Origin of the sequence: Prevotella intermedia ATCC 25611 = DSM 20706, from assembly GCF_001953955.1 — a bacterium.
Lineage (GTDB): Bacteria > Bacteroidota > Bacteroidia > Bacteroidales > Bacteroidaceae > Prevotella > Prevotella intermedia.
This window is the reverse complement of sequence record NZ_CP019301.1, coordinates 202,501-260,171: the sequence shown is the minus strand read 5'-3', so window position 1 is coordinate 260,171 and position 57,671 is coordinate 202,501. Positions and strand designations below refer to the sequence as shown.

Annotated in this window: 39 protein-coding genes, 6 tRNA genes and 4 pseudogenes (2 of these 49 only partly in view); 34 read left to right on the top strand and 15 right to left on the bottom strand. The window is 44.2% G+C overall.

The genetic code is table 11. The features are described 5' to 3' along the window. From BWX39_RS09690 to BWX39_RS09655, 9 genes are all read left to right on the top strand, one after another. Positions 1-55 carry the final stretch of a DUF4295 domain-containing protein gene (locus BWX39_RS09690; RefSeq protein WP_014708478.1) on the top strand. The gene continues 104 nt to the left of window position 1, outside the view, so the window shows 55 of its 159 coding nt (coding positions 105-159); the start codon falls outside the window, past its left edge; its stop codon occupies positions 53-55. A gap of 819 nt (positions 56-874) precedes the next feature. Further along, complete coding sequence (locus BWX39_RS09685) at positions 875-1,810, top strand: DNA adenine methylase (RefSeq protein WP_051129492.1); 936 nt, start codon at positions 875-877, stop codon at positions 1,808-1,810. Continuing rightward, complete coding sequence (locus tag BWX39_RS12730) at positions 1,807-2,127, top strand: DNA adenine methylase (RefSeq protein ID WP_262503292.1); 321 nt, start codon at positions 1,807-1,809, stop codon at positions 2,125-2,127. Before BWX39_RS09685 ends, BWX39_RS12730 begins: the two co-directional genes overlap by 4 nt. 59 nt (positions 2,128-2,186) lie before the next feature. Further along, positions 2,187-2,873 (top strand): DNA adenine methylase, encoded by a 687-nt coding sequence (locus BWX39_RS09680; RefSeq protein ID WP_394333104.1) that lies wholly within the window; start codon positions 2,187-2,189, stop codon positions 2,871-2,873. Continuing rightward, the gene (locus tag BWX39_RS09675) at positions 2,866-4,293 is read left to right on the top strand and encodes a hypothetical protein (protein WP_028905306.1); all 1,428 of its coding nucleotides are present in this window, start codon (positions 2,866-2,868) and stop codon (positions 4,291-4,293) included. Before BWX39_RS09680 ends, BWX39_RS09675 begins: the two co-directional genes overlap by 8 nt. Positions 4,294-4,340: 47 nt before the next feature. Next, positions 4,341-9,452, top strand: a complete 5,112-nt coding sequence (locus BWX39_RS09670) for a translocation/assembly module TamB domain-containing protein (RefSeq protein ID WP_028905307.1) — start codon at positions 4,341-4,343, stop codon at positions 9,450-9,452. Then, positions 9,436-11,871 (top strand): translocation and assembly module lipoprotein TamL, encoded by a 2,436-nt coding sequence (gene tamL, locus BWX39_RS09665; RefSeq protein ID WP_028905308.1) that lies wholly within the window; start codon positions 9,436-9,438, stop codon positions 11,869-11,871. The genes BWX39_RS09670 and tamL overlap by 17 nt, the downstream gene beginning before the upstream one ends. A 562-nt stretch (positions 11,872-12,433) precedes the next feature. After that, positions 12,434-12,520, top strand: a tRNA-Ser gene (locus BWX39_RS09660). A 31-nt stretch (positions 12,521-12,551) separates the two neighbouring features. Beyond that, positions 12,552-12,623: transfer RNA gene (locus BWX39_RS09655), tRNA-Glu, on the top strand. A 125-nt stretch (positions 12,624-12,748) separates the two neighbouring features. On the opposite strand, the gene BWX39_RS09650 is transcribed toward BWX39_RS09655, so the two are convergent. The 6 genes from BWX39_RS09650 to BWX39_RS09625 all read right to left on the bottom strand — a co-directional run bounded on the left by BWX39_RS09650 (position 12,749) and on the right by BWX39_RS09625 (position 19,173). Continuing rightward, positions 12,749-12,821, bottom strand: a tRNA-Lys gene (locus tag BWX39_RS09650). A gap of 27 nt (positions 12,822-12,848) precedes the next feature. After that, positions 12,849-12,921, bottom strand: a tRNA-Lys gene (locus tag BWX39_RS09645). A 228-nt stretch (positions 12,922-13,149) separates the two neighbouring features. Then, entirely contained in the window at positions 13,150-13,560 is a 411-nt protein-coding gene (locus BWX39_RS09640; protein ID WP_051129488.1) for a PH domain-containing protein, read from the bottom strand. Positions 13,561-14,135: 575 nt separating this feature from the next. Beyond that, positions 14,136-17,492: a preprotein translocase subunit SecA gene (secA, locus tag BWX39_RS09635; RefSeq protein WP_028905309.1), complete on the bottom strand. Its 3,357-nt coding sequence runs from the start codon at positions 17,490-17,492 to the stop codon at positions 14,136-14,138. A gap of 119 nt (positions 17,493-17,611) precedes the next feature. Next, entirely contained in the window at positions 17,612-17,974 is a 363-nt protein-coding gene (locus BWX39_RS09630; protein WP_036860427.1) for a hypothetical protein, read from the bottom strand. Then, positions 17,971-19,173 (bottom strand): Lnb N-terminal periplasmic domain-containing protein, encoded by a 1,203-nt coding sequence (locus tag BWX39_RS09625; RefSeq protein WP_028905311.1) that lies wholly within the window; start codon positions 19,171-19,173, stop codon positions 17,971-17,973. Before BWX39_RS09625 ends, BWX39_RS09630 begins: the two co-directional genes overlap by 4 nt. Positions 19,174-19,310: 137 nt before the next feature. Between BWX39_RS09625 and BWX39_RS09620 the strand changes: the two genes are divergently transcribed. From BWX39_RS09620 to BWX39_RS09590, 7 genes are all read left to right on the top strand, one after another. After that, positions 19,311-20,618, top strand: a complete 1,308-nt coding sequence (locus BWX39_RS09620) for a hypothetical protein (protein ID WP_028905312.1) — start codon at positions 19,311-19,313, stop codon at positions 20,616-20,618. Positions 20,619-20,637: 19 nt separating this feature from the next. Beyond that, positions 20,638-21,297, top strand: coding sequence for an LPS export ABC transporter periplasmic protein LptC (lptC, locus tag BWX39_RS09615; protein ID WP_028905313.1), 660 nt, complete (start codon positions 20,638-20,640; stop codon positions 21,295-21,297). Between the two features lie 9 nt (positions 21,298-21,306). Then, the gene (locus BWX39_RS09610; protein ID WP_028905314.1) at positions 21,307-22,566 is read left to right on the top strand and encodes a hemolysin family protein; all 1,260 of its coding nucleotides are present in this window, start codon (positions 21,307-21,309) and stop codon (positions 22,564-22,566) included. Between the two features lie 108 nt (positions 22,567-22,674). Next, entirely contained in the window at positions 22,675-24,822 is a 2,148-nt protein-coding gene (locus BWX39_RS09605; RefSeq protein WP_028905315.1) for a peptidylprolyl isomerase, read from the top strand. Between the two features lie 456 nt (positions 24,823-25,278). Next, a tRNA-Thr gene (locus BWX39_RS09600) sits at positions 25,279-25,351 on the top strand. A gap of 65 nt (positions 25,352-25,416) precedes the next feature. Then, a tRNA-Gly gene (locus BWX39_RS09595) sits at positions 25,417-25,487 on the top strand. 159 nt (positions 25,488-25,646) lie between these two features. Next, the gene (locus tag BWX39_RS09590; protein WP_028905316.1) at positions 25,647-26,330 is read left to right on the top strand and encodes a hypothetical protein; all 684 of its coding nucleotides are present in this window, start codon (positions 25,647-25,649) and stop codon (positions 26,328-26,330) included. Positions 26,331-26,816: 486 nt separating this feature from the next. On the opposite strand, the gene cmk is transcribed toward BWX39_RS09590, so the two are convergent. Further along, a complete protein-coding gene (gene cmk / locus BWX39_RS09585; RefSeq protein WP_028905317.1) occupies positions 26,817-27,509 on the bottom strand; it encodes a (d)CMP kinase in 693 nt (230 codons plus the stop codon). A gap of 37 nt (positions 27,510-27,546) precedes the next feature. Further along, positions 27,547-28,491: a type IX secretion system protein PorQ gene (porQ, locus tag BWX39_RS09580; RefSeq protein ID WP_028905318.1), complete on the bottom strand. Its 945-nt coding sequence runs from the start codon at positions 28,489-28,491 to the stop codon at positions 27,547-27,549. Positions 28,492-28,642: 151 nt separating this feature from the next. Here porQ and BWX39_RS09575 point away from each other — a divergent pair, with 151 nt between their 5' ends. The 9 genes from BWX39_RS09575 (at position 28,643) to buk (ending at position 39,807) form a co-directional block, all read left to right on the top strand. Continuing rightward, on the top strand, positions 28,643-29,437 hold the full coding sequence (locus BWX39_RS09575) for an energy transducer TonB (protein WP_028905319.1): 795 nt from the start codon (positions 28,643-28,645) through the stop codon (positions 29,435-29,437). A 64-nt stretch (positions 29,438-29,501) separates the two neighbouring features. Continuing rightward, positions 29,502-30,476 carry a polyprenyl synthetase family protein gene (locus BWX39_RS09570; RefSeq protein WP_028905320.1) on the top strand — a complete coding sequence of 325 codons (975 nt, stop codon included), beginning with the start codon at positions 29,502-29,504 and terminating at the stop codon, positions 30,474-30,476. Positions 30,477-30,521: 45 nt separating this feature from the next. Next, positions 30,522-31,217: a hypothetical protein gene (locus BWX39_RS09565; RefSeq protein WP_028905321.1), complete on the top strand. Its 696-nt coding sequence runs from the start codon at positions 30,522-30,524 to the stop codon at positions 31,215-31,217. 69 nt (positions 31,218-31,286) lie between these two features. Next, a complete protein-coding gene (locus BWX39_RS09560; protein WP_028905322.1) occupies positions 31,287-32,060 on the top strand; it encodes a TatD family hydrolase in 774 nt (257 codons plus the stop codon). Between the two features lie 36 nt (positions 32,061-32,096). After that, positions 32,097-33,359: an acyloxyacyl hydrolase gene (locus tag BWX39_RS09555; RefSeq protein WP_028905323.1), complete on the top strand. Its 1,263-nt coding sequence runs from the start codon at positions 32,097-32,099 to the stop codon at positions 33,357-33,359. Between the two features lie 586 nt (positions 33,360-33,945). Further along, positions 33,946-36,414: a phenylalanine--tRNA ligase subunit beta gene (gene pheT, locus BWX39_RS09545; protein WP_028905324.1), complete on the top strand. Its 2,469-nt coding sequence runs from the start codon at positions 33,946-33,948 to the stop codon at positions 36,412-36,414. Between the two features lie 12 nt (positions 36,415-36,426). Continuing rightward, the gene (locus tag BWX39_RS09540) at positions 36,427-37,155 is read left to right on the top strand and encodes a YebC/PmpR family DNA-binding transcriptional regulator (RefSeq protein ID WP_014708454.1); all 729 of its coding nucleotides are present in this window, start codon (positions 36,427-36,429) and stop codon (positions 37,153-37,155) included. 666 nt (positions 37,156-37,821) lie between these two features. Further along, positions 37,822-38,736: a phosphate acyltransferase gene (locus BWX39_RS09530; RefSeq protein WP_028905325.1), complete on the top strand. Its 915-nt coding sequence runs from the start codon at positions 37,822-37,824 to the stop codon at positions 38,734-38,736. Between the two features lie 6 nt (positions 38,737-38,742). Next, a complete protein-coding gene (buk, locus tag BWX39_RS09525; RefSeq protein WP_028905326.1) occupies positions 38,743-39,807 on the top strand; it encodes a butyrate kinase in 1,065 nt (354 codons plus the stop codon). A gap of 394 nt (positions 39,808-40,201) precedes the next feature. On the opposite strand, the gene BWX39_RS09515 is transcribed toward buk, so the two are convergent. Then, positions 40,202-41,494 carry a M64 family metallopeptidase gene (locus BWX39_RS09515; protein ID WP_028905327.1) on the bottom strand — a complete coding sequence of 431 codons (1,293 nt, stop codon included), beginning with the start codon at positions 41,492-41,494 and terminating at the stop codon, positions 40,202-40,204. A 134-nt stretch (positions 41,495-41,628) separates the two neighbouring features. Between BWX39_RS09515 and BWX39_RS09510 the strand changes: the two genes are divergently transcribed. From BWX39_RS09510 to rpmA, 5 genes are all read left to right on the top strand, one after another. Further along, on the top strand, positions 41,629-42,612 hold the full coding sequence (locus BWX39_RS09510; protein ID WP_028905328.1) for a Gfo/Idh/MocA family protein: 984 nt from the start codon (positions 41,629-41,631) through the stop codon (positions 42,610-42,612). A 4-nt stretch (positions 42,613-42,616) separates the two neighbouring features. Further along, entirely contained in the window at positions 42,617-43,807 is a 1,191-nt protein-coding gene (locus BWX39_RS09505) for a DUF4421 domain-containing protein (protein WP_028905329.1), read from the top strand. Further along, the gene (locus tag BWX39_RS09500) at positions 43,804-44,751 is read left to right on the top strand and encodes an N-acetylmuramoyl-L-alanine amidase-like domain-containing protein (RefSeq protein WP_028905330.1); all 948 of its coding nucleotides are present in this window, start codon (positions 43,804-43,806) and stop codon (positions 44,749-44,751) included. Before BWX39_RS09505 ends, BWX39_RS09500 begins: the two co-directional genes overlap by 4 nt. Positions 44,752-44,903: 152 nt before the next feature. Continuing rightward, positions 44,904-45,221 carry a 50S ribosomal protein L21 gene (gene rplU / locus BWX39_RS09495; protein ID WP_014708379.1) on the top strand — a complete coding sequence of 106 codons (318 nt, stop codon included), beginning with the start codon at positions 44,904-44,906 and terminating at the stop codon, positions 45,219-45,221. 17 nt (positions 45,222-45,238) lie between these two features. Further along, on the top strand, positions 45,239-45,529 hold the full coding sequence (gene rpmA / locus BWX39_RS09490; RefSeq protein WP_014708378.1) for a 50S ribosomal protein L27: 291 nt from the start codon (positions 45,239-45,241) through the stop codon (positions 45,527-45,529). 502 nt (positions 45,530-46,031) lie between these two features. Here the strand turns inward: rpmA and BWX39_RS09480 are convergent. The 3 genes and pseudogenes from BWX39_RS09480 to BWX39_RS09465 form a co-directional block, all read right to left on the bottom strand. Beyond that, a complete protein-coding gene (locus tag BWX39_RS09480) occupies positions 46,032-47,357 on the bottom strand; it encodes an McrC family protein (protein ID WP_028905331.1) in 1,326 nt (441 codons plus the stop codon). Continuing rightward, a complete protein-coding gene (locus tag BWX39_RS12630; protein WP_051129489.1) occupies positions 47,347-49,749 on the bottom strand; it encodes an AAA family ATPase in 2,403 nt (800 codons plus the stop codon). Before BWX39_RS12630 ends, BWX39_RS09480 begins: the two co-directional genes overlap by 11 nt. A 524-nt stretch (positions 49,750-50,273) precedes the next feature. Continuing rightward, a pseudogene (locus BWX39_RS09465) lies at positions 50,274-50,957 on the bottom strand (ISL3 family transposase); the annotation flags it as partial. A 96-nt stretch (positions 50,958-51,053) separates the two neighbouring features. On the opposite strand from BWX39_RS09465, the pseudogene BWX39_RS09460 reads away from it, so the two are divergent. Then, positions 51,054-51,634 (top strand): annotated as a pseudogene (locus BWX39_RS09460) (transposase); the annotation flags it as partial. On the opposite strand, the pseudogene mobC reads toward BWX39_RS09460, so the two are convergent. From mobC to BWX39_RS09445, 3 genes and pseudogenes are all read right to left on the bottom strand, one after another. After that, a pseudogene (gene mobC / locus BWX39_RS09455) lies at positions 51,579-53,476 on the bottom strand (conjugal transfer protein MobC). The pseudogenes BWX39_RS09460 and mobC overlap by 56 nt on opposite strands. A gap of 369 nt (positions 53,477-53,845) precedes the next feature. Further along, on the bottom strand, positions 53,846-55,114 hold the full coding sequence (mobB, locus tag BWX39_RS09450; RefSeq protein ID WP_028905955.1) for a conjugal transfer protein MobB: 1,269 nt from the start codon (positions 55,112-55,114) through the stop codon (positions 53,846-53,848). A 6-nt stretch (positions 55,115-55,120) separates the two neighbouring features. Continuing rightward, positions 55,121-55,500: pseudogene (locus BWX39_RS09445) on the bottom strand (plasmid mobilization protein). A 608-nt stretch (positions 55,501-56,108) separates the two neighbouring features. Between BWX39_RS09445 and BWX39_RS09440 the strand changes: the two are divergent. From BWX39_RS09440 to BWX39_RS09430, 3 genes are all read left to right on the top strand, one after another. Further along, a complete protein-coding gene (locus BWX39_RS09440) occupies positions 56,109-56,843 on the top strand; it encodes a P-loop NTPase family protein (protein ID WP_394333103.1) in 735 nt (244 codons plus the stop codon). Beyond that, a complete protein-coding gene (locus BWX39_RS09435) occupies positions 56,840-57,370 on the top strand; it encodes a DUF3408 domain-containing protein (protein ID WP_028905953.1) in 531 nt (176 codons plus the stop codon). The genes BWX39_RS09440 and BWX39_RS09435 overlap by 4 nt, the downstream gene beginning before the upstream one ends. Positions 57,371-57,546: 176 nt before the next feature. Then, a protein-coding gene (locus BWX39_RS09430; RefSeq protein WP_244271532.1) for a hypothetical protein crosses the window boundary here: on the top strand, positions 57,547-57,671 show its start. The gene runs 412 nt beyond the window's last position; the window shows 125 of its 537 coding nt (coding positions 1-125); its start codon is at positions 57,547-57,549; its stop codon lies beyond the right edge, outside the window.

Below are 57,671 nucleotides of genomic sequence, written 5' to 3'. Positions count from 1 at the left end.
CTTCGACGAAAAAATGGTTCCTAACGAAGCCGTTAAAGACTTCTTCAAGAACTAAATACTCATATTTTTAAGGTATAAAGGGGAATGCAAAGTACTTGCATTCCCCTTTTCTTTATCCTCTAACCTCGCTTTTTCAAAGCTCAGCATACTCTTGTTGGTCGGTCATCGTATACCCCCTACCCTGCAATCGAACAAAAAACGCACTTGAAAGCACCGCAAAAAATCATTACAAATTACAACTTTCGCACACCGCACGTAACACGCTGATAACCAATAACTACGCTTTGGCGTTCCAAAACCTATTGTTTCGCATTCCAAAAGCGTAGGTTTTGCACGGTAAAAGCGGCTGTTTTGCATCGCAAAACCTACGCTTTTGGAAAGCCAAAGAAAAACACCCGATTTTATGTAAAGATATTTCAGTAACTATTATGTGTAATTGGTAGGCAGGAAATCAGCTAATTTACTAACAAGATTACATCTATTTGCTACATTTTTATGTACGAACTTTCGCACATAATCAACACTTTTATGAACGAACTTTAGACTTTTTGAGAAAACGAATATACTAACAACCTCCACTTTATTTTTTTTGAGCGAGAGTGCTTCAGCAACTGTATATTTTTAACTGACGGCTACATTATTTGCATTTTTTACAAAGTAAACACAACCCTACACCCAACTTTTTACCACAAACTGTTGTATTACCACCCTTTTTTTAGTATATTTGCATATTAATAATGTATTCTCCCAATCGTTGGAAGAAACCTATGCACATGCAGGAAACTATGAAATGGCTGATAGCCTTTGTGTTCCAATCTACAAAGAAATATGATTTAGAGAGGTGAAACATACCGAAAGAACAGTAAATCCCCTAATGCTTCTGTTTGAAGAAGATACTGACGAGCGTATCGGACTTCAACAAATAGTAAGCAGACACAAATATATTGGTTCGCCTCTGAATTATATTGGAGGTAAAGGGAAACTGTTGCCGCAAATTTTACCTTTATTTCCAAAGCACATTTCTACCTTTGTAGACTTGTTTTGCGGTGGTTGCAACGTTGGAATAAATGCGGAAGCAGAGCGTGTTATCTTCAACGACAACCTGACATTTCTTATAGATTTATACAAGCAATTTCAATGTATGTCGACCGAAGAAGTACTTTCGCACATAACAAACCGAATTAAACAATTTGAACTTTCGCAAACAAATTCCGACGGATACTTGCATTTGCGAGAGAAATATAATATAGAACGCCAAGCGTTAGATTTGTTTGTACTGATTGCTTTCTCTTTTAATCATCAGATACGGTTTAACAATAGCCACGAATTTAATACTCCCTTCGGACGAGAAAGAAGTTGTTTTAACGAGCATATGAATAAGAAACTCATTGGGTTTCTTTATGCAGTGCATAGTAAAAATGTAGCATTCAGCTGTTTAGACTTCAAACAGTTCCACTTCGAAATGCTAAATACAAACGACTTTGTGTATGCTGACCCTCCTTATCTTATTACAACAGGAACCTATAACGACGGCAAACGTGGCTTTACGGGTTGGAACGAGAAAGAAGAGAAGGCATTGTTGGACATCTTAGAACAGCTGAACAACCGGCACATAAGGTTTGCTTTGTCGAATGTAACAGAGCATAAAGGAAGAGAAAACAAAATTTTGAAGGCGTGGATAGCCGAACACGGATTTGTCGTAAATAGACTTCAGAAGAGTTATAATAACTCTAATTATCATACAAACAACTGCGACAAGGGCGAGACGGTGGAGGTTCTTGTTACAAATTATAGTCCTGAAAAGCGATGAGATATATTGGAAACAAAGAGAATATCTTAGATAAAATATATCAAATACTAAAAGATAATGGGATCGAGGGCAAACGTTTCTTCGACTTCTTTTCGGGTACAACCAATGTTGCACGCTTCTTTAAGCGTAAAGGATATACGGTTTTTAGCTGCGATATGCTCTATTTATCGTACTGTCTGCAGAAGGCATACATCGAAAATAATCAAGCACCACAGTTTAAAAGTCTTTTAACAACTCTTCCAGAAGCCAATATGCTGCCACTCTTTCCCTTGCCATTAGAGAGGGTTCTGGATTATTTAGACACCATTCCCCCATAGAGGGATTCATCTATAAGAATTATACACCTGAAGGAACACTGCTTCTTGAACGTCCAAGAATGTATTTCAGTTCTGAAAACGGAAAGAAAATAGATGCAATACGCCTGCAAATAGAGGCATGGAAACAGGAAAACTTAATTACAGAAAGCGAGTATTATATTTTATTATCGTGCTTGTTAGAAACCGTTTCTTTCTACGCTAATGTGTCAGGCGTTTATGCAGCCTTCCAGAAAAGGTGGGATCCACGTGCAGTGAAACCGCTTATGTTGCGTGCAATAGAGACTATCGATAATGGAAAACAGAACTTTGTCTACAATAAAGATAGCTTAAAACTTGTAGAGTATGTAGATGTTGATATTCTATACTTAGACCCTCCCTATAACGAACGTCAGTATTTGCCTAACTATCACTTGCTTGAAACAATAGCGAAGTACGATTATCCTGTTATTAAAGGTATAACAGGTATGCGTGAATATAAAGACCAGAAGTCGTCGTTCTGCAACAAGACAACAGCCTTAAAAGATTTAGACAAGATTGCTTCCAATGCAAACTACAAGTATTTGGTGCTTAGTTACAATTCTGAAGGCATAATGCCACAGGAAGAGATTATTGCTATACTTTCGAAATACGGCAGAGTTACATTAGAAAGCTTTGAGAATTTGCGTTTTAAGAGTAATAATAAAGGACTCTCAAAAACCAAAAAACATATATTTGAACAACTATATATTCTAAAGAAAAATGAGTAATAAAAAGAAAAACTTGTGGATTTTAACCGAGGAGCGCCCTAAAAAAGCAGTTCTGCAAATGATTTTTGAGTACTTTGCAAAGGATCAACGATGTGGCTTTTTCGGAGATACGCTCCGTATAATACCTATTCTTAACGAGAATAAATACTTTGATTTTACTTATGAAGTAATAGGATTTACCTGTGCAAAAGTCCAACATGTTTACATAAAAACCGTATCGGGGTATTCAAGTTTCGTAGATTTTTTAATCTATTATCAAGATAATATACCAAACGCCGCAGATGTTCCACTTTACGCTATCGAAGAAACAAAGACAGATGATAGCGAAAGTCGAAACACTGGAGTGTATCAACGCTGTTCCAAGTTTGTTTTTATCAACAACTATTATCCCCAGACTAAAAAGATAATGCTCTATGCTTTACAAATAAAACAAAAGGTAAAGCCAACCAAGACCTACATCTTCGGCACTCGCTTATTGATGACATTGGGAGTAGAAATATTAGGAAAAACATTAGATGCAGATATTTTTAAGCCTTTCACCTCTATTGATGAAATTATTACTTTCAAAGCAAGCATACGTAAAGCACCCAAAGGGAATGTACCTATTCTATTGTATAAGTCAGATGATAAAATACAAATTTCAGGACGATTATTTAAAAGTGGTAGCCTATCCTATGACCCCAACATTGGTGCTTTAAGTCTTATTGCAGCTGTCCTACGCAAATTAAAGTGGGACAAACGTATAGAAATAACGCAGCATGGTCTACAACAGAAGCATATTAGCGCAAAAAATAAATTCGTCTTTATAGCTAATATGTTAGGAATAGACCTTGAAGGACTGGATGTTCTTAAAGCAGAGATTCCTCAAGACTACTGGCGATATGATATGGAAGGCGAAAAGTTAGGAACTATTTTCATACATATTGTAGTTGAAAACTTCACAGAAAGCTATTCCATATTTGAGAACCATGCGGGTTGCGAGAGAGGTTATTTCCAGAAACCGCAAGGAAAATGTATCCCTTTAGCGAAATTTGCAAATAGGAAAGCCTACAAAGCTGGGGATAAAAGCCAAATTGTTTCTATTCCCGATTTAGTTCTTTTAGATATTGAAAATAAGGAAGTTATAACAATAGAAGGAAAGAAATACGAAAATAAAGAGCAGGGAATAGCAGAGCTAAATAATTATGATTCGCTTGATAAACTATACTTAAAGAAATATTATCCAAATCACAAGATTGTGAGAACTGTTGTTCTATACGGTAGTACAAATACTCAGATACTTGAAAAGGAAGTTGGGTTCTTGCTAAATGAGGTTGGACAAATGGTATTAGGTTCAAAAGCACCTTCCCTTTTCGATAAAGCTATAAATGATTTATTAGATTTTGGCAGTAAAAAACTAAAGTCCATAAGTTTTTTTTAGTACATTTGCATTTTAAAATGTATTGTCCCACTCGTTGGGAATAGTCTATGCGCATACGGAAATCTATGAAATGGCTGATAGCTATTGTGTTAGCACCCATTTCGTTATTTATACTTTTATTGGTTCTTCTTTATCTTCCCCCTGTTCAGAAGTGGGTTGTAAAGAAGGCTATGAACTATGCTTCCGAACAAACAGGGACGGAAATCAACATCGACCACGTTTCGCTCAGCTTCCCAATCGACCTTAAACTCGAAGGGTTCACGATGTTGCGACCTAACGACAGCATTCCGCAAAGGCGCGATACGGTAGCCGATGTGAGGGAGCTAATAGTAGATGTGCAACTGCTGCCCTTGCTTAAAAACAAGGTGGAAATAGACCAGCTTACTTTTAAAGGGCTGAAAGCCAATACGATGAACTATATTGGCGACTTGCAGATACGGGGCAATTTGGAACGATTGCACGTTGTGTCGCACGGCATTGACCTTAAAAACTCAACGGCATTGCTCAATCAAGCCGACATTCAAGGGGGATTTCTCGACATCGCTCTCAGCGACACAATGCCGAAAGACACATCGAAAGAGAAAACCATTTGGAAGATTAATATCGACAAGCTGAACCTTTATCGCACGGCTTTCCACCTGCGTATGCCTGGCGACACGATGGTGGTGGGTGCCAATTTCGCAAAAGCCACAGTCGGCGGAACGGCTATCGACTTATATAATAATGTGTATCGGGTGCGCCAAATAAATTGGCAGGGAGGCTCACTCGCCTACGATAAGACGTATGAACCGAAGGCAAGGCACGGTTTCGATGCTGCACACATCGCACTCAACAAGCTCAATTTTGGCATTGATTCGCTTTCGTATAGCGACAAGGGGACTTCGGCAAACATTCGGGCAGCCAATTTTGTGGAGCGTAGCGGACTGACTGTGCGTGATGTGCGCACTCGCTTCAAGCTCGATAGTATGCGTCTGTATCTACAACCGCTCTACTTGCGTATGCCAGAGAGCGAAATCCACAGCGACATTGTAATGGATTTGAATGCCTTTGCCGACGAGAAGCCTGGCAAAATAGCCGTTACAGTAAAGGGATTCGTGCGAAAAGACGACCTGCAACCGTTCCTTGCATCGGTGCCTGCAAAGACATTGCGCGCCATTCCTGCGAAACGGATTAACATAGGCGGCACACTGCAAGGCAATATGAGGGCTTTGACAATGAGAAAGTTGTACATTGAAATGCCACAGCACTTCCGTGTGAATGCCAACGGCAGGGTTGCCAACTTGCAAAGTACGAAGAACCTGCGGGCAAACCTCTCCATCAACGGTAATCTGCACGACATACGCTTCGTAAAACAGCTGTTGCCAAAGAGCGCAACCCGCACTATTGACATTCCTAAGGGTATCGGCTTCAATGCCAAGGTAAAAGCGAGGGGAACACAATACGATGCCGATATGTTCCTATACGAAGGAGGGGGCAACGTGGCAGTAAAGGGTAGCTACAACACAAGCAGCGAAACCTACAACGTTACTGCAAGAGCTACCAACCTGCAGTTGCAGCACTTTATGCCGAAAAGTGGTCTGCACCCCTTCACAGGTATCATTTCGGCTTATGGAAAGGGCACGGACATACTCAATCCGAAGTCGTCGTTGCGTCTGAAAGCGAACATCAGGCAATTCCGTTTCGGCACTTACGTACTCGATGGAATCGGTGGCGACATTACTATGGCAGGTGGAACAACCACCGCACACATTGTTAGCACGAACCGTATGCTTGGCGGCGACTTCACCTATCGGGGCAAACTGACCGACAAATTGGTGGACGGGCACTTGCGTGGGTGGTTGCGCCGTGTGGATTTGCGACAGCTTGGTGCTATGAAAGAGCCTTATGTGGTGTCTGTATGGGCTGATATAGACGTGCGTTCGAATATGAAGAACAACCACTACGTGAGCGGACCATTGCGCCAACTCATACTGACGAGCGAAGGACGACACGGCACACAACGTCTTGCAGCAGGCGACTTGGACATTACGGCAAGCGTTAGCGGAGCAAAAACAGACGCCCACTTAAAGGGAAACCTTGCCTATGCCAACCTGAAAGGCTTGGGCTTGATGGACAAACACTATATCGTGGGTACGCAAGCCAACATTGCTTTCCGTTCCGAACGAGCCAACCACTACACCTTAGAAGGTTATCTCGGCAACTTGAAACTGAACGAACAGCGTGGGGAGAAAGACATTTCGCTCTTCGATGGTGACTTGAACATTCACGCAAATATGGCAGGCAAACGACTGAACGGCAGTGCCAACGGACTCATACGCCATACCGACATCTATCAACTGGGCTTAGTGGACAAGCCTTTCGCATCGAATTTTGCATTAAATATGGAGTTCGACACCGATATGGCAGACCAATTGAAGGTTCGAGGTATGCTCGGCAACTTGCAAGTGCAGACTGCTGACGAACGATTTACGCCTGGCGACGTAACCATCGACGTGCTTAGCCGTACCGACACCACCCACGCCGTGATAGAAGGGGGCGACTTTGTGCTGAGCACAGATTGGCGTGGAAGCTACAAAAACGTGCTGAAAGCAGGACAAAACATTGCTACCAATCTGAACAAACAGATTGAAAACAAGCACATTGACCAAATGGCAATACAAGCATTGCTGCCTGTTGGGCGACTGAAACTCGTAAGCGGAGAGGGCAATCTCTTCAGTAAGCTGCTGGCACAACAGGGCTACGTCTTCAAAACAGCCGAAATCGACCTCACGTCATCGCCTGCAAAGGGACTCAACGGCAATATCTTTGTTGATTCGCTTGCCTACAACGACCTGCGTGTCGATACGCTCATAATAGACTTAAACACCAACCAAACAGGGTTGAACTACTCCTTACAGATTCTAAACAAGGCGGACAACAACTATCCTTACAAGGGTCTTGTGTACGGTTCGCTCTTTGAACGAGGTATGGACGCATCGCTCGCCGTTACCGATATGAACGACAAGACAGCCCTTGCACTATCGGCACAGGCAGAAATGAAAGGACAAGGCATCAATCTTTCGTTGACTTCGGCAAAGGTAATCCTCGGTTATAAGAACTTCAACGTAAACAAAGACAACTATCTATACATAGGGCGCAACCGCCGACTATCGGCAGAAATGCAGCTGCTTGCTGACGACGGAGCAGGTCTGCACCTATACACCGAAGACTCCGACTCTACGGCATTGCAGAACTTTACCGTATCGGTGAACAAGTTCGAGCTTAGCCAGCTGATGAAAGTTCTGCCGTTTGCACCGAATCTGTCGGGCGAATTGAACGGCGACTACCACGTTGTGCAGACTGCAACCGACCTTACCATATCGAGCGATATGGGCATCAAGAATATGGTGTACGAGCTGAACAGCATGGGCAACGTGGGCGCAGAATTCGTCTATATACCAAAGGGCAACGGCACACATTATATAGATGCCATACTGTCGAAAGACGAAATGGAAATCGGAAAGCTGTCGGGAACGTATGACAGCAGGGGCAAAGGCAGTCTTGATGCAGAGTTTACGATGGATAAGTTCCCGCTGAATTACATCAACGGATTCGTTCCCGACCGCATCATAGGCTTGCGAGGAACGGGCGAAGGTACGCTTACCATGCAGGGACCGCTCAACAAACTCAATGTAAATGGCGAGGTTTATCTCGATTCATCGTACGTTTTCAGCGAACCATACGGCATTGAAATGCGCTTTGCCAACGACCCTGTGCTGATTAAGGACAGCAGGGTGGAATTTGAAAACTTCGAGGTTTTCGCCAACAACAATGCACCGCTGAACATCATGGGCTACTTGGATTTCTCCGATTTCGACCGTATGTCCACCGATTTACGTATGCGAGCACGCAACTTCCAGATTATCAGTGCAAAGGAAAATCTACGCTCCGAAGTGTACGGAAAGGCGTTTGTAGACTTCGACGGAAGTATGAAGGGACTCCTTTCGTCGCTCCGCTTAGAAGGAAAGATGGACGTATTGGGCAGCACAGACCTAACTTACGTGATGCGCGATGCACAGCTTGCCACCGACAACGAGTTGGAGAACCTCGTTACATTCACCAATCTAAACGACTCTACCGTAGATGTGGTGAAACGTCCAGACATTCAAGGCTTCAGCATGAAGCTTGGTATAGGCATCGACGACCAAGCCCACATTGTATGCGCACTGAACCCTGAGCGGTCGAACTATATAGACCTTATCGGTGGAGGTTCGCTCACAATGCAGTACGACCCTACGAATGGCACACGCTTAAGAGGACGTTATACGATGAACAGCGGACAGATGAAGTACTCGCTGCCTATCATTCCGCTCCGCACTTTCCAAATACACGAGGGCAGCTACATTATGTTTACAGGCAATCCTGCCGAGCCTATACTGAGCATTACAGCCACCGAACGAGTGCGCACCAATGTGTCTGACGGCTCGGGAAATGGCAGACTGGTAGATTTCGATGCTGGTGTGCGCCTGACAAAGAAGTTCCCGAACCCTGGCATAGAGTTCATTATACAAGCACCAGAAGACCAAGAAATGCAGGGCAAGCTGAACACCAAGGGTGTGGGAGAACGCTCGAAACTCGCCGTTACCATGCTTGCTTCAGGTATGTACCTCGACGGTAGCAACAGCGCAACGGCGAATACAGCCATGAACGGTGCCCTGATGGGCTTCTTGCAGAACCAAGTGAACGCCATTACAGGTCGTGCCTTGAACTCTATGGGCGTAAACATTACAGCCAATATGGAGAGCACTGCCGATGCTTCGGGCAGTCTGCACACCGACTATACCTTCAAGTTCTCGAAGCGATTGTGGGACAACCGCCTCCGCATTATTATGGGTGGCCGTGTATCAACAGGCTCTCAGATGTCCGAACAGAACGGTGCGTTCTTCGATAACTTCTCGTTGGAATACCGCTTGAACCAAAAAGAAACGCAGTATCTTAAGCTTTACTACGAGCGAGAGGCTTACGACTGGCTCGAAGGCAATCAAGGCGAGTTCGGTGCAGGTTTCATGTGGCGACGCAAGCTGCAACATTTCAAAGACATCTTCCGCTTCAAAAGCAACAAGGAACAGCCACAAGAACGCGACAGCTTAATAAAATTTGCAAATGAAAAGAAACAATAGACATATCTTCCACAGCAGTTTTGCAAAGTATGGCAACCTATTTTGCGCTGCGTTCGCCTTGCTACTGATGCTCACGGCGTTGGCAGCGTGCAGCACAACCAGTGCCTTGCCCGATGGTGAACAGCTCTACACAGGCATGAAGTCTACGGAATACACCAACTACAAGCAAAATGCGCACTTCAATGCTGTACGCGAAGAACTCGACGTCGTGCTTGCCACGAAGCCAAATGGCTCGCTTTTCGGCAGTCCGTCGCTTAAATCGCCATTCCCTGTGGGCTTGTGGTTATGGAATGCCCTCTCGCCCGACACCACCAAGTTCGGCAAGTGGATAACAAAAACCTTTGGTTCGCGCCCCATTACCCTCTCTACCGTGTCGCCCGACCTGCACGCTGCGGTGGGCGAAAACCTGTTGGACAAGCGCGGATACTTCAATGGAAAAATCACACACCAGCTTGTACCACAGCCGAATAAGAAGAAAATAAAACTGAAGTACACCGTGAATATGGGGCATTTGTGGACGATTGACAGTCTGCAATACGTGAACTTCCCACCCGCAGCCGACAGTTTGATAATGGCTGCCCGCTCCAATGCCGTCATCAAGAGTGGCGCACCCTTCGACGTAGCCACACTTGAGCAGGAACGCCAACGCATTACGAACCTCTTTCGCAACAACGGCTACTATTTTTACAAGAACAACTATGCCAGCTATCTCGCTGATACGACCTCTGTTCGTGGCAAGGTGGTAACACGCCTGCAGCTTGCCGATTCCGTCAGCGAGGCGGATTTGCGCAGATGGCGCATCGGCGACATCACCGTAAACCTTCAGAAAACTTTCCTCGAAGAACTGCACAACCAGCGTCAAAAGCAAGACTTTACGGTCAATTTCAACAGAAGTCGCTCGCCATTACGTTCACGCGTAATAGCCAATAACTTGCAGTTCCGCCGTGGCGACCTCTACCAACAGAACAAGCACACCGAGACAATGGAACGCTTCAACGCTACTGGACTGTTCTCATCGTCGAGCATTTCGTTCAAGCCACACGATGAAACAGACACCTGCAGCACCCTCGACGTTACGCTCGACTTCCTTTTCGACCGCCCCTACGACTTCTATGTGGAAGCCTACGGACGAGGCAAGACCTCGGGAAAATACGGTCCCGAAGTTGTCGTCGGTTTCACAAAGCGCAACGCTTTCCGTGGTTCCGAGGTGCTGAACCTGCGTGCGCACGGTGCTTACGAATGGGCAACGAAACGCAGCGACGACGCCACCTCAAAAGGAAGCATAAACGACTACCAGTACGGAGCAGAGGCAAGCCTGCAATTCCCACGCTTCCTCAATCCGTTTAAAACACCACAACGCATTCTCCGCGAACGGTTGCGACGACGCGAAGCAGCTGCTTTAGCGGCTGGAAAACCCTTGACGCTGAAGCCACATAAGACCTATTTCGAATCGCCAACGACAACTTTGAGCGCATCGGTGAACATTATCAAACGTGCACAATACTTCAAACGCCACGTGGTAGCAGGCGAACTCACTTACAGCTGGTCGCCAAACGAGAGCAATTCCTTCATTTTCAAGCCCCTGTCGCTCACCTACGAGTATATGCACAGTGTTACAAACCGTTTCAAGGAACTCATCGACAGCGTGCCATATCTCGAAGTTTCGATGGCAGACCAGTTCATTCCGAAGTCGGTATTTCAGTACACGTACCAAAGTCCAAAGGGTTACGCCAACCCCATACGCTGGTGGTCTACCGTCAGCGAAGCCTCCAACCTACTCGCTTTGGGCTATATGGTAGGCGGAGAGAAGTGGAGCAAGCAGGGCAAAACAATGTTCAAGAACCCATTTGCACAGTTCGTGAAACTCGAAACCAACTTCACCAAACTCTGGGCACTGTCTTCCAAGTCGTCCATAGCGGCTCACGTAAATGCAGGCGTAATATGGGCGTATGGCAACAGTAGCATTGCGCCCTACTCTGAACAGTTCTTTGTGGGCGGTGCGAACAGCATCAGAGCTTTCAACGTGCGGGAAATAGGTCCTGGAACCTATCGTTCGGCAATGCGAACACGCTCGTATGTAGAGCAAACAGGCGAAGTAAAGTTCCAGGCAAACTTAGAATACCGCCCCCATCTCGTAGGAAACCTCTACGGTGCCCTCTTCCTCGATGCTGGCAACGTGTGGACATTGAACAACGACGACAGCCGACCGGGCTCGCAATTCAAGCTTGGCAACTTCTTCAAAGAGTTGGCTTTCGGCACTGGTCTTGGCATACGCTACGACATTGGTTTCTTTATGCTCCGCTTAGATTGGGGCGTAGGTCTGCACGTACCTTACGAAACAGGGCGCAACAGACTCTACAACATTCGCCATTTCCGCGATGCACAAGCCCTGCACCTCGGCATCGGACTGCCCTTCTAAACTACAAAACGAACATTGGAGTGCAATCCATTACGTGCTTAACACCCACCATAACAAGTCGGTAGGTATAGTAAGAAGTCTTTATACCGACTCGCCCACAAGCACAACTTCGTACTTGCTGCACCCCTTTTCGATGCCCTGACGTTTACGAAATATATTTACAGAAAATCGAGTGTTTTACTTTGGTTTTTCAAAAGCGGCTCTTTTGCGATGCAAAAGAGCCGCTTTTATCGTGTAAAACCTACGCTTTTGGAACGCAAAACAATAGGTTTTGGAACGCCAAAGCGTAGTTGTTGATTATCAGACAGTTATACAAGGTTCGCCAAATCCGTATTTTGTCGTATTTTTTCACAAGACTTTGGAGAGCGTTTATTTGCTGTCAGCAAGCTGAAAAATCAACCCCTACCCTCTTCTTCCACAACCTTACTTATATGGAAGGAAAACACCTACAAGGAAGTTTTTGAGAAAAAAGCCACCAAAAAATTTGTAAGAATAGAAAATATATAGTACCTTTGCACAGCATTTGAAAAATGCTTGGCAACTCGGTTACCGAGCCCTGACTGGAAGGATGGGTGAGTGGCTGAAACCACCAGTTTGCTAAACTGACGTGCGGGTTACCGTACCGGGGGTTCGAATCCCCCTCCTTCCGCAACCCTTCGGGGGCAAAGAAACGATAACTGGGTCGGTTCATCTAACGGTTAGGATACAAGATTCTCAATCTTGGCATACGAGTTCGATTCTCGTACCGACTACACAAAAGTCCGTAAGCACACGCTTACGGACTTTTTTTATTTATTCTACCCTCCCCCTCTTACAGAAAATAGGAAATAAAAAAAGCCTCAAAGCTGAACTTTGAGGCTTTTATCAATGGGTTTTGTACACCCTTAGGGACTCGAACCCTAGACCCACTGATTAAGAGTCAGTTGCTCTACCAACTGAGCTAAGGGTGCATTAAAACGAAATTTGCACTGAAAGTGTACACCCTTAGGGACTCGAACCCTAGACCCACTGATTAAGAGTCAGTTGCTCTACCAACTGAGCTAAGGGTGCATTTTTCGTTTTTGCGAGTGCAAAGGTAGCAATTTTCCGTTAACCAACCAAACAAAATTATCTTTTTTTTGGAATAAATTTATTTACTCCGCCCTATCTTTGCCCATGGTTATTTTTTTCTAAAATCAAAGATAACCAAAAGGACCGATACTTCGTGAGAAGTGTTGACCCTAATTTTAGACGTTCCTAAAAAGTTTTACCAGACAGCAATACTTTTTTTATATATCTTCAATTGATTTTTATATGAACCTTTGAGTTGATTGATAAAATATGATTTACAAAATCCTTTTTTTTCTTAGGTGAAATAATGACACAACCATGCTTATACGTTAACTTTAATCGATCAATTGAAGCTGCAGGTGACGAATCTAAAGTGTGTGTAGATTCTATTAACAAAATATCAAAAATATCAATTACCTGTGTTGAAAAGAAAGGACAATGAATAGATAAGACTTTTCCATTAATTGTATATTTAATTCCTAATGGATACAAGGTTAACGCTGCGAGGATAACAAATAGAAAAATAGTAACAATCCAATTAAAATCAATTAAAAGAATAGGTACTGCAGATAATATTATACTTATATATATAAACAGATATAACCACAAGTCAACTTTTGAATTATATTTTTTTTCCATCTTATCCTATTCTAAAGTATATGACTTATTTGAAAATTCTGGAAGTTTGCTAAGATTAAGGTTTACGAACTTCTCCAAATCTTCTAAATTTGTTCTTTTTGCAAACTTAGCACATTTCAAATACATATCCAAACATTTTCGCAATTTCTTTTTAAGAAATTCATCGTAGAGTCAACCAGCAAGTGCAAAATTATTATATTTTTGCACTTGCTGGTTGACTCTACGATGCCATACATTGCGAGATATTATAAACAAAGATATTTGATTGTAGGAAACAACACCACTCAGCAAGCAGAACGAATGCAAGACACAGGCAACGGAAAGCAAAAACAGAGATTAAGGTTTGCCTAACAATGCCACACTTTCTGTGTAAAGCTGGCTGTATGCGCAGTACAACATAGCTACACTCAAGGTATAAAGACTCTGCAGCGATGTTGCTGCTTATTTTGTACAACCACCGCAACGACTTTTCGCCGATAGAATATCGTTTCCCTCTGTTGTTGCTCTTCAATAAAAAAGGAGCGAAACCCGATAAAAGGTTTCGCTCCTGTACTTGTTTTATGATGTTTTACGGCTTATCTTAAATTGCGTCCGTGGCAATTCTTGAACTTCTTTCCGCTACCGCAAGGGCACGGGTCGTTTGGACGTGGCATTTTTTCAGCCATATAAGGAGTGCGATGTTGCTGCTGTGCTGTCTCGCGCGTATCTTGGTGAGCAGCAGCTTGCTGATTTTGGTCAATCAAATCGTCCTTCTTCTCGTCGTAACGCTGTGAATGTTGCTCTGGAGCAGCTTCTTGAATTTCTTCTGCAGGCTGCATATCAGGAATTTGTCCACGCATCAGAACGCTTGCTGTGCGGTTGTTCATATCGTTAATCATATTGTCCCAAAGCTTCACACTCTCAAGTTTGAAAATGAGCAATGGGTCTTTCTGCTCGTATGAAGCATTCTGCACAGAGTGTCGCAATTCGTCGAGCTGGCGCAGGTTCTCCTTCCAGTCGTCGTCGATGAGGTGCAGGAGAATGACTTTCTCGAACTGTCTAACTACCGATTTAGCCTCAGAGTCGTAGGCTTCCTTCAAGTTGCAAGGTATATTGTAGACACGCTTGCCATCGGTAATTGGCACCATAATACGCTCGTACATAGCACCTTGGTTCTCGTAAACCTGCTTAATGATAGGCCAAGCCACGGTTTGAATGCGTTCCGTCTTGCGTTCAAAGTTCTCAATGGTAACTTGGAAAGCACGTTCTTCCAATTCTTCCCTGCCTGTATTCTCAAATTCGGCTTCGGTGAATGGGCATTCCATCGCCAGCACTTTGAGGAACTCTTCCTTGCAACCTTCGTAGTCGTTGTTCTCTATGATGTTTACACAGCGGTCCCAGATGATATTTGAAATATCCATACCGATGCGTTCGCCCATCAATGCATGGCGACGCTTCTCGTAAATTACGGTACGCTGCTTGTTCATAACGTCGTCGTACTCCAACAAACGCTTACGAATACCGAAGTTGTTCTCCTCCACCTTCTTCTGCGCACGCTCAATACTGTTTGAAATCATTGAACTTTCGATGCGCTCGCCTTCCTCGAAACCGAGTCTGTCCATAACCTTTGCGATACGTTCGGAACCGAAAAGACGCATCAGCTTGTCTTCCAACGAAACGTAGAACACAGATGAACCAGGGTCGCCCTGACGTCCTGCACGACCACGCAACTGGCGGTCTACACGGCGGCTTTCGTGGCGTTCGGTACCGATAATTGCCAAACCACCAGCATCTTTCACTTCCTGCGAGAGCTTAATGTCGGTACCACGACCCGCCATATTGGTAGCAATGGTAACGGCACCGAGTCCGTTGGTAGAGCGTCCTGCTTCGGCAACAATCTGTGCTTCCTTCAGGTGCTGCTTGGCATTCAACACTTGGTGTGGTATCTTGCGCATACTGAGCATCTTGCTGAGCAACTCACTGATTTCCACAGAGGTTGTACCCACCAGGCAAGGGCGTCCGCTGTTGCGCATTTCTTCTATTTCGTCGATTACGGCAGCATACTTTTCGCGAGCCGTTTTGTAGACACGGTCTTCCATATCCTTACGTTGGATAGGACGGTTGGTAGGAATTTCTACAACATCGAGCTTGTAGATGTCCCAGAATTCGCCTGCTTCGGTAGAGGCTGTACCCGTCATACCCGCCAATTTATGGTACATACGGAAGTAGTTCTGCAAGGTAATGGTAGCGAAAGTCTGTGTGGCAGCTTCCACCTTTACGTGTTCCTTGGCTTCCACAGCTTGATGGAGTCCATCGCTCCAGCGGCGGCCTTCCATAATACGACCAGTCTGTTCGTCTACGATTTTCACCTCGCCATCGAGAACAACGTATTCATCGTCCTTATTGAACATGGTATAAGCCTTGAGCAACTGCTGCAACGTGTGGACACGTTCGCTCTGAACACCGTAGTTGCTCATCATATCGTCTTTCTTGTCGATGTAGGTTTGCTCGTCTATTACCTTGTCTTCCTTCTCTTTTTCGAGTTGCGAAAGCTCTGTTGTAATATCAGGAAGCACAAACAACTTATCGTCGTTTACCTCTTTAGCCAACCACGTTGCACCCTTGTCGGTAAGGTCGCAAGAGTTCATTTTCTCTTCGGTAACGAAGTAAAGCGGCTCTACCGCCTTTGGCATTTCACGGTTGTTGTTTGCCATATAGAACTCTTCAGTCTTCAGCATACCCGACTTAATGCCTTCTTCTGAAAGGAACTTGATGAGTGCCTTGTTCTTTGGCAGTGCCTTGTGTGAGCGATAAAGTGCCAAGAAACCTTCTTCGAGCATTGCCTGACGTTCTTTTTCGTCCTTGCAATCGGCTGCACTCGAAATCTTTGTGCGTGCTTCTGCAAGCAATTCGGTAGCTTGCTTGCGCTGAACTTCAAAGAGTTTCTGAACCAATGGCTGATATTCCTCAAACATCTGGTCGTCGCCTTTTGGTACAGGACCACTAATAATAAGAGGTGTACGGGCATCGTCTACCAACACAGAGTCTACCTCATCGACAATGGCATAGTTGTGCTTGCGCTGCACGAGGTCGGCAGGCGATACTGCCATGTTGTCGCGTAGGTAGTCGAAACCGAACTCGTTGTTTGTACCGAAAGTAATGTCGGCTTGGTAAGCGCGGCGACGTTCTGGCGAGTTAGGTTGATGTTTGTCAATACAATCGACCGACAAACCGTTGAATTCGTACAATGGCCCCATCCATTCAGAGTCACGTTTGGCAAGGTAATCGTTCACCGTTACCACGTGAACACCATTTCCTGTCAAAGCGTTGAGGAAGACAGGCAAGGTAGCCACGAGGGTTTTACCTTCACCCGTTGCCATTTCGGCAATCTTACCTTGGTGGAGTACCGTACCGCCGAAAAGCTGAACGTCGTAGTGAACCATTTCCCACTTGAGGTCGTTGCCGCCTGCTGTCCAGTGGTTGTGGTAGATAGCCTTGTCGCCGTCGATGGTTATGAAGTCTTTTCGTGGGTCGGCTGCAAGCTCACGGTCGAAGTCGTTTGCCGTAACGATGGTTTCTTCGTTCTCTGTAAAGCGGCGAGCCGTATCTTTTACGATAGAGAAAGCAATAGGCATAACTTCGTCCAATGCCTTCTCATAGTTGTCCAGTGCCTCTTTTTCGAGTTTGTCTATCTTGTTGAAAATATCCTCGCGCTCGTCGATTGGTGTATCTTCGATGCTCTCACGGAGTTTTGCTATTTCCTCGCGTTGCTGCTTGCCAGCGTCTTGAACATATTGTTGTATTTCCTTTGTTTTAGCACGCAAGTCGTCGTTGCTAAGTTCCTTGATAGCTGGGTAGGCAGCTTTGATTTTATCAACATACGGTTGAATGAGTTTCATATCGCGTGTTGATTTGTCTCCAAAGAGAGACTTCATTAATTTTGTGAAGTTCATTTTAATGTCTGTATTTCAGCGGACGTGTTTGTTTGTCGTTCATTTAATCTGTTAGAAGTCCACTGTGTGAATATTGTTTTATTTTCTCGCTGTAATTAGTTACGCTTATTGAAGCGTGTCTATGAGATAAAACGACTCGGCGCACGTATTAATATTGCAGAATTGACCGAGGGATTCGGCAAATAGTTTGATATTGTTTTTCTAAGATTTTCTAATTGTCGTACGCTGTGTACAGCCTTGTGTCTGTCGGAGGGAGCAAGGCGTGTGGTTGCAGGTTTGTTTTCTTCTTCCTTTGAAATATTCTTGTAGGCTTCGATAACCGACAATATGTCAGTTTCAACACCTTTTATATTAAGATGATTGCAAAACTCTTCTAAAGTAGCATTGCCCATTGCCGCCTTTAGCGCAGACTGGTATGTCTGTGCTTCTACGCCTGTTGTTGCTAATACTACGAGCAGTGCGGTAATGTATTTATTCATCATTTTGCCTTGTTTTCTATCGCTACCGTATAGACATTCTTAATCAACCATTGATGGAAGACACAATTAAATAGCAAGAATAGTGCCACAATTAATATTGGAACAGGAATCTTTTGGAAAAAGCTACCGATAAATCCAATTATGATTGACACTTCCCAAGCCGTCCACCACCAATGTTTCTGCTTGCGTCTGATGCTCTTGACAACCGAAGGAATGAGGAACAGAGCCAACGGATTGAACAAGAATATTATCATATTGAGGCTTACAGAAGGGTGGCAAGAGAATATCATAACAAACAGGAGAAGCCCTATAATGCCCGAAACAGCCATCAGCAGAATGTCCCAACCCCATAAAGCTATTTTCTTTTTATACTCTATGAGCAATACGGAAATAGCAAGAACGGCAAACAGAATTGCAACTTGAAAGGGCGAAATGAAGATGCTTGCCTCTTCTGAAGACTTGCTGGGCTGTAAGAGAACCGATGTTTGCTTTACCAAAGGCTGTCCGTTGTGTATTGCACATTCGATGTATTTGCGTAGGTTATCGGGCAGAAACAGTTTCTGTTCTTCTGTTTTAACAGGCAAATCGGCAGTTACACCTAATAATATATCCTCACCGAACTGTGTCCAAGCGTCGTTTTTGTTCCATTCGTGTATCATTTCACGAAACGAAGGCAAGGGTTTTGTATTGTCAGAAGTATATTTAGTATTGCCATTTAAATAGTCGAGCAGCATGTGTTGTGCCCTTGTGGTGCAATTATCGTAAAAGAAATTGTATCTATACACAACATTCTCGGGAAGCAAGTTCTTCTTTAAGGCAAGGTAAATTTTATATTTTTCGTCCTTGGTGAGGTTCAATACCTGTTCAATAATGCCTCTACCCTCGTATGAATATATGAAAAGCATCTCTTCGGTTGTAGACATGCCAATGCGATAATCGGTCATTCCCAATACGAAACGAGGAATAAAATAAGGTTGTTCAAATGAAAATACACCATAATTGGCAACAAGGTCGTTGCCGTTTGCAATATCGTTGTAGCGAATGGCTGTGTGTCCGTATTGCGCCCACACCTCGTTGCCAGGCGTACAAGTCAAGAGAGAGATTTCAACAGAGTCCGAATAGGTCAATGAATCTGCTTTTGCAGCCAGTGGCAAAACTGATAGCAAAATGCAGACAACTATATATCGAACGAGCTTTTTCATTTGTTTGGCAAAGGTAATGAAAAACTGTGATACCGCAAAGAAACCTTATTAAAAATCAAAATAGTATATAGAATTTCTATGTTATCATTTTTTTTTAATAACTTTGCACTGTTTATATTTTTTGAAATTACAAATAGATGAAGAAAATACTCACAGCAGCACTCTGCGTAGCCTTATCAATTACGGCAATGGCACAGAGCGGCACTAATTCTCCATACAGTCAATTTGGATTAGGAACATTGTCTCCGCAGTCTTCAAGCTTCAACCGTAGTATGAACGGATTGGCATACGGTTTCCACGAACACAACCAGATAAACTTCCAAAATCCTGCTTCATACTCTGCTTTAGATTCACTTTCGTTTATATTCGACGCAGGTGTGAGTTTGCAAATGACCAACTTTGATGAGAATGGGCATAAGAAAAACGCCAACAATGGTAACATAGAGTATATCAACGCAGCCTTTCGGGCTTTCAAGCACGTAGGTGTAAGCTTCGGTTTGATGCCTTATACAAATGTAGGATACAGCTATACAAGCCGTAGTAATGTAAACCCAAAGCCCAATCCATCGTTGCCAGAGCCAACATATTCTAATACTTTTAACGGAACAGGTGGTATAAGACAGGCTTACTTCGGTCTTGGCTGGGAGCCCTTTAAAGGACTTGCCATCGGTGCGAACATTGCTTACCTTTGGGGAAACTTGGAGCGTACCGTCGTGAACAGTTACAGCGACTCGTATATAAACACGCTCTCGAAAACCTATACATACGAAGTAAAGAGTTATAAAGCTGATTTTGGCTTGCAATATACGCAGAAACTGTCTAAAAAGAATGCCATTACTTTAGGCTTGACCTATTCTTTAGGACATAAGCTAAACTCTGATGCAGTGTGCAACATTATATCCAAGAACTCGCAGACAGCTGTGAACGATACAACAAGCTATGCAATAAAAGACGCTTTAAGTCTGCCTCACGTTTTCGGTGTAGGCTTGATGTGGAACCACAACAACCAACTGAAGTTGGGTGTAGACTACCAATTGCAGAAATGGGCAGATATTAAAATGCCACAGTTCAACGTTGTCAATGACAAAGCAAGCTACACGCTTGTGAGCGGACAACTTAAAGATATGCAGAAGCTGACATTGGGTGGAGAATACTGCAAAGGCGAACGCTACCGCAATTTCTTCAGCCAATTGCACTACCGTGCAGGTGTAAGCTATTCTACACCTTATATAATGATAAACAAACAAGACGGGCCAAAGGAAATATCTGCAAGCCTTGGATTGGGCATTCCTATCGTAAACAACTATAACCACAGGAGTTTGCTCAACGTCGGAGTAGAATGGGTGAACAGAAGTGCCACAGGTTTGATAAAAGAAAATATGTTCCGCATCAATGTAGGTCTTACTTTCAACGAACGTTGGTTCGCTAAGTTCAAGGTACGCTAAAACCTGTTATACTTGCATTATGAAACAAAGCAAACTTTTCATCTCTTGTATGATAATTGCTTTATGTGTCATACCCTTTTTGGCTTCGTGCAGCGAAAAACGTGGAAATACAGCCCCTGCCATACACGAGCACGATTCTGTTCCTATCATGACAACATACGGTGTCAATACGTTGATTTCCGATTCAGGAGTCATCAAGTACCGTATCATTGCCGAAGAATGGGAGGTAAACGAGGTAAAGAACCCTTCACGATGGACTTTCAATAAGGGTTTGTTGCTCACACAGTTCGACTTAAAGAAGCGCATCGTAGGGTTTATGCAATGCGACACGGCCATCTATTACGACAAGGAACGCCGTTGGGAACTTCACGGACACGTACAGATTGTAACTGCAAACAACGTGGAATTTTATAGCAGCGAACTATTCTGGGACGAACGGAACCACGAAATATGGTCGCACAAATATTCTCGTATAAAGACTCCCGACAAGGCCTTGGAGGGAAACTGGTTCAAGAGCGACGAGCAAATGACGGTCTATGAAATACGACAAACGAAAGGTTGGGGTATTTTCAATGAGCGTGAATTTGTGCCAAATAGCGACAGAGCAATGTCGATGCCGTCTGCCCCGATAGACACAATGGCTCACAAGAACTTACAAGGAGTAGTATTAAATCGATAAGGAGAAACGTTGGATATTAGTTTAATAATAGGAATTTTAGTGTCTTTGACATTGTCTGCATTCTTTTCAGGAATGGAGATAGCTTTCGTTTCGAGCAACAGAATGCTTGCAGAAATGGACAAAGAGAAGAATGGCTTTGCACAAAGATGCCTGCAAATATTTTATCGCAACCCCAATGGCTTTGTTTCAACAATGCTCGTAGGCAACAATATCGTGTTGGTTTTGTACGGAATATTGTTTGCCGACATCTTCAACGCCACACTCTTCCTGTCCTTTTCGCCCGTCACGCAGGTTGCCTTAAACACCATTCTTTCAACCATTATCGTTGTATTTACTGGCGAATTCATTCCGAAAGTATTGTTTAAAAGCAGCCCCAACGCACTGCTGTCGTTCTTTGCCCCACTCGCTTACCTTTTCTTCATCGTATTGTGGCCTATCAGTCGTTTCTCTACCTTCATATCGCGCATAATGCTAAGAACCATAGGCGTGAAGGTTGATGAAGTGAAAAACGACGGCACTTTCACCAAAGTAGACTTAGATTACCTGCTCCAAAGTTCCATCGAAAACGCAAAAGACGATGGAAAACTGGAAGAGGAAGTAAAGATATTCCAGAACGCATTAGAGTTTACCGACACGAAAGTAAAGGACTGTATGGTGCCTCGCACAGAGATAAAAGCCGTTGATATAACCTGTCCTGTTGCCGAATTGCAGCAGAAATTCATTGAAAGCGGAAACTCCAAGATAGTTGTCTACAAGGACGACATCGACCATATAGAAGGTTATATCCACTCTTCGGAGATGTTCAAGAACCCACAAGTGTGGCACGACCATATCCGAAAAATGCCTTTCGTGCCCGAAACAATGACTGCCCAAAAGCTGATGCATATGTTCCTGCAGCAGAAGAAGAGCCTTGGCGTGGTTGTAGACGAGTTCGGCGGAACCAGCGGAATTGTTTCGTTGGAGGATATTGTAGAGGAAATCTTTGGCGACATTGAAGACGAACACGACAATGCAAAGTACATAGCAAAGAAGATTGCAGACAACGAATACATTCTCTCTGCTCGTTTAGAGATAGAAAAGGTGAACGATATGTTCGATTTGGATTTGCCGAAAAGCGATGACTATATGACCATAAGCGGCTTTATACTCCACGAATACCAGAGCTTCCCGAAATTAAACGAATTAGTTAAAATAGGGAAATATGAGTTTAAAATAATCAAGAATACAATGACGAAAATAGAACTTGTGAAGCTAAAAGTTAGCGTTTAGCGCATTTTCTTCGGTAATTATTACTTTAATTATCTTTTTATTTGTATTTTTGTACGCAATTTTTGCACTGATAAAGAAATAAATCAAAAAAAATAAATAAAATAAAAAATGGCAGCATTAGGAAAAATCAGACGCAGAGGCATCACGCTGATTGTTATAATCGGCTTGGGTCTTTTTGCATTTATTGCTGAAGAGGCTTTCCGTTCTTGTAACGGTATCAAAGGCGAAGCACGACAACAAGTGGGCGAAGTCTTAGGAGAGAAAATCAACGTGCAAGACTATCAGAAGCTCGTTGACGAGTATCAGGACGCTATCAAGTTCACAATGCAACGCGACAACTTGTCAGAGAGTGAACTCAATCAGGTGAAAGACCAAGTTTGGCAGCAGATGGTAACGAACCACGTACTCGAAGCTGACGCAAAGAAAGTTGGCTTGACTGTTACCGAACAAGAGTTGCAGAACGTTCTCAACGAAGGTACAGACCCAATGTTATCGCAAACTCCTTTCATCAACCAGCAGACAGGACGTTTCGATGTAAACGCATTGAAGCAGTTTATCGACGCTTACAACAAGGCAAAAACTGCAAATCCACAGCAGGCAGAACAGATGAAGACAGCCTACAACTATTGGATGTTTGTAGAAAAGAACCTCCGTTCACAGCTCTTGGGTCAGAAATTCCAGGCACTTTATGCAAGCTGCGTTCTCTCTAACAAGGCTGAAGCTAAACTTGCCTTCAACGACGAGAACGAAGAAGCACAGGTGCAGTTGGCTTCAATGGCATACACTTCTGTGAAAGATGCTGACGTGAAATACACTGACGAAGACTTGAAGGCTAAGTACGAAGAACTGAAGCCAATGTTCCGTCAGACCATCGAGACCCGCGACGTGAAGTATGTAGACTTCCAGATTTTGCCAAGCCAGGCAGACCGCAACGCTATTGTAAAGGAAATGAACGCTTACCAACAGCAGTTGGCAACAGCAGCCGACCCAGCACTCGTTATCAGCAAGAGCGGCAGCCAGATTCCTTACATCGGCTTGCCAGTAAGCAGCAGTGCTTATCAGGCATATTCTGACATTGCAGGAAAGATTGACTCTTTGAGCGTTGGAACAACAAACGTTACAGAGAACAAGGAAGACAACACATTGAATATTATCCGTGTTCTAAGCAAAGAACAGTTGCCAGACTCTGTTCAGTTCCGCCAAATCCAAGTTGCTGCAGCAACAAAGGAACAAGCTGTTGCAAAGGCCGACTCTATCCAAAAGGCGTTGGCAGGTGGCGCAGACTTTGAAGCCATTGCCAAGCGTTACGGCCAGACAGGCGAAAAGGTATGGTTCACAGGTCAGCAATACGAACACGCTACAACAATGAACCAAGACAACCGTCAGTACATCACAGCCATTATGAATGGCGAAGTAAACGGTGTCCAGAACTTGGCACTTAGTCAAGGCAACGTAATTCTTCAGGTACTCGACAAGAAGGCTATGAAGACAAAGACCAATGCTGCGATTATCAAGAAGACCATCGACTTCTCTAAGGAAACCCGCAGTGCAGCTTTCAACAAGTTCTCTGAATATGTTGCCAAAGGCACAACACTTGCTGAATTGGAAAAGAACGCAGCAAAATATGGCTACAAGGTACAGGAAAACAAGAACATAACTACTGCCGAGCACTACCTCGCAGGCATTCACGCTACCCGCGATGCCTTGAAGTGGGTGTTCGAAGCTAAGGAAGGCGACGTTTCTCCACTTTACGAGTGTGGCGACAACGACCACTTTATGGTTGTGGCATTGACAAAGATTCACCCACAAGGCTATCGTTCATGGGACGATGCTGAAGTAAAGGAAATCTTGAAGCGCGAAGTTATCAAAGACAAGAAGGCAGAACAGTTCATCTCTAAGCTCAACGGTCTGAACAGCATCGCTGCAGCACAAGCCAAGGGTGCCAAGGTTAGCGAAGTAAACCAAATCACTTTCGCTGCCCCAGCCTTTGTTCAAGCTACTGGTGCTACCGAGCCAGCACTCTCTGGTGCAGTGGCAGCAACAGCCGCAGGCAAGTTCTCTAAGAAGCCAGTTAAGGGCAATGCAGGTGTATATGTATTCCAAGTAGTGAAGAAGGCAATGCGCCCAGGCGTTAAATACGACGAAGCTAAGCAGATGCAAATGTGTATGCAGCAGAATATGCAGGCTGCAAGCACCTTCATGCAAGACTTGGTGTTGAACGCAAAGGTAGTAGACAATCGCTACTTGTTCTTCTAAGAACATAAACTAACACATTATATATAAGGTGGATTTGCTTGTCAAGTCCACCTTGTTTTATTTCCATACCTCGCAACTGCCTACAAGTAGCTTTCCTTTTTCATGCTCCAAACAGATACTTGAAATCGCCCTCGTTTTGTAAAGAAAATTCCCTTGAAAAACAGCAATTTCGTTTTGACGTTGCGAAAGCGGCTCTTTTGCACGCCAAAACAGCCGCTTTTACCTTGCAAAACCTACGCTTTTGGAATGCAAAACAATAGGTTTTGTAACATACTGATAACAAGTTAGTTAAACAATAGACACGCTTGCGAAAATGTTTTACACGTTTTCACCCTCTTTCCCCTACTTTCATAATGTTCTGTGCCATATTTTTAGTTTTAGCAGACAGCAACCATAAAATATCAGCAATAAATTTGGGATATTCCATTTTTTGTATGTATCTTTGCATTCGCTTTTGCCGATATGGCTCAGTTGGTAGAGCAACGCATTCGTAATGCGTAGGTCCCCGGTTCGAGTCCGGGTATCGGCTCTTCGTCGAAGAAGGGTTTCTACAAAAGCAAAAACACAGACTTCAATACAAATCAAAATCTACAAGCGGAATTAGCACATCGGTAGTGCACGGGCTTCCCAAGCCTGGGAGGCGGGTTCGACTCCCGTATTCCGCTCTTCCTCCCACCTTTTCATTCGCTTGCTGTAAACATATCTGTAAATGAGAACTAGGCTTTATCATCAGAAACACGCTCAAACTTTTTTCCTTTCCTTATACTTTTGTTCTGAAACTTTTTTACCTTTGTATTTGAAAAATAACAATTAAAAATTAAATTATGAATAGTAACGACCAAAAAATCTTAGATGAAATTGAACGAGCTGCTAAAAAGTTTAGCAATTATTTAGTGAATCATCTAAACCGCACTGACCTAAATGGCCATGACAATATAAAAAAATACCAAAAAGTTATTTGTGCCGAATTAAACAAAACAGTACCCGATTACTTATGGTACAGTGAATATAAAGCTATTCCATTGACACAAGATAGAATTGACATCTATGGAAAACCTAAAAGAAACAAAAATAAGCAGGTAGTTATAGAGATTGACGCCAGTCGTAAAGATCAGATTGCAACTAAATTTATGTCGCGATTAAGTCTTGTCGGATTAAATAAACCATTGCTTTATGTAGCCTTGTTATACCCAGATACCCAAAGAGACATAAATACCTGCAAAAAATATATTAAATACGCCTATAAGATTGCAAAAAAAATCAATAACAAATCTTCTGCAATAGGTGTGTTTGTAGATGTTAATAAAATAACAGGAAGTTCTAAAACTAAAGATTATGTTGAGGTGTGGGATTGTAATCGGAGAATGAATATCTATACTGATTCTACATCTAATAATATTCTCAAAGGTATGACAAAATGTATTTCAGAAGTCATTAAGAAATATATCAAAGAGAAGCAGAAACAGTTAAATGAAAGAATAAAACTTTTTATTACGAAGATCTTGTAGCCAATTTTAATTCTCACTTAAGTATTATTAGTAATAGTAAAGGTAAGAACAGATATCACAACACAGGTGTTCAACTCCCAATAAAGACAGGCAGTATTGCTACAGTATTCACCTATACACAATGGCGCCAAACGAAAATGTCGTGGAACAGATTTCTTACTCTTTGTGAAAAGAAAGGCATAAAGATAAATCAAGTATGGAAAAGGATATAATATCAATAATCCTTTAAGAGATATTACATTTACAGGAATAGTTCAAAAAGCTATTGGTATGAAGTTCTTGTAGTTTAAGTCCACAAAATGAAATAATTCCTTTCTATTTCATTCGCATAGCGAACTGCACAAATGAAAGATACAAGAAACAATTCCCTCAACTAAAAGATACAAACTATAAAGATATCTTCTATAATCTGCTTATAAATCAAAAAGCTGGAAAGAATGGTTTTCTTTCCAGCTTTAATTGTTTATGCCAAATATGTGGCAAACGTTATTCGCCGCACACTCGCTTATATTGCTCTATGAGCCATTGCTTCTGTTCGGCTATGCTGATATGGCTATTATCCAGCTCGATGGCATCATCGGCTTTGCGCATAGGCGACACTTCGCGATGCGAGTCTATATAGTCGCGTTGCTTTACGTTCTCCAATATCTCCTCGAAGTCAGCTTCCATGCCCTTTGCCTTGAGTTCATCGTAACGACGCTGCGCTCTTACTTCAGCCGAAGCCGTTACAAATATCTTCAGTTCGGCATTCGGGAATACCACCGTACCAACATCACGGCCGTCCATAACGATGCCTTTGTCTTCGCCCATCTTCTGCTGTTGCGCAACAAGTGCTGCACGCACAAACGGAACGGCTGCAATAGGGCTGACATGCGACGATACTTCCATCGTGCGGATTTCGCTCTCTACATTCTCATTGTTAAGATAGGTGTCGGGGCGACCCGTTTCCTTGTTGAGCTTGAAACTTATATTTATATTCGGAATTTCGGCTTCCAATTGAGGCAGGTTGATTGTGCCATCTGCACGAAACAGTCCGTGCCGCAGGGCATAAAGCGTTACACAACGATACATTGCGCCCGTATCTACGTAAACATAACCCAATTCGCATGCCAAATCCTTTGCCATTGTGCTCTTTCCACACGAAGAGAAGCCGTCAATGGCAATTGTTATCTTCTTCATCTAATATCTGTTCTTTTTGTTTCTTATTCCTATAATATTAAAGTGTGTAGGCGAAATTCACCATAATGGAGTTGCTCGATGCGTGGTATTTACCATACGATACATTCAGCTTGAAGCGTTCGAGGTTGATGCCTCCACCAACACTGAAACCTGCTCCGTGGCTGCTTTCATCGTCGCCAACTCCCACTTTCATATCGTTTCCTCTACGGAAATTGTAGCCACCGCCTACCCATAGACTTTCTGAAAGCAGAATTTCAGCACCCAGATTCAGGTGGTTTATAAATCGGTAATCGTAATGCGTAAGGTCTACGAGCGTAGCCGACACACGCACAGGAAGCGCAGCAAACGTTTTGCTGACACCTATTTGCAGGTCGAAAGGCATTTTTCCGAAATTGTCATCATACGCCTTTACCTGTCCGCCAAGGTTCTTTGCAACAGCCGACACCGACCATTCGCGCTCTGGGTCGTACCAATTCAAGCCCAAATCCACGCCCACGGCTATGCTGTTATAACTTCCAATATACGATGTTATGAACTTTCCTGTGATGCCACCGACCAAGTTGCGTGCCAATTCATAGGCGAAAACAGCCTCAACAGCAATCTCGCTTGCACTGAACTCGCCCGTCTGCACGTTGTTCTCGTCTACTTCTTTCATCTTTCCGTAGTTCATATACTGAATGCCGCCGGCAAGCGTAGCCTTATCGTTCATTGCTCTCGTGAAAGAAGCTCCCATATAGTTTGCTCCCTTCATATAGTTCATATAGCTGAGCCCAAGTGTTCTATCGCTGACCGATGCCGCCAAGGCTGGGTTCGAAAACATAAGCGAAGGGTCGTCCTCTATAATCGATATATTGTTGCCACCCAATGCAGCAGCACGCGCACTGACAGGTAAACGCAGGAAGTTGTATTCCGTTTGACTTTCCTGTGCTTGCGATATGGTTGAGAATAACCCAAGAAAAAGGGCGAAAACAAGCTTTTTCATTTAATGTACTTTAATTTATTGGCAAAGATACATCTTTTTCCGAATATCTTATTAATTTTGTCTGTCGATTATGCAGTCGGCATATAAAACTCTTAGCTTATTGCCCTGCATATAGCATATAACGTTGTATGACGGGATTTAGTGTTTAGATGTGGAAACAAAGAAGTCAAATAATGCAGATTTAGAGAACAAGCGTTGGATAAGATTTGTGCTTGGTCTGACAGTCGCATTGTCTGTTTTCTTTGTTGCAATAGAGTATTCCACACAAGGAGACGAGGAGAAACAAGCGAATGCCAACCTACTGAAAGACCTGAAACTGCACGACCAAGAGATGCTGCCCGCTATCGACCAACAGAACTTGGCGAAAGAGAAAGACGAAAGAAAGCCCACTCTTGAGGATATGCTAAACGTTAAACGGAGCGATATTCCGCAAAAGGTTACACCCCACGAAGTGGGCAATACAGAGTCGAACGACGAAAGAACAGCTGCACCAAACATCAGCGATACGCCAATCCTTACGCAGCAGGAGAGCAACCTACCCGACCCTACCAAGGTGGAAGAGGTGGATAAAAAGGAAACCAACAAGTTTACAGAAGACGATGCAGACAAGAGAATAGAACGCTACGACGACAAGGTAAGCAAGCGCATTCTGTCTGAAACGCCAACTCCGCCAGGCGGTTGGAGCTTTTTTATGACGTGGCTCACCAAGAATATAAAGTATCCTGACACTGCCAAGCAAGCCAAACAGCAAGGCACAGTGAGCGTTACCTTCATTGTAAACGCCGACGGAACCGTGAGCGACATTAAGGTTAAAGAAGCAAAGAATACCGATTTTGAGCAAGAAGTATTGAAAGTTGTGCGCACAATGGGCAAATGGAAGCCCGGCATACAAAATAATAAACCTTGCAAATCGTTATTAGAAATACCCATCGTGTTTAGTTTGTAAGTAGCAACTACTTGCCTGCAAGACAATTAAAATTCAATTCAGATAATATAAAATCCATTTCGATATGTACACATCTAAGGAACTTTTGGAAATTGTAAACCATTATTTAGACAGCCTTGCCTACGACCGTAAGCCTGCAAGCCTATACGAACCCATTAAATATGTATTGGATTTAGGCGGCAAACGCATACGTCCTATCCTGATGTTGTTGAGTTACAACCTATACAAAGATAATCCGAAAGACATTCTGTCGGCTGCTTGTGCATTGGAAACCTATCATAACTATACGCTTCTGCACGACGACCTCATGGACGAAGCTCCATTAAGACGCGGACAACAAACCGTACACAAGAAGTGGAACGACAACCAAGCCGTGCTTTCAGGCGACTCTATGTTGGTCTTGGCTTACGAACGATTGGCTAAATGCGACACGAAACACCTTGAAGCAGCCCTGCATCTCTTCACCGAAACGGCATTACAGATAGGCGAAGGACAGCAATACGATATGGAATTTGAGATGCGTAACGATGTTACAGTAGAGGAATACATCGAGATGATACGCCTTAAAACCAGTGTGTTGCTTGCTTGTGCAACAAAGATGGGGGCTATCTTAGCCGATGCAAGCAAGGAAGATGCAGAGAACCTGTACAAGTTTGGCGAACAAATAGGATTGGCTTTCCAGCTCCAAGACGATTATCTCGATGTGTACGGCGATGCGAAAGTGTTCGGAAAGAAGATTGGAGGCGACATAACATCGAACAAAAAGACTTATATGCTCATCACCGCTTTCAACCAAGCAAATGCTGAACAGAGAGCCGAACTCGAAAAGTGGATTAACAAGAGCGACTTCGACACCGAAGAAAAAATTGCTGCCGTAACACGGTTGTACAACGAAATCGGTGTAGATAAACTCGCTAAAGAGAAGATGGGCTTCTATTACGAGCAGGGAAAGAAGTTCCTTGATGCTGTAAAACTGCCCGATGAACGGAAGGAAGCATTGGTAGCATACGCAGCAGAAATGATGAAACGCCAAAGATAAGTTCCGTCTATCTTTGCTCATTTACATTTAATCACCGTTCCTTATATGCCGTACAGACGTTTACCCAAGACTGATGCAGCCCGACTGAAGGCACTGAAGACACTATTGGACAACAATGATATTTACACCGTAAGAAACAAATTCATTGATTGGAAACTGATAAATAGTGCCCAACCGCTTCACGACCGCTTGCTCACAGCCACCGAACAATATAGAATATCGATGTCGGCGCAAGTCAGGAATGCAAAGAAGATGGACGGTCTGCAGTATCGCGCCAGTATGTATCTTAGCCATTTCATACAGGTTTTGCTGATGTCGGTAGAGCGTGGAGAAATAAAACGGAAGCAGCTGCCGCTCTACGGACTAAACGAAGACGCAACGTCGCTGCCCAATATAAAATCTGCCGACGGGCTGTTGCTATGGGGACCGCAAATCATTGCAGGCGAAAAAGAAAGGGTAAAGCAAGGTGGAAAACCCATTTACAACCCTTCGATAGGAATGGTGGCAACGCATTTCGACATTTACAACGAAGCCTATACGGCACAACGGAAACTGCAAGAGCGCACCAACAAAGACAATCAAGTAATGGCAAAGCTGCGTCCGACCATCGACGAACTGATTTTAGAGCTGTGGAACGTCATTGAAGCGCACTTTGCAGACCTCCCCCCTAAAGAGCGATACGACCAATGCCGTAAGTTCGGTGTTATATATTATTATAGGAGAAACGAGGAAAAGCTGTAACAAACGACGACAGCAAAGACTGCAACCGACTATAATAAACAAAGATAAAACATTGCAATTAAGAAGAATATGATAATAGATACACACACGCACTTAGATGGAATAGAATTTAAAGAGGACATTCAAGAGGTGGTGGAACGAGCCAAAAGCGTTGGCGTTTCAAAGGTTTTCGTGCCTGCAATCGACTTAAACTCTATCGAAATGATGGGCAATGTCTGCAAGCAATTTCCCGATTTCGCCTATCCGATGTTGGGTTTGCACCCCGAAGAAGTAAAGGCTGACTATCGGGAAGTGCTCGAAAAGATGAAAGCAGTGCTGCTTGCAGACCACAACTACATTGCTGTCGGCGAAGTGGGATTGGACTTTTATTGGAGCAGAGAGTTTGAGAAAGAGCAGTTAGAGGCTTTTGAAGAACAGGTAAAATGGTCGGTCGAAACACGTTTGCCGTTGATGATACACTGCAGAAAGGCACAAAACGAAATGGTAAAAATACTCAGAAAGTATCAAGACCAGCTTCCAGGCGGCGTTTTCCACTGTTTTACGGGAAACGAAAAAGAGGCGGCAGAGTTGCTGACGTTCAACAATTTCGTATTGGGAATAGGCGGAGTGCTTACCTTCAAGAAGGCAAACCTTCCTGAAACATTGAAGTCTGTCCCCCTGCAACGCATTGTTCTCGAAACCGATTCGCCCTATATGGCACCCGTTCCATTGCGTGGAAAGCGCAACGAAAGTTCGTTCTTGGTGCACGTTGTCGCTAAATTGGCAGAAGTATATGGCACAACGGAGAACGAAATAGCCACACAAACGAACAAGAACGTAGAACGGATATTCGGCTTTTGCTAAGTTCTGAATGCACTAAACTTTATATCTTACTTGCTTATGGTTTCTCATCTTGGTCTGAAAGGCATTTTACTGATAGCATTTGTCTATGTAGCAACACAGGCAGAAGCTATTGAAAAAGACTCAATACGGCATTGGGGCTTCACCGTAAGTGTGATGAAAAGCGAAATTATTGCTTTAGATAAAAACCAACGCAAATACTTAAAAGAGAAAGAAAATGGCTCTGTTGCATTGGAACTGAACCATATCAATCTCCCTTCCGACCACGATTCATACGCAAAAGATTACAACTACCCTTCCCTATCCATCGGTTTACGCTACACGATGAACAACCGTGTGCTCTTTCATCGCACTCCCGATTTAGCTTGGGATAAGATAGAAGAAGTTCCATACGACTCCCGCTTAGGCAATACACTCTCGCTGTACGGCACTTTCCAACGCGCCATACACCGCAACAAGCACTGGGAAACGTCCTATTCGTTAAGCGGTGGAGTTGGCTATACCAACAAATGGTACAATAAAGACAACAATATAGACAACGACTTCATAGGAACGCCCATCCTTATATACTTTGGAGCAGGCATTCATCAAACCTATCGCTTTGCCCGAGAATGGGGTGTAAGAGCCAGCTTAGAGTTTGTCCATCATAGCAACGGCGCACTCTATCGTCCAAACAAAGGCTCAAATTGTGTAGGTCCGTCGGTCGGAATTGTTTATTATCCTTATTACGAAACATTCATCAGAGAGCACGGCAGCTTCCAATCAGCACCCTTCAAAAAGTTTCTGTACCTTGACTTAACAGCGGGTATTGGTGCCAAGACTTTGGTCGAAGATTGGCAAATAACACAATTCCGCACGCCAAAAACAGACCCCAACTACCGCACTGGAGATTTCAAACGATACGCAACCTATTCACTGCAGGCTAATTTAATGTACCGTTATGCACGCAGATGGGCGTCGGGTATAGGCATAGATGCCTTCTACAACACATACGCACCACACATAGAGCAATTGGAACGGAAAGAAGGCAACAACATAGATTGTAAGCCTTGGTCGTTTGGCATTGCAGGGAAACACGAAACTTTCTTTCATAACCTATCGGTAAACGTTGCCTTAGGAACCTATTTGTATCGAAGAATGGGCTCAATAGATAGGGAATTAGGCGGAAGAATATACGAACGGATTGGCGTAAACTATTCGTTTCCATCGCTAAATGGACTTAAATTAGGCATCAACGTAAAGGCGCATACCACAAAGGCAGACTTTACCGAACTTGTCATAACCTACCCTTTCCGCCTTTAAAAGTAGCTCGATAGGCAGGTTCTAAAGCACATTTATTATGTAAGTTCGGCATAAGAAAAGCAGATTGAGCAAGCAATCTCATAGATGTTCTTCAGAGAGTTTTTCAGTTCAGCTTTGTAAAGATAATTCTCTTAAAAAATGATAACTGCGTTTTTGCATTGCGAAAGCGGCTGTTTTGCATCGCAAAACAGCCGCTTTTACCGTGCAAAACCTACGCTTTTGGAACGCAAAACAATAGGTTTTACAATGCGCTGATATACAGGTTGTTATACAACAGTTACTCTTGCGAAAAATATTTACACCTCTATTGCCTTCTTTCCGTTCATAAAGCAAGGCGAGTTTGGGGTAATAGTTCGAGGACAAAGAAACTCCATTTCTTTTTGATTATAAGCCTATTAAATCATTGCCGATTCCTTCTTAAAGTATCTTATAAATAATATATTGGCGCAGTTCTCATACCGCACTCACGTACTTATAATAAAAATGCTTGTTATATGATTTGTGTATATTGATGAAAATTAGTACTTTTGCACTTAACTTAATGCAACATTCAATTTACATAGATAAATAAAAAACAACAACATAAATGAATATTTCATATAAATGGCTAAAGGAATACGTTGATTTCGACCTTGAACCACAGGATTTAGCGGCTGCGCTGACCTCAACAGGATTGGAAGTTGGAAGCGTAGAAGAGGTTGAAACTATCCGTGGCGGACTGAAAGGACTCTTTGTAGGCAAGGTGCTTACCTGCGAGGAACACCCCAATTCTGACCACTTACACGTTACAACGGTAGACCTTGGCAAAGGCGAGCCACAGCAAATAGTATGCGGTGCAGCCAATATAGCAGCAGGACAAAAGGTTATTGTAGCAGATTTAGGCTGCGTACTGTACGATGGCGACGACTCTTTCACTATCAAGAGAAGCAAGCTGAGAGGCGTCGAGAGCTTGGGAATGATTTGTGCTGAAGACGAAATCGGCGTAGGAACAAGCCACGACGGCATCATTGTTCTGCCCGAAGATGCACAAGTGGGTATGCCTGCAGCAGAGTATTACCAGCTCGATAGCGACTGGCTCATTGAAATAGACATTACTGCCAACCGTGCCGATGCGTTGAGCCATTACGGCGTAGCACGCGACCTTTACGCGTGGTTGAAGCAAAACGGATACGAAACATCGTTGCACCGCCCCGACTGCGATAAGTTTGCGGTAGACAACAACGACCTTCCTATCAAAGTAAAGATAGAAAACCCTGACGCCTGCCGCCGCTATGCGTGCCTCAGCATCACCGATTGCGAGGTAAAGGAAAGCCCACAATGGCTGAAAGACAGGCTCAATGTAATTGGCGTTCGCCCCATCAACAACATTGTAGACATTACCAACTACATTATGATGGCTTACGGACAACCTATGCACTGCTTCGATGCAGACATGGTAACAGGTAGGCAAATCATCGTGAAAGACAAGAACGAAGGCAAGAAGTTCATCACGCTCGACGGCGAGGAACACACGCTTGGCGAGCACGACCTTGCTATTTGCAACGCCGAAGAACCAATGTGCATTGCCGGAGTATTCGGCGGAAAAGGCAGCGGAACATACGAAAACACACGCAACGTAGTGTTGGAAAGTGCCTACTTCCACCCTACTTGGATTCGCAAGAGTGCGCGTCGCCACGGTCTTTCTACCGATTCGAGCTTCCGTTTCGAGCGTGGAATCGACCCCAACGGAACCATTTATGCCCTCAAGCAAGCAGCCATTCTCTGCAAAGAGCTGGCAGGCGGCAAGGTAAGTATGGAAGTTTGCGACGTATATCCTACGAAAATGGAAGGTTTCCCTGTTCGTTTGAACTACGAATATGCCGACCGCCTTATCGGAAAACAGCTCGGAGCCGACACGATTAAGAGCATTGCAACAAGTCTTGAAATGGAAATCGTGAAGGAAGATGCCGAAGGACTCGACCTTATCGTGCCTCCCTACCGTGTAGATGTAAAGCGTCCGTGCGACGTTATCGAGGATATTCTCCGCATTTACGGCTACAACAACGTTGAAATTCCAACCGAACTGAAGTCTTCTCTCACCATCGCCGAAGAGGCAGACAAGAACTTCCACAGGGAAGATATCGTGAGCGAGCAGCTTGTCGGCGCAGGTTTCAACGAGATATTGAACAACTCGCTTACCGCACAGGCTTACTATGAGGGCACAGAACTCAATGCCTATCCGTGGGAACAGACCGTAAAGATAATGAATCCGCTATCGAGCGACTTGGGTGTAATGCGCCAGACACTGCTCTTTGGTGGCTTGGAAAGCATTCGCCGCAACGTGAACCGCAAGGCGCAAAACCTAAGATTCTTTGAAGTCGGCAATACTTACAGGTACGAACAAGACAAGTGGAGCGAGGAAAACCCTATCAAGGCATACCGCCAAGAATACCATTTGGCACTCTGGATAACGGGCAAACGCGTGCAGGGTTCGTGGGCACACGCCGATGAGGAAAGCACTTTCTACGAACTGAAAGCCAACGTTGAGAACATTCTACGCCGTGTTGGAATGGCACAAAACGCACTTGTTGCCGAAACATCGCAGAACAACATCTTCGACAAAGGTATGGAACTGAAGACCCGCGGCGGTAAAACCATCGTTGAAATGGGTATCTTGAGCCACAAGCTATTGAAGAAAATGGACATCGCACAGGCTGTTTTCTATGCCGATGTGAACTGGACAGAGCTGATGAAAGCCATTCGCAAGAACAAGCTGCAGTTCCAGGAAATATCGAAATATCCAAGCGTCAGCCGCGACTTGGCACTCTTGTTGGATTCCAACATCGAGTTTGCACAGATAGAAGAGATTGCCCGCCAGAGCGAAAAGAAACTTCTGAAGAAAGTCGAACTCTTCGACGTTTACGAGGGCAAGAACCTCCCCGAAGGCAAAAAGAGCTACGCCGTGAACTTCATACTTCAAGACGAGACGAAGACTTTGAACGACAAAGCCATTGACGCCATTATGCAGAAATTAATTAAAAACATAACAACAAAACTCGGAGCAGAACTCCGATAAAACACAATTCCAATGGGAAGAGCATTTGAATATCGCAAGGCTGCAAAGCTAAAGAGATGGGGCCACATGGCTCGCACGTTTACAAAATTAGGTAAAGAAATTGCCATTGCCGTAAAGGCAGGCGGTCCTGAACCTGAAACCAACCCGCGCTTGCGTGCTATCATCGCAACCTGCAAACGCGAGAATATGCCAAAAGACAATATCCAGCGCGCCATTAAGAACGCAATGGGCAAGGACACGAGCGACTATAAAGAGGTGCCATACGAAGGATACGGCCCTCACGGAATAGCCATCTTTGTAGACACGCTGACCGACAACACCACCCGCACCGTGGGCGATGTCCGCTCTGTCTTCAACAAATTCAACGGAACACTCGGCACACAAGGCTCGTTGGCATTCCTTTTCGACCACAAAGCCGTGTTCTCTTTCAAGATTAAGGAAGGCATTGATATGGAAGAACTCATTCTCGACCTCATCGATTACGGTGTAGAAGACGAGTTCGACCAAGACGATGAAGAAGGCGAAATCACCATTTACGGCGAGCCTACCAGCTTTGGCGAAATACAAAAGCACTTGGAAGACAATGGTTTTGAAATCACCTCTGCCGAATTCACCCGCATTCCGAACGACCTAAAGGACGTTACCGACGAAGAACGCGAAACCATCGACAAGATGATTGAAAAGCTCGAAGACTTCGACGACGTACAGAATGTTTACACAAATATGAAACCAGCAGAGTAAAACGCTCCGCAGCATCATAGAAAATACAAAAGCCAACCCCACCAATAATGGGGTTGGCTTTTTCTTTATACTACTCCATCGCCTTTCTTTCTTAGCGTCAACAAAGTGGCTTTAGCAACAACGCATTACTGCTGAATATCATCAAACAAACACAAACAGAGCAGAACAATCAATATTTTGTAGGGGAAATACCACGCTGCAAAAACTCGCTAGGTACCTTAAAAACGCCAAAGAAAGGTGTAAATATTTTTCACAAGCCAAACTATTGCATAACTATTTCATTATCAACGTTTTATAAAACCTATTATTTTGCGTTGCAAAAGCGTAGGTTTTGCGCGGTAAAAGCGGCTGTTTTGCGTTGCAAAAGAGCCGCTTTCGCAATGTCAAATCGAAATTAGCGTTTTTCTTCGGAATAATCTTTACAAAACAAGAGGGGAAGTTTGGCATTGGCAAAAAGCAAAAAGCTGATAATACAGCCTTATGCTTTCATTTTGCTACGTATATCTTCTAAAAAACTAAAATACTGCGAAGTCCCTGCGTTAATTTCTTAAAATATCAAAAAATGTTTATTTTGTAAAATACGTTTCTTGTTAAATAAATACCTTTTTGTATCTTTGTAGGCATAGAACAAGACAATCAAACCTTTTCAATAAATAAAGGAGGAATATGAAGAACAACACAAGCAGAATTGCAGACTTTTCACAGTTGGTGGAAAATCTGAAGGAAACTGGCAACAAGAAGAATGTTGCAATTGTGTGGGCGGAAGACAGCCACACGCTCGAAGCTGTAGAAATGGCATACGAAGCGGGATTTGCCAATCCCATTTTGGTATGTTCGCAGCAGACAGCAGAAAAATACGAAGGCAAATACGAAATTCTTTTTGCAGACAATCCGCAGGACGCTTCCGAGAAAGCAGTGGCACTTGTGCGAGAAGGACGTGCCGATGCGCTGATGAAAGGCTTCGTGAATACCGATGTGCTGTTGCGTGCCATTCTTGACAAAGAAAAGGGAATATTGCCCAAAGGCAGCGTGCTGACACACATCACGGCAGCCAAACTGCCCACGTATCCGAAACTTTTGTTCTTCACCGACCCTGCCGTCATTCCGCATCCTACGCAGGAACAGCGTATGGCACAGATACGATACGTTACCGATTTCTGCCACGCGTTCCACATCGAGCAGCCTAAAATATCGCTCATTCACTGTTCTGAAAAGCCCGACGGAAAGCATTTCCCTTATACAGAAGGCTATTTGGAACTGAAAAAGATGGCTGCCGACGGTGCTTTCGGCGACTGTATCGTAGACGGGCCGCTCGATTTGAAGACGTCGTGCTCGGCAGAAGCACTGGCAGACAAGAAGATTGATTCGCCCATAGAGGGAGAAGCCGATGCCGTAATCTTCCCCGACATCGAGGCTGGCAACGTGTTCTACAAAGCCATAACGCTCTTTGCAGCAGCCGAAACCGCAGCCGTATTGCAGGGCACGCAGGTTCCTGTGGTGCTGGCAAGCCGCGGCGATACCGTAACATCGAAGTTTTACAGTATGGCACTTGCCACTATCATCTCTAAATCAAACAATTAATACTATATGGCATACAAGATTTTAGCGATTAACCCTGGGTCTACTTCTACCAAAATATCGGTAGCCCACGACATTGAACCGCTTTTCGTAGAAGATGTAAAGCACTTGCGCAGCGACCTTGAACATTTTCATACCATATTCGACCAGTATGAATACCGTAAGCAACACATACTTCAGGAATTGGAACGCCGCAACATTCCGCTCGACTTCGATGCTGTCGTAGGGCGTGGCGGACTTGCTAAGGCTGTTGAAAGTGGTGTATATAGAGTTACGCCAGAGATGATTGAAGACCAGCGAACAGCCCCTCACCAACACCCATGCGACCTCGGTTGCAAGTTGGCATACGAGATTGCAGAGATGATACCCGGCTGCCAGAGCTTCATTGCCGACCCCGGTGTGGTAGACGAAATGGCACCCGAAGCACACGTTACTGGACTTCCTGAAGTTCCACGCATCTGCATTTGGCACGCACTGAACCAGAAAGCAGTGGCTCGCCGCTATGCACGCGAAAACAATACATCGTACGAAAAGCTGAACCTTATTATCGCTCACCTCGGCGGTGGCATTTCTTTCGCAGCCCATCAGCAGGGACGTGCCATCGACGCCAACAACGCTTTGTCGGGCGACGGACCTTTCTCGCCAGAGCGTACAGGTACGCTGCCTATGCTCGAAATCGTTCGTTTGTGCTACAACAGCGGACTCAGCGAGGAGCAAATGATAAAGAAGATATGCTCGCAAGGCGGTTTGCTCGCACACTTGGGCACCAACGACTTCCGAGAAATAAGGAAACGCATCGACGCAGGCGACGACCACGCACAGCTCATCATATCGGCTATGATATGGAACGTGGCGAAGGCGATTGCTGCCGAAGGTGCTGTGCTCTGCGGAAAGATAGACGCCGTAATCCTCACAGGTGGTATGTGTTACAGCGAATACCTTGTTGGCGAACTGAAAAAGCGCATCAGCTACCTTGCCCCCGTCGTGGTTTACCCTGGTCAGGACGAAATGCTCGCCCTCACAGAGAATGCCTTGGCGGCGTTGGAAGGCAAGCAGGAAGTAAAGGTTTACTAAACCGTTGGGGCGTGAATCATCACGCTCGCAACACCCAATACATAGCCACGTTGGTGGCAGGAATGCAATAAACTGCTGCAAGAAAAGTGTAAATATTTTTCACAAGCGTAACTATTGCGTAACCAACTCGCTATCAACGCATTGCAAAACCTATTGTTTTGCATTCCAAAAGCGGCTCTTTTGCACGGTAAAAGCGTATGTTTTACGTTGCAAAAGAGCCGCTTTCGCAGTGCCAAATCGAAATTGCTGTTTTTCTTCGGAAGTATCTTTACAAAATCAAGGCTATTGTTAAGCTCTATCTTAGAGTTTCTAGAGGATTCTAGGAAAACTAGAAATTATAGATACCCTCCATTTTTCTTTGGAACTAGAAATACGATAAACTGTTCCAAATTCTTTATTCCGTGTAGAACTTAACCAACTTTGTGATGGCGCGTTGGCACACTGGGCAAAAGTTGGGGTTCTGGTTTGTGCGCATACGACAGTCGGGAAAGGCACGGTAAACGCCGTGTTTAGAGTAGCCCGCAGGCTCGTAAGCACCTATCTTCCACTTATCTTGCTTCGCATTGGGCTTGTCGAGGTCGGCTGGCTGCGGCGTTGGCAGCGGTGTATTCTTCGTTACCATATCCGCCCACTTCGATTTTAGGTCTACAAGCGTGGTAAGGTTGGGTTCCCAAGGTTCTATGTCGTGCGGATACATAGGCATATCGCCGTAGCCGTACTCGTCGCCCAAGCCTGCAAAAGAGTGTCCGAATTCGTGTACCACAACTGGCTTGAAAGCTGGGTGGCGCACCATAGAGAGGTTGTACGAGTTCAATATGCCTCCTCCGCCATAGTTTTCGGTGTTCACCAACACGATGATGTGCTCGTAAGGTGTGCCTGCCAACCAGTTGTGGAGGGTCTTCAGATGCAGCGTTGTAAGGTATCGGTCGCTGTAAAAGGTGTCGAAGTTGGAGTGTAGGGCGGTGTTCTTCCATATTCCTTTGCCAGGGATTGACGTGCCACTCTCTGCCGATGGCGACTTCACGGCTACCACATTGAAGCGGTTGCGCAACGATTTGAACGGCTCGTGGGCAAACAGTGCCTCCATCGCCGTGCGGCAATCGTTGAGGAAAGCGGGCATTTCGGCGTCGGTGTAGCCCTCTGCAATGTAGGCAATGTGTATGCAGCGTGTGGGGTCGGCAGCCTTTTGGAGAGTTTCGTAAGGCGTTACGTACTTCTCGCCGATGCGCCGTATCAGTATGTCGGTGGGCACAACGGTGTGTGTGAGCGTTGTCGTTACGCGGCGGCGGTTGTCGCGCAGTTCGATGGTAACGTCAGCAGTATCTTTTGGGAAAGGTACGAGGAAAACATTTTCGAACGATTTCTTGACGGTCTTCGCCTCATCGTAAGTGAGCCATTCTTGAAAAAGCGTAGAGAAAGAATTGCGGTAGATTACCTCCTTCGTGCGGTGGTCGCGCACCGTAATCTGACCGTTGCCCTCCAAAGGCAACTCGCTGAGCCTGTGTTTCTTACCATACCATCGTGGCATACGGCAAAGCTCGTCCACGGCAATGGTTTGTTGGTGGGCGTTTCCTGCGAAATTGTAGTCTATACGCAACGTTGCATCTTCAAAATAGCGTTGAAAATCCTGCGCAAAAGCAAAGGTGCCAGTAAGCAGGAGCAATAGCAATAAGTTTATTTTCCTCATTTTCAAATAGGTTTTTTCGTTTGTTTGCAAATTTAATAATATTTTTCCGATTTCGTCTACACATTATATATATTTATAGACGGCAGGGATATTATTCAGCAAAAAATTCGTAAATTTGCAGAAAAGAAACAATAATGAAGCATATTTCTTGGGGATTTATAGGCTGCGGAGAGGCTACGGAACGCAAGTCGGGAGCAGCTTTCAACGCTGTAACCGAGTCGCACGTGGAAGCCGTATGCAGCCGAAATGCCAGAAACGCACGCACTTACGCCAACCAACACGGCATACCACGCTGGTACACCGACGCACAACTGTTGGTGAACGACCCTAACGTGAACGCCATTTACATCGCTACGCCGCCCTCGGCGCACGCCACCTACGCCATTATGGCGATGCGGGCAGGCAAGCCTTGCTTAATAGAGAAGCCGTTGGCAGCGTCGTACGAAGACTGCGTGCGCATCAACCGCGTGTCCGAACAGACGGGCGTGCCCTGCTTTGTGGCTTACTATCGTCGCTATCTGCCTTATTTCAAGAAGGTGAAAGAGATTTTGCAGTGTGGCGCAATCGGCAAGGTGCTCACTATGCAGATACGCTTTGCCGTGCCTGCAACGGAACTCGAAGACGACAAATCGGACGAGCTGCCGTGGCGATTGCAGCCCCAAGAGGCAGGCAGAGGCTATTTCTACGACCTTGCGCCCCATCAGATTGACTTGCTTCAGAGTCTGTTCGGCGTCATCGTAAAGGCTCACGGATACACCGCAAACCGCACTGGGCTGTACGAAGTGGAAGATACGGTGAACGCAGTGTTCCGCTTTGAAAGCGGACTTTGTGGCAGTGGGTCGTGGAGTTTCACCGCTCACGAGAGTGCAAAGGAGGACTGTATCGAGATTTACGGCACGAAAGGGCGCGTCATCTTCTCGATTTACAACTATGAACCCATTACCCTTTACACCAGCGAAGGTATGCAATACCTCGACATAAAGAACCCTCATTATGTGCAAGAGCCCCTTATCCGTGCGGTGGTGCAAGACCTTCAAGGCTACGGTAAATGCGAAATCAACAGCATAGAAGCTACGCCTACCAACTGGGTAATGGACAGAATCTTAGGCAAATACTGACGCTATGCCCATCAAAGCCATCATATTCTGCTTGCTGATGCTGCTTTTCGCCCCCGCAACAAGGGCAGAAAGCAGTAGGAAAAACATATCCGAAAGCACAGAGTGGCAACGCCTCGACAGTGTGAAATGGCAACGACCCGACACCACAAAACGCTGGTTCCACCGACATTTGCGCAATATTGGAAAGACAATGGGCAAGATGAACGACATTGATACCACCTACATTGAACCGCAACGGTACAACTTTACGGCGATGATACAGAACACCAACAACTTTGAAGTGTATGTACTGAACAACCAACAACGCCACCATCTGACCCTTGCACCCGAACCAGCGATACGCATAGGTCCCTATCTGGGGTGGCGATGGATATTCCTTGGCTACACCATCGACATTAAACACCCATTCTTCAACAGTACGGAACAGAAGCGAAAGGAGTTCGACTTGAGTCTTTACAGTTCGAAAATAGGCTTCGACCTCTATTATCGGAAGACGGGACAGGACTTCAAGATACGCCGTTTGTCGATGGACGACAAAATCGACACAACCCCTTTGGAGGGTATGGAATTCGACGGAGTGGAGTCTACAGTAAAGGGTTTCAACATCTACTATATATTCAATCATCGCCGTTTCTCCTATCCTGCCGCCTTCAGTCAAAGCACCACACAGCGCAAATCGGCAGGCAGTCCGCTCATCGGCATCGGTTACACGAAGCACACGCTGAAGTTTGACTGGGCAGAATTTTACCGTTTGGCTTTCAAACACCTAAAGATAAACGGCAAGATAGAAGACATTGAGGACTTGCTCGAAACGGAAGAGATACGCTATACCAACATTTCCGTCAGCGGCGGCTACGCCTACAACTACGTGTTTGCACACAACTGGCTGCTTGCAGCATCGGCAACACTCGGTCTTGCCTACAAGCACAGCGGCGGAAAGATATTGGAAGACAACTTCTCGCTGCGCCGAATCATATCCAACAACATCAATTTCATCGGCACAACACGCTTCGGAGTGGTGTGGAACAACACAAAATGGTATGCTGGCACAAGTCTGATAATGCACTCATTCAGCTACCACCGCGAACATTTCTCTACACGCAACCTCTTCGGAAACCTGAATTTCTACGTCGGAATGAACTTCGGAAAGCGAGGAAAAGCAAAGCAAAACAAAGATAAAACAGCAACGAAATGAGGACAATAAGATTTTTTCTGCCACTCGCAATGTTTGCCCTGCTCTCGGTTGGCAACGCAACAACCACCCGAACCGTCCGCCACGCCTCTGCCCTTGCAGCTCAAAAGCACAGCCAACAAGGCACGAAAAAGGCTGCAACAACGGACGCCGACCGTATAGAACGCCTGCTTGCCGACCTGCTACCCTTACGTTCAAAACTGTCAAAGGAGGATATGATACTGAAAGTGGCACGCCATTTCATCGGCATTCCCTACGTTGCACACACGCTCGACCGCAACAGCGAGGAAACGCTCGTGGTGAACACGAGGGAGATGGACTGCACTACTTACCTCGAAAACGTTATCGCTGTGCTGCTCTGCGTAGACCGAAACCAAAGCCGTTTCAGCGATTTCACACGTATGTTGCAAAGCATTCGCTACCGACAGGGGCACCTTTCTTACGAAAACCGACTGCACTACTATCAGTGGTGGGTAACCGACAACCAGCAAATGGGCTTCGTCAAGGAAATAGAAACGCCGAATCCGCCCTTCACCGCCACACAACGGCTGAAGATAAACTACATGAGCGAGAACTACAAAAGCTACGATATGCTGCGCAACCACCCAAAACGCGTGGCAGCACTGAAGAAAATAGAAGACCAAACCAACGGCACAGTGGTGCGATACATACCCAAAAGCCAGCTTACAAACACTGCGTTGCTCCGCAAAGTAGTGCGCAACGGCGACATTATCGCCATTACCACCAACAAACGCAACCTCGACACAACGCATTTGGGCTTCGCCGTGTGGCACAGCGACGGACTTCACCTGCTGAACGCATCGAGTCTGAAGAAAAACGGCAAGCAAGTGGTAGAACCGAAAGAAACCCTTTACCAGTATCTAATGCAGCGACAGCAGAACCCAGGCATACGTGTGGCAAGGCTGATATTCGATAATCTTTGTTAATTCTTCCTAATTCGCACCCTTCGCAGTGCACAAACACAGCATTAATAAAAAGGAAATTCGTAACTTTGCACAGTTTTTATGCCGCTTAGGCTCGAATAAGTGCGGGAAAGATGCTCCGCCGCCTATCGGTCAAACCGTTTACAATAAATAAAATGTACGCAATTGTAGAAATTAACGGTCAGCAGTTTAAAGTCGAAGAAGGCAAGAAGCTCTTCGTAAACCACATCAAAGATGCGGAAGAAGGCAAGACTGTTGAGTTTGACAAAGTTCTGCTCTTAGACAACGAGGGAACAGTCACAGTTGGCGCACCTACTGTCAGTGGTGCAAAAGTAGTAGCCGAGGTGGTAAACCCACTTGTAAAGGGTGACAAGGTAATCGTCTTCAAGATGAAGCGTCGTAAGGACAGCCGCAAGAAGAACGGTCATCGCTCACACTTCACACAGGTAGAGATTAAAACAATTAACGCTTAAATTTAGGAGGACAAGAAATGGCTCATAAAAAAGGTGTCGGTAGTTCTAAGAACGGACGCGAATCACATTCAAAGCGTTTAGGTGTTAAAATCGGAGGTGGTCAGAAGATTATCGCAGGCAACATTATCGTACGCCAGCGCGGTAACAAGCACTACCCAGGTGAAAACGTAGCACAAGGTAAAGACGATACTCTCTACGCTCTCGCAAACGGTATCGTTTACTTCCACAGAGGCAAGTACAACAAGAGCAAGGTTTCTGTACTCTCTGAAGAAGCATACGCTGCAAAAACACAAACACCAGAAGCGTAAAGCAAAACAAACAAAACTATTCCAAACAAACAACATAGTCCCGAATTTCCATTGGAAATTCGGGATTTATGCATTTTAAAGGTATGTATAGGATAGAGCTTAACAACAGCCTTGATTTTGTAAAAATAATTTCTTTAGAAAACGGCAATTTCGATTTGGCGTTGCGAAAGCGGCTGTTTTGCAGTGCAAAACCTACGCTTTTACCGTGCAAAACAGCCGCTTTTGGAATGCAAAACAATAGGTTTTGCAAAGCATTGATATACAGATTGTTACACGATAGTTGTGCTTATGAAAAATATTTACACTGTTTTTACCTGTTTCCCACATATATAACAAGGTGTGCGAACGAAGCGGAAGAAGGTGCTAAAGCGAGGTAACAACCTTCCAAACTCTCTGTAAGCCGTATGGAAATGTAGCTTTTTTATTTGCTCTTACCAGCATAACGCTCCGTATTTTTACAATTCAGATACTTCCGTTTTGCCTATCTCCATCGCTGCAACCACTATTGTATTATTGAATTTACAAATGCCGCTTCCATCTTTTTCATCTTATCACAGAAATCTGCATACGATGATGCGTCTTTGCTAATTTCAATTCCATATATAGAAAGACTTGCAATACTTCCTTTCAGATATGAAGTAGGAATTTCAGACTGTGCTTGTTCCAATGGAGCAACAAAGCCTCCCTTCTCTACATGTAAAGCTGTTATATACGCAATCAATTGGTGTACATCGTCAGGTGCTACATTTGAGACCCTCTTATAGCTACCAAGTTGTTTGTATTTAGCGTCAAGTACCATATCGTCCTTATAGAAATCTGGATAACGAATGCCGCTACGGTCTTCAAAAAGGTATATACCACCTTTTTGAAGTTTATTTTCTGGGTGCTTAAACCCAACCTCACGCAAAATGGTATTCACATATTCTTCCCATAGCCATGCACCATCGAATAAGATACCGCAAACCTCTTTATCGTTTTCACCATACTTAACTTCTTCCATTCGTAGAATCTGTAAGCAAAGAATCTGCAGTGGTCGATATTCCGTATAGTATGAATGGTTCTTTATTCGGAGGTTTTTGCCCACGATATTGTTTCGTTCGTGCTTATTATATAAAGGTGTATGTTCAATAATTGCTTCTACGTTTTCTATTGTTTCGCGGTCTATATTCAAGACAGATTCTCCATATTTCTTGGTTTTCATAAACTCAATGGTATGTCTAACAAGTTCTGTCATATCGTTGTCGCGACTGTATTCACGAGTCGAATAGGCAATGTTGCCAACAAAAGGGATATTTCGTGCAATATGGCGACTTATGTCTATCGCTCCTCTAAGATTGGTATCATTATGTTTAAAGTGCTGATATTCTCTATATACACCTTGACGTAAAGCTGCTTTCAGGAAATACGGAAACATAAACATAATGAAATCGAATACATCTTCCTGTTCATTATTATGGTTGAGTTCGAAAAGATTGAACGACAAAACCTTCTGAAGCATATAATGCAATAGGTAATCATCGCGCCCAACATCAAACCTTGACCTAATCTTAATCCGCAGTTTGCCTACACCGATAAAGCCCATTATATTGCCAGTAGCAATGCGTACTTTTTCCGCATCATCGGTATTTAAGATGTTTATGACAGAAGAATCGCCAATCCTATCGTCAGATTCGTTGATGCTGTGTGGGAAGATGAGCAGGCTTTCGTTCTGCTTGCATAGTTCAGCAATCGTTTTATCTGCAATTGGAAACAAAGCAGCAATATCCTTTCGTAGGAATGTTTGGGTATCTGCCCGTCCGATATTGTTGTCTGTCAGATTAATTCTCATCTGCCAATTCTGTGGTATTTGAAAGCTCTTCTTCTTTTTTACCAAAGTAAGCTATGCTTAGTTGATTCATAATTTCGCCTGTATTGCGGAATCCACGAAGATATTCTCTCAGCAATGGCTCTATATTCATCTTCCATAACTTACCGAAATCGCCTCCGTTTTCGCCAAGTTTTCGGAAGTAAGCCGGTCCTATCATATAAGCAGCCCCTAATCCTTCCGTTTCTTCAATGGCTTTATTCAAACGCTCCATCTTTTCTTTGGCTTCCTCTACACACGACAGTTCGTCGAGCATAGATTCCGTATCGGCAGGCGTAACCTCTACCCAAGAAAAGCGACGGCGCATGGCAAAGTCCATATTCTCTACGCTACGGTCTATGTCGTTCATTGTTCCAATGATGTAAACATTCTCTGGAACAAAGAAACCGTCCTTGAATGGGTCACCATCTTCTATTATATTTTGGTATTGGGTATTCACTTTTCCCCTCTCACCCCTATATCCTGGGTCGATAGCAAAGAACAATTCGCCGAAGATTTTTGATATATCGCCACGGTTAATCTCATCAATTATGAACACATAATTCTTTCTATCAACTTTCGAAACTTCTACCGACGGCTCTTTAGCAGCTTGGTTTGAATCCTTAAAACTCTGCAAAGCTTTAACACAGAAGTCCTTAAAGACACCGTTACGCAGCTCAAATCCGAAGTTGTCGGAGTCTCTCACAGGGCGCAAACCTTCTACAAAGTCGGTGTAATCGTACGAGGGGTGGAACTGTACAAATGCCATTTCGTTGTCGGAACAACCCATTTCTTTGGCAATTGCCTGCGCCATAAACGTCTTACCAGTTCCGGGTGCACCCGTAAGAACTAAATTTTTGTTCTGCTCAAGCAGTTCTATGTATTTGGCATACTTCCTCGTAGGTTCATCGTTTCTTACACTGTTTATATGGTTTATTATGTCTTTATCCGTACATTCATCGATGATTCTTCGGTAACGGCCATATTTAGAGCCATCGAAATCTATCTGTCCTTGCCAGAAGTAGTTCACATTATAAGAGACAATAGTCGATGTATTTTCTTCCCTTATAGAACCTTTTTCGCTTGTAACTTCCCCTAGAATGAATATACGGAGACACGGTATATCTTGTTTTGGACCTTTGGTAAACGATGATTTTACAATAACAACATCACCCTTTTTTATTTTCTTGGCAAGCTTCAATTGGCGTTGTCCCTCCGTTGTCTTATCGAATATTCCTTCCCAAATACCTTCTTCTACAAAGCGGGGCAGTTGTGAATCCTCATCCTCATTGATGTGTCCAACACACCAATAACGAGCTCTCCACAACAACGAGTGAAGAAAACCAAGCTGTTTCGGGAATGAAACGAAGAGCGACCATAGCACATCTTGTGCTAAAAGCAAGTCTGACTTAACATAATTCTCAATAGATGGAGCCACCAAATCGTGCAGTTCATTGTCGTTTTCAACAATATGCAGAAGTGGCTTTATGAGTTCCATAAAATGAGAATAGCATTTACCTGCTGTCTTTGGTGGTATATTTAAATATTGGCAAATCGTTTTATATAGCCCATATTTATAAGTTGTATAGTTATTGGGGGCGATACAAGTCAGTATTGCTGATGCTGTACGTTCATCGTTTGCATAAAGGTTCTGCTTGTTATCGTTTGGAACATCTGCTGCTATATCTTTCATGGCGGCATAGAATTCCTGAATGCGCTTATCCAGCAATACTTGCCCATCTGTCAGTGATTGGATAGCTTCTTCAAGCTCTTTGGGACGTTCTTTTATCACAAAATCGAGCGTTGGACTAACCGAAGGTGTATAAACCAAATTCGTAACACGTACTTTATTGACAATGCTTATAAGGTCTTTGCCTTGGCATTCTGTTACAAGTTGCCACTTATAAGCCTCGTTCCATTTTTCATCATCAATACGAATATCCTTTCTTAGTTTTTTGTAACATTCAACCAAATACCAGTACAGATATTCTTTGATGGCTTCTGTCAGCTCTGGGCGAAGCCACCACTCAAACGTTCCCTCACTGTCTTTAGGCAGGTCTTTGCCTTCTGCCATAGGTACCAACCAATAGCATGGCTTTCCATTTGGACGGATAATCTGAAACCTGCCCAGCTTTTTCTGAACATATTTTCCACAATTGGTAATATAAGAATTGAGCGATTGAGGGTCGCCACCCAATTCATTGCAGATAGAAATGCAAGAACCTCGATGATTTGGGGCGTAGAACACCTTTATCAAAGCTTCTTTATAAGGGATAGGCATTGCAGAATCCTTCAGCAATTCCAGCCATTCCTCCTTGCTAACTCCGATGTCGCACGAAGCAACATCGCCCGTTTGAATAATATCTATTTTCTCCATACTGTTACCAATTGTTTTAATTTTGCGTTTAAAATATCCCTGTTATTTGCGATGTTATATAAACATCGCCAGTTCAAATATAGCAGATACCCTCAACCTTTTAGTGTTGCGAGTATAATATCAAATATAGTTAATCAGCTGTTCATAAACCAAATAGATTTAAGGTTCTGCTTTTTTGTTTCACAAAGGTAATGTTTTTTCTGGATAGCACAAACAGAAATACGCTGAAAAAACTTTCTTCTTATCGTTCGATTGGAGTATTTTTGTTTTGCCAACTCTATGCTTCTGAAAAACTAAAGAGAAATGCTCGCTTCCTTATAAGTTTCTTTTATGGTATCGGAAGCGTACAACTGAAACCGAAAAATATAGCAGAATGTTTGGAAGTATAACGAAAATATGGTGTTCTTGCAAGGTAGATGAAAACACAAGAAAAGCATTGTCTATGGTGGCAACTTTCTTTATGGTTTTGTAAAGATAATTCTGACGAAAAACGGTAATTTCGATTTGGCACTGCGAAAGCGGGTTCATCGCATAATTGCGTTGGTTTCATCATATAATCCGAGCAAGATTAACTCGAAGTATTTCTCATCTCTAAATCCATATGCCTTTCTCTTTATCATTTTTATCTTATTGTTTATTCCTTCGACTCTTGCATTGGATATTTGGTAATCATACCATGCTGATATTCCAGTTCTTCTGGCCATGAGTGAAGCCGCAGCCTTCTTGAAATAATAGAGCTTACTCTCTTGTGCCTGTCTGCACCAATACTCTAATTGTCTCAGAGCCTCTTCCTTGTTTTTCTGCATCCATATCTGATCTATGTCCTCGTACAGGTAATATGCAGTGGCCAAGGGTTTGTTTGTTTCTAATATATTATCCAGTCTCTTCTTATACTTCTTGTCTGATTTTTCAGGATCCTTCCTCAGCAGTATCCATCTATTACCTTTTATGACCTTCCTCTGTTCCATATCAGTGGTTTGCTTATATACGGAGCGTCTGGTCTTGTCCATCACTTGAGCTACGAGCTGTACGATATGGAACCTATCATATACATGTATCGCGTCGGGAGCATTTTGCCCTACTGAGGAAATGAATGCGGCGGAGAGGTCTGAGCTTACAACTTCTATCTTTACTTTCAATCTCTTTACTCTCCTCCAGAATTTTGCCAAGGCCTCCTTTGACCTCCCATTGCCTACATATACTACGCGAGTTCGGGTTAAGAAAGTCCTTTTAAAAGTTAGTAATCTCGTTAGTTTTTTGTAACTTTATAGTTGTAAATCAATAACTTACAAAACAGCCAAGCGATGATTACCAAAGACAAAGTTACGGAAATACTCTGTATTATTGATGAGTTTGACAAGAATTTGAATGTTGAACTGAGTAAAAACCTATGTTTACCATCTTATAACAGCAACGGAAAACGTTGCAGGAATCGTAAGGGAAGGCTTTCTGAGAGTGAAATCATGACAATCCTTGTGTGCTATCATTTCGGTACATATCGTAATTTCAAGGAGTATTATCAGAACTGTATCCGTGGCTGGCTCAGGCATGAATTCCCTGCGCTGCCATCTCCTATAACCGTTTTGTGGAACTCATGCCCCGTGTGTTCCTCAAGATGATGCTGTTCATGAAGCTCCATGCCTTCGGCAGGTGTACAGGCATAACGTTCGTTGACAGCACGATGATTCCTGTATGTCACAATGTAAGACGGAATTTCAATAAGGTCTTTGCTGGCCTTGCCAAGAACGGCAAGGGTACAATGGGCTGGTGTCATGGATTCAAGCTGCATCTGCTCTGCAATGATTCCGGCGAAGTGATAACGTTCTGTCTTACAGGGGCAAACGTAGATGACAGGGACAGGAGAGTGTGGTCGGTATATGTAGAAAAATCAAGGCAGTTAGAACTATTTGTATAATAAACTTATCCCGAACTGGCGTAGAGTGATAATCTTTCATTTCTGCCGAAACCTTGGCACTATCCACTACAATCTCCGCATGGAAAATCTTTTGGTCGATACGCTCATCAAAGTTATCGGACACCGCACCCAAAAACATACCTTGTGTGAAGTTGCTGATTTTGGAAGCCGGGATAAGGCTGTCCATCTGTGTGGAGATAGAGGTGGACTTGTCATTGCGGTTGATAGTCATAGACTGCCGCTGCTGGAGCACTTTGCCAAAACGTTCAGAGAGTGTTTTGGCAGTTTCTCCAACCACCTGCCCAGAGAACACATTACCCACCGTGTTCTGTATCACTTTGCTCTCCTTGTCCCCATAGTCCCTAGTTAATTGGCTAAAATCTTGAAAGCCCAAGCATACCGCAACCTTGTTGCTTCGAGCGGTAACGATAAGGTTATCCAATCCACGGAAGTAAATCGTTGGCAACTCGTCGATAATCACCGAGCTTTTAAGTTGCTTCTTCTTGTTGATGAGCTTCACGATACGGCTGTTGTAAAGTCCGAGAGCCGCCGAATAGATATTCTTACGGTCGGGATTGTTACATACAACCAACACCTTCGGCTCATTGGGATTGTTGATGTCGAGCGAGAAATCATCGCCCGTCATCACCCAATAGAGAGCAGGGCTTATCATACGGGACAGCGGTATCTTGGCACTGGCCATCTGTCCTTGTAACTGTTCTTGCGCTCCGCCCTCCCAAGGATCCATAAAGGGCGAAAGGTAGTTGGCAAGTTCATCGTAGGAAGTGAGTATCGGGAAGATCTGTGCGTAGGGACGGTTGAGAAATTCGATGGCATGAGGAAAGGTGCAATACTTCCCGTTCTCATAGATTTTCAGAAACCATATAATAGCTGCCAATAGGATAATCGGTGACTCAACAAAGAAATCTCCCTGTTTCTGTATCCACGAGCTGTTGAGGTTGAGCATAATGGTGTAGGCACTTTCATAGGCATCCGATATGTCTGTCATAAAGGCTGGATTGATGGGATTGCAGCGATGTGACTTTCTCGGATCATCGAAGTTGATTACATAGAACTGTGGCTTCACCTTGTAGGCATCCAAGTGATGAAGCAGGTGATTGTAAGCAATCTCGGAAAGGTCGGGAAACTTGTAGTCGTAGATATACATGGCAAAGCCTTTCTCTATTTGTTGCTTGATATAGTTGTTCACGATGGCATATGACTTGCCCGATCCCAGAGTACCCAGCACCATCGAAGCACGGAATGGATTGACCACGTTAATCCAACCTTTGTTCCACTTCTTCTTATAGTAGAAGCGTGTAGGAAGGTTTACCGAGTATTCATTTTCCATCAACCGTGTTTCCTGCATAAAACTCTCATTCTCAGTATTGAAAACATCGTCCATCAGATTGTTTTTCAGTAAACGGCTCATCCATACGCCACCCATCAGCAGACAGATATAACCCACAGACAGTGTGAAGATATAGAGCGTAGCTGCCCCAACCTTACCAATGGGCAATGCCAGCAGCCACCAGTTGAGAAAGAAAAAACGAAGCCGGAGAAAAGCACCGTCCAAATCTTTGGCTATGTGATTTTCTCTTCCTTTACGCCCTTTGTTCCCAAACAGGACAAAGCAAGAAATACCACACAAAAGAGTTTTGTCCAAAGGACAGACGAGAACAAGCCCGTCGTTCGCTGGAAATTTATCAGTATCTTGTTGATGATGCCAAACGTAAAGTGCCACTGCTGAAAAGCCTCGTAACAGAACCAATAACAGTTGAAAAGGAGGAATATCACCGATATACCCCACATAAAGTCCATGACTTTACCTAATGCCCTTAAATCATCTTCTTGTGCCATAATCGTATTATTTTGAAGCCTCCCCAACCCCTCCGAAGGGAGGATAGTTGGAAATACTCGTTTATTTAATGTTTTCTTCGTCTAGTATTTACCTTACTTAACGTGAGTTCGATATAAGAATTAAATGAAAATATTCCGTTTCTTTTTGATTATAAGTATATTAAGTCATTGTCTATTCTTCTTAAAATGGACTTGATTAGATAAAATACCTCACTGCATCTCTTTTAAGTGGTAATAAATACTCGAATTATAAGATTATTTCTTTATTTTGGGTTTATTAAATCTCTAAATGCCTTATAGATAATATATTGGAGAAATTTCTTATATCGAACTCACGTTACTTAGTTTTCGGAGCTTACGCTGCCACGCCGCCTCCTTCCAATCATCGTTGCCCGTAGATAGGAATGAACCATCTGCCATGTCTTCGATAAGCTCATCGACAAGGTTGTCGCTTTCCTCCGTATTTGGCTGCGAAGGGTGAACGGTTGCAGATTGATCCAAACGGACAGACGGACTGCCATACTTTGTTTCGTCCAAGAACGGGTTGTCCGTTGGATTGGAGAAATAGACGTTGAATATATTTGCGGAGTATCCCTTGCCCAACCGTGAGCCATTGAGAGCAATGCCCTCTTTATCATCAATGAAGGTAATGCCATAGATGCGTCCGCTTTCGTTCTTTCGCATTACCGCACGCAAGCCCTGTTCCTCCATTCGTTGCCGAAATTCTTCTGCTATCCGGGGAGAGGTACACATCACCTGTAACACCCTGTTCCTTATGGTGGGTATTAGCGGCTTAATAGCTTGCCTTGATTTCTGCATCCTGTTCTGCACGGCAGTATAGCCCACACCACGGCCAATGTCTGAGGCATGGATGGGTGTGCCTGCCTTATCACCCTTTCCATTGGTAGGGACATAGACAAGCCCGTCGTATTTCATCCCCCGAAACTCCGTCTTCACTTCTTCCACGGCAAGATTGTATGCGGAAAGAACAGCGTTCAATTCCCCAAAGGAACAGAAGCGATAACGCTTCAGAACCGTGCGGACAACGCTTGAGACCTGCTCCTTGATATTCCCTTTGCTGAGGTCTATCTTGGGCGTTTCTATTACCGCTTTCTCACCAACCTTTGAACTTGGAATCAGGTTGTATTTCCATTCCAAGGCATCAGTAATCAGTTTACTTCTTTTGCCCTCAAATTTGTCATTGATTTTTCTTCTATTACTATCCACCCGAAGCGACACAATATGTATATGCTCACGGGCGATGTCGTTATGCTTGAACACGATATAGGGTTGCTTGCCGTAGCCGAGTGCCTCCATATACTCCTTGGCAATCTGCACAAGAAGTTCATCAGAGAGTTTCTCGTCCGGATGCGGATTGAGCGAGCAATGGAACACCGTCTTTTTTGTTCGACACTTCTCCGGAATAGCCTTCTGCATATCGCTAAGCACCTTATCCATTCGGTAAGTACCGTCAAAGGCTTTCCTTAATTCATTTACGCATAGAACAGATATCTCGTCACGCTCCACCTTTTTGAAATTGTAGCCCAACGCCCCTCCGAGATTTTCTGTAGCTGAAATCTTGGCAATCATACTCGCTTATCTGTTATCAAATTGTTCGGTCAGCTGGATGGCTCTCTGTTGTAACGTAATAATTTGAGCAGACAATTTCTCCAACTTTTCAAGCAGAATTTGTGCGGTCTTCACGCTGTGATAGCTGTTAATGGCACGCACGGTCTGGTTGTACAGCACGCCAATTTTATGAATTTGAACAATTAGTTCGGAGAGTTTCCGATAGTAGTCCACGGCGGATTTATCCACCGTAATCACCTTGAAACTCTCGCCAAGAATACGTCCACGCACGAAATCCGACTTGTGTCCGCACCTGATTTATGAAACAAATCAATCCCCCGTTGCTGGTCTTTGAGGTTGGGAAGACGGGTATCCCATCTGTCCCATCGTTCTATCTTTTCGTTCATTGTTTTTATCCTTATCTAATTACGACTTTGGAGTAATTCTCTCCCCTTCGGGGCAAGGGTCTTTGTCGGCAGAAACGGAGTTTGTCGGACAAAGACACACCTTGCCAATATCAAGAGTTGATACGATTGAAGTATCCACCCTTTTGGGGTGTCTGCTTCGGGATATTACCTCTATGTATTATTCTCGCCTGCAAAGTTACAGCGGATTTTCAAATATCTCATTATCAATGATATTCACTCTTTTACCTTGCATTTCCCTGTACTTCACAGGTCGTTGAAACTTAGGATAAAACCTTGTTATTTTGCAACCAGACTCAGTTGAAAGACAGCTTGAAACCTATATGGATGAAGAGTCCAAAATAATGATTTCAACTTCAAAAATCTCAATCAAGAAAGGTTTGAACTGCGGATGGTTTTATGTTTTTGAGCTGGGTCAAAACCAGACTTTTAGGTCGAGTCAAAAATATGGTTTCAACAACAAATATGACATGACTTGTCAGTCAAGATATACATTAACTTATAACATAAGTAACAACCGACTATGAATATGGAAAAGAAAAGAAAAAAACAATCCCATCTATCTGGGCTTCGCCTCACAGAAAGGAGGAGTGGGTAAAAGCAGCCTTGCCGAAGTGCTGGCTTCCATACTATATTACGAAAAGAACATCTCTCTTGCCGTCGTGGACTGTGACGGTACGCAGGAATCGTTCTACAAACTCCGCGAACGCGACAGAGACCTTATCGAGTCCTCGCCCGAAATGAGCAAAGAGCTTCATGAACGCCTGTCTCGCTACGGCAAGAAATCATACCATATCGTCAGAAGCAAGCTGGAAAGAACCGTTTCCGATGTCATGAAATACCTTCGTAAAATGAAGACGGCACCGCAACTGATTATCTTTGACTTTCCTGGTCATGCCCTTACCAGTGCCATGATGGATTTGTCCATTACGATGGACTACATCATCTCACCTATAGAAGCCGACCCACAGTCGCTGGCATCGAGTTTTGCATACGCCAAGATAATCAGGGACTTGGGAATCGGCTTTGAGGGCTCACGCATTCAAGATTTCTTCTTGCTCTGGAACAAAATCAACCGCAGTGCCGGTACCACGGTCATCGACCTGTTCAGTCAGAATGCTGAGGAACAGGGACTGCCGATTTTCGATACCCGTATCTACAACTCCGTCCGCTTCAGCAGGGAATTGGCACAAGGGGGTGTCAAAGGTGTATTCCGCTGCTCCTACCTACCCCCTGCACCGGCCCTCCGCCCTCAGACTGGAGTGGATGAGTGGGTAAAGGAGGTCATGGAGAAACTCAACCTGAAAACTGAGAACGGCGTATGAAATCACTGAAAGAGCAACGTGAAAAGCTGCTTCAAGCGAAATTGGAGGAGATGGCAGACATTGGTGTCAAGAAGCGCACAGAGGAGAACACACCAGACTTTGACGACCCCATAGATTTGGATGATGATTCAGACTCTGTGGAAGAAGATGCAAGTGCCTCTCTTTCTAAAATTGACGAACAGGAGGAAATACCGGAAGAAACTTCGTTTAATGGCAACAATGCCAAAACAGCGCAGCCCTCGAAAAGAAAGAGAAATGCCAGAACGAAGGATTCTTCCCCAGCAATGGACTTTCCTGAATACGAACAGCGATTTCTGACGGGTGTCCGCAACGGGCGCAACAAGTCGGGCTTCAGCATCCATACCGAGATACTCCAGATACTGCGTGATGTGCTGAACGACATCAGGTCGGAGGCTTCCATCACGGGGTATATAGAGAGTATCCTTCTCGACCATTTGAAAACGTATCAGGATTTGTTGAACCATACCGCCTCACAGCGCAGGCGCGATAAAACCATAGACTTATGATAATCAATTTATTGTTAGGCGTATTGCTTTTGCTGGGTATAGCATGGATAGCCCTCGGCATCGCATATCTCTGGAGGCTGTTCTAAGACTCTACAACCCAATCGGGGGAAAACAACCCGAACCGGAAAGGAAACGGGCAAGGCGAACGTCCAAAGTCTTCCGTTCCCCAAGAGCAGATTGACAATGCCCGCCATATTTTGGTGGGCAGGAGCAAACCTTTCATTTCCCCGTCTGTCCCCGATGTTTCCCCAACTGAAAATCCAGCCGATAATCCCAATACCTTTGCAGCGGAAAACTCTCC

Excerpts from the sequence above, each read along its gene's own strand:
- BWX39_RS09685 (WP_051129492.1), top strand. The coding sequence starts at position 875 with ATGCTTCTGTTTGAAGAAGATACTGACGAGCGTATCGGACTTCAACAA.
- BWX39_RS12730 (WP_262503292.1), top strand. The coding sequence starts at position 1,807 with ATGAGATATATTGGAAACAAAGAGAATATCTTAGATAAAATATATCAA.
- BWX39_RS09680 (WP_394333104.1), top strand. The coding sequence starts at position 2,187 with ATGTATTTCAGTTCTGAAAACGGAAAGAAAATAGATGCAATACGCCTG.
- BWX39_RS09675 (WP_028905306.1), top strand. The coding sequence starts at position 2,866 with ATGAGTAATAAAAAGAAAAACTTGTGGATTTTAACCGAGGAGCGCCCT.
- BWX39_RS09670 (WP_028905307.1), top strand. The coding sequence starts at position 4,341 with ATGCGCATACGGAAATCTATGAAATGGCTGATAGCTATTGTGTTAGCA.
- tamL (WP_028905308.1), top strand. The coding sequence starts at position 9,436 with ATGAAAAGAAACAATAGACATATCTTCCACAGCAGTTTTGCAAAGTAT.
- BWX39_RS09640 (WP_051129488.1), bottom strand. The coding sequence starts at position 13,560 with ATGGAAAAAAAATATAATTCAAAAGTTGACTTGTGGTTATATCTGTTT.
- secA (WP_028905309.1), bottom strand. The coding sequence starts at position 17,492 with ATGAACTTCACAAAATTAATGAAGTCTCTCTTTGGAGACAAATCAACA.
- BWX39_RS09630 (WP_036860427.1), bottom strand. The coding sequence starts at position 17,974 with ATGATGAATAAATACATTACCGCACTGCTCGTAGTATTAGCAACAACA.
- BWX39_RS09625 (WP_028905311.1), bottom strand. The coding sequence starts at position 19,173 with ATGAAAAAGCTCGTTCGATATATAGTTGTCTGCATTTTGCTATCAGTT.
- BWX39_RS09620 (WP_028905312.1), top strand. The coding sequence starts at position 19,311 with ATGAAGAAAATACTCACAGCAGCACTCTGCGTAGCCTTATCAATTACG.
- lptC (WP_028905313.1), top strand. The coding sequence starts at position 20,638 with ATGAAACAAAGCAAACTTTTCATCTCTTGTATGATAATTGCTTTATGT.
- BWX39_RS09605 (WP_028905315.1), top strand. The coding sequence starts at position 22,675 with ATGGCAGCATTAGGAAAAATCAGACGCAGAGGCATCACGCTGATTGTT.
- BWX39_RS09590 (WP_028905316.1), top strand. The coding sequence starts at position 25,647 with ATGAATAGTAACGACCAAAAAATCTTAGATGAAATTGAACGAGCTGCT.
- cmk (WP_028905317.1), bottom strand. The coding sequence starts at position 27,509 with ATGAAGAAGATAACAATTGCCATTGACGGCTTCTCTTCGTGTGGAAAG.
- porQ (WP_028905318.1), bottom strand. The coding sequence starts at position 28,491 with ATGAAAAAGCTTGTTTTCGCCCTTTTTCTTGGGTTATTCTCAACCATA.
- BWX39_RS09570 (WP_028905320.1), top strand. The coding sequence starts at position 29,502 with ATGTACACATCTAAGGAACTTTTGGAAATTGTAAACCATTATTTAGAC.
- BWX39_RS09565 (WP_028905321.1), top strand. The coding sequence starts at position 30,522 with ATGCCGTACAGACGTTTACCCAAGACTGATGCAGCCCGACTGAAGGCA.
- BWX39_RS09560 (WP_028905322.1), top strand. The coding sequence starts at position 31,287 with ATGATAATAGATACACACACGCACTTAGATGGAATAGAATTTAAAGAG.
- BWX39_RS09555 (WP_028905323.1), top strand. The coding sequence starts at position 32,097 with ATGGTTTCTCATCTTGGTCTGAAAGGCATTTTACTGATAGCATTTGTC.
- pheT (WP_028905324.1), top strand. The coding sequence starts at position 33,946 with ATGAATATTTCATATAAATGGCTAAAGGAATACGTTGATTTCGACCTT.
- BWX39_RS09540 (WP_014708454.1), top strand. The coding sequence starts at position 36,427 with ATGGGAAGAGCATTTGAATATCGCAAGGCTGCAAAGCTAAAGAGATGG.
- BWX39_RS09530 (WP_028905325.1), top strand. The coding sequence starts at position 37,822 with ATGAAGAACAACACAAGCAGAATTGCAGACTTTTCACAGTTGGTGGAA.
- buk (WP_028905326.1), top strand. The coding sequence starts at position 38,743 with ATGGCATACAAGATTTTAGCGATTAACCCTGGGTCTACTTCTACCAAA.
- BWX39_RS09515 (WP_028905327.1), bottom strand. The coding sequence starts at position 41,494 with ATGAGGAAAATAAACTTATTGCTATTGCTCCTGCTTACTGGCACCTTT.
- BWX39_RS09510 (WP_028905328.1), top strand. The coding sequence starts at position 41,629 with ATGAAGCATATTTCTTGGGGATTTATAGGCTGCGGAGAGGCTACGGAA.
- BWX39_RS09505 (WP_028905329.1), top strand. The coding sequence starts at position 42,617 with ATGCCCATCAAAGCCATCATATTCTGCTTGCTGATGCTGCTTTTCGCC.
- BWX39_RS09500 (WP_028905330.1), top strand. The coding sequence starts at position 43,804 with ATGAGGACAATAAGATTTTTTCTGCCACTCGCAATGTTTGCCCTGCTC.
- rplU (WP_014708379.1), top strand. The coding sequence starts at position 44,904 with ATGTACGCAATTGTAGAAATTAACGGTCAGCAGTTTAAAGTCGAAGAA.
- rpmA (WP_014708378.1), top strand. The coding sequence starts at position 45,239 with ATGGCTCATAAAAAAGGTGTCGGTAGTTCTAAGAACGGACGCGAATCA.
- BWX39_RS09480 (WP_028905331.1), bottom strand. The coding sequence starts at position 47,357 with ATGAGAATTAATCTGACAGACAACAATATCGGACGGGCAGATACCCAA.
- BWX39_RS12630 (WP_051129489.1), bottom strand. The coding sequence starts at position 49,749 with ATGGAGAAAATAGATATTATTCAAACGGGCGATGTTGCTTCGTGCGAC.
- mobB (WP_028905955.1), bottom strand. The coding sequence starts at position 55,114 with ATGATTGCCAAGATTTCAGCTACAGAAAATCTCGGAGGGGCGTTGGGC.
- BWX39_RS09435 (WP_028905953.1), top strand. The coding sequence starts at position 56,840 with ATGAAATCACTGAAAGAGCAACGTGAAAAGCTGCTTCAAGCGAAATTG.